We start from the raw sequence: 54,753 nt of genomic DNA on the forward strand, positions 1-54,753 counted from the left end.
ACTCCGAGGTCAAGAAGCGCAACTGGGCCGAGGAGATGATCGAATGGCGAGTTCTCGACCTCCGCGGTCTGTACCAGGAGATCCTGGGTGAGCACGCCGACCGGAAGATCGAACTGGAGGCGTGGGTCGAGGGCGTCGGCCGGGTGGAACACCCCTTCGCCGCCTACTACGGCACGCTCTCCGCCGCCGATGTCGCGGAGTGGTACGAGACCCACGACCGGCATCTGTTCGCCCGCAACATCCGGGACTCGCTGGACACGGACGTCAATGACAAGATCCGCGCCACGCTTCTCCAGGAACCCGAGAATTTCTGGTACTTCAGCAACGGCATCACCCTGCTGTGCGACCGCATCCGCAAAAAGGGAAAGGGCGCGTTCGCTCCGGGTGCAGGCGCTGGATTCGTACTCGAGGGAGCGAGCGTCGTCAACGGGGCGCAGACGGTCAGCGCCATGTACCGCGCGATGCAGCGGAATCCGGCCTCGGCCGGGCAGGGCCGTGTGCTCGTCCGGATCATCTCCCTGGAGAACTGCCCCGAGGGATTCGGCGACCAGGTCACCCTCAACACCAACACCCAGAATCCCATCGAGGAACGGGACTGGAAGTCCCGCGACCCCATCCAGACGGGGCTGAGGGACGACTTCGCGCTGTCCCTCGGCCGTACGTACGTGGTCAAGCGTGGCGAGTCGGAGCCCGCCCCCGATAGCGGCTGCACCATGACCGAGGCAGCGATCGCGCTGGCCGCGACCCACAGATCCCCGGATCTGACAGCGAAGGCCAAGCGGGACACCTCTCTTCTCTGGGACAAGTCCAACTATCAGGAGATCTTCGGCAAAGCGCTCAACACGGCTCCGAGCGCTCAGCGCGTGTGGCGCTGCGTGCAGCTGGTACGGGCGGTCAAGGCGGCGCTCGCCGAGCAGAGCGAGAACCTCTTCGGCCGGGCCGCCAGCACCGCCAGCAACGGTGACCTGCTGATCAGCCATGTCGTCTTCCGGAGCCTGGACACCGAGGGACTGGACGAAGAGGACAAGGACTGGGACGCCGAGCTGGCGAAGGTACCGGACCTCGTGGAGCGGGCTCTGGGCTGGCTGATGGCGACGGTCGATTCGGCCTACGGCCGCAACAGCCAGATCCTCACGACCATGCGTACCCCGGAACGTGTACGTGTGGTCTCCCGCCGCGTGGTGGACGCCATGGCCTCCGGAGCCTCCGCCCCGGACAACGCCGACTACCGGGTGGAGGAAAGGACCCAGGGCAAGCCGGCCCGTTCCACCAACGCCGTGAGCCTTCTCGTGAAGGCCGAACGCATCGCGGTCGGTACGACGCTGGAGTTCCGTCCGGTGACCCGCCCCGACCGGCAGGGCCTGTCGGCCTGGCTCGCCGAACACCCCGACCGCGCCCGCGCGACCTGGGGCGCCAACGCCTCCAAGCCTCTGGTCTGGTCCTACGACGGCGCGGCGTACGCGCCCAGCACGCTGGTCCGCAAGATGCGCAAGGAAGCCATGGGCAACAACCAGCAGGTCCAGGGCACCCTGTACTGGCACATCCCGGGCGAGGGTTCTCTGGTCGATCTGGCGGCGGAGCTGAGGGCCGAGGACGAGCTGGACGCGGAGCAGCAGCCGTGAGGCGCAACGCCGTCGGAGCGGGGTACACCGACGGCACTCCTCAGCCGGGCTCCACCGCGACCACCTGATCCGGCTCGGTGGTCCACTCCCGGCCGCCGCCGACGGGGCGGAGGAAGGCGAGCCGACGGGCCGGGCGGCCCTCCGGCTCCGGCAGCTCGCCGGCGGACCGGTAAAGGAGGACGTCCCGCAGGGTGCCCTCACGTCCGGTCGCCCGGTCCCGGACAAGGGCGCCGACGGGAATGCCGGGGAGGCCAGCGGGCGGGTCGCCGGCGGTCGCGTTCGTACGTTCCCTGCACGACGGTCGGTTCACAGGACCTCCCCACGGCTACGGGCGTTGACCCGGGCGACCTGCGGGCTCAACGCCTCGCCCGCACGGGCGAGTTCGACGTCCTCGGGCCGGGCGGTCCATTCCCGGCCGCCGCCCTTGGGGCGCAGGTGGACCTGGCCGGGGCCGCGCTCCATCACGGTGCCGTAGCGGTCCCGGAGCGTGTCGTAGGCGAGGTCGCCGACAACAGGCATGGGCGGTAGGGGAGTTCTGTCCGGGCAGTTCATCGACGGCCTCCGGGGTGGGGGATATGGGCTCACGAACAGCGGGAATCACCGTTCGTGTCCTCATCGTCGCCGTCCGTCGCTACGCTCGACAGGGGTGATCCGTTCCCCACCCAGGCCTGGAACAAGGAAGGCTGCACGGATGACGGCTGGCGCACGTGACCTCGAACCCGCCCGATCGGCAAAGGAGTTGTACGGCGCCGAACTTCGCCGACAGCGGCAGCTGAGCGGGATGTCCCTGGACCGTCTTTCGGCAGTGGTCAACTACAGCAAGACGCACCTGCACGGGGTGGAGACGGCGGAGAGGCTTCCGCTGCCGCCGATCTCGCAGAAGCTGGATGTGGCGTTCGGGACGGGGGCGTTGTTCCAGGGGTTATGGGGGGCCGTCAAGCGGGAGTACTCGCCCCGACGGTTCGATCACTGTCTGGAGCTGGAGGCGAAGGCGGTACGGATTCAGGAGTTCGGGGCAAGCATCATTCCTGGGCTGCTCCAGGCGGAACCGTACATGCGGGCTTTGTTCCGCGCGTGCAACCCCGGGGCCGGGCCGGAAAAGATCAACAGCCTGATTGCGGCGCGCATGAGCCGCCAAGAGGTTCTGCATGCAGACAATCGGCCAGACGTTTGGTGGATTCTCAACGAGGCGGCTGTACGCCAGGCTGTGGGCGGTCCGGCGGTGATGCGGGAGCAACTCGCAGCACTGTTACCGCTGGTTGAAACCGACCACACAACGATCCAAGTCGTCCCGTTCGATGTCGGCGCATGCCCCCTGATGAACGGCACACTCATCCTGCTGACCCTGCCGGACAACTCCACCACCGTCTACCAGGAGGGCGCTGGCAGCGGGGAGGTCTTCGACGACAGGGAGACCGTCATGCGGCAGCTGCGCGACTACGATCGCATGAAAGCGTGCGCCCTTTCGCCGAAGGGTTCCGCAGCGTTGATCAAAGCGGCGATGGAGAACTTCAAGCCATGCGAGCCACCCCAGACCTGAGCGCCACTCAGTGGCGTAAGTCCAGCTACAGCGGCGGGCAACAAGGGGATGCCTGTGTCGAGGTCGCCGACGGCCTCGACGATCTCGTTCCCGTGCGTGACAGCAAGACGCCGCTCGCCCCCAGCCTGCTCTTCACCTCTAACGCATGGGAGGCGTTCGTCGCCTCAGTAAAGAGGTAGATCCACCGTCTGACGCCCCGCCCTGCATGCTTCCGGTGCGGGGCGTCGACACGTTCGCGTCTGTTCCGTAACATCACACGGAACAGAACCGCCCGTGTCTCAGCCCGCGCTGTGCTCCAACACGGCCCCCTCCAACAGCTCCAGGGCCCTGTCTTCCTTCTTGTCGGCCTCGTCCCGCTTCCGATAGGCAGCGCGGATCGTTTCCGCAATGCGTTCCCGGTCAGGTGCGGTCAGCACCGGCACCGGGATCTGGGCACGCAGACCCTCATGAATGTCCTGTTGCTTTCCGCCAGTCGACATGGAACGCAGCACACGGAACATGGCCTCGGAGCGAAGGAAGGCGAAGAGGTAGGCGCCGGGGATGTCCGAGGTGCCGCTCACCACCCGCAGAAAGTGCTGTGTGTACGCGTAGTCGAGCCACGAGCCGGTGACGAAGATCGCGCGGCAGAAGACCTCGTTCTCGCCCAGCGTGCCCTGCGACGGAATCATGACCGTCTCGTCCTCGGCGAAGATTCCCGGAGGCGCCTGGGTCGGGCTGATCCAACGCCCTTCAGGCCGAATCCAGAAACCCTGCCGCTGCCCGATGAGGCAGACTGCGCCGTGGCCGGGCTCCGCATCAACGCGCTTGAAACGCACTCCGGATCCGAGCTGGCCTCCTTTGCAGATCTCACCGAGAGTCACATACTCAGTCTCATCCCGCAGCCGCTTCAGAATCCGCTGAACCTTCGGCTGATAGTTCAACGCCCGCAACGTCGTGGGCTTCAGCCCTCGCTGTGCAAAGCCCACATCCCGTGGCTGGTCATGCCACCGCAGGTCGAGCAGATCCTCAAGCCCCGCCGTCTTGAACAGATCCTCTGTCGCCCCGACCACGCCCTCCTGGGATTCCGTCCGCAGCGTGGCCGCCTCTTCGACCAGGTCGTGGATCTGTTCTTCCAGCGCGGAATCGAACCGCGGAACCGGCAGCCCCGAGATGTGATGCGGCTCGATGTGCTGAATGATCGCGCCGTACGCCTGACTGGCGACGATGGGGACGCCGAAACGGCTGCGCAGGAATGTGTTGAGGTATCCGGAGGGAATCCGCCCCGGATCCGGCTGCACCTTCATGACGTGCTGGGAGGACCAGATACCCGCCATGTCCTTCCGGACGTAGGCCATTCGACCGATCGTCCCCGAACAGGAGATCAGGGTCATCCCCGGCTCGATCTCCAGGTATGGGAACTTTGCCGCGACCTTGCTCCGACTCAGCAACGGCAGGTGTGTGAAGTCCGCCTCCATCATGTCCGTACTGCCGAGGAACGGCACCGCGTGGTCCGGGTTGGTGACGTACACCCGGCTGAACTTGGGCCCGTTGAAGATCCCGCCATCGTGCCCGGCCGTCAGCTCACCCAACCGGTCCTTGTGAAGGGGCAACCGCTCCAACAACTTCCGCCCCTCGAACGCCCCCGACAAATACGGCGCCGCATCCATCCGCAGCCCCTGCTCCCGCAGCCAGCTGAGCCGTACCGGATTGTCCTTGGACGCGATCTTCACTGCGCGCGCTCCGTCGTCGAGGTCGTCGTGTTCATTCTGCTCGCCGGGAACCAGTCCGCCAGCGTCGTCATCAGGTGCTGGAACGAGGCGTCTGTACAGCGGCGTACGGACGGAACCTGTTCCGCGAAGCGCCGGAAGATGCCGTTGCTCATGTCACCGATGTACTTCATCTTGTGCAGGAACTCGACGGCGCCCTTGGGATCGTCGGGCTTGGCCTGGCCTGCCTCCCACAGCCCGGCCTCCTCCAGCACCTGCCGCGGCGTGCGCTCGTCACCGCGCCTCGGCCGCCACACCAACGCCTTTTTGATCACCTCGGTATGGTCGGACCAGAACCAGTTCTCCAGCTCGGGTTCGATGACGACCACCGCGTACTGCGGCCAGAGATCCTCCAGCTGATCCCCGATGCGCTTGCGGATCCCGTCGGGCGGCAGCGGATTGTCGTAGGCGTGATCCTGTACGACGATCGCGCGTCGGTATTCACCCCGCCAGGGCTGAAGCAGCTCGCCGGCCCGCAGCGGCAGCTCGGAGTCCTTGTGCGGGGCGAGCTTGATGTCCCGTCTGCCGTCGAAGACGAACGGTCCGCAGCCGAGCTTGTGGTGAATGTCCGTGCGGCCCAGGAACGCGCCGATCATGGCCTTCATGCCCTGATCGGCGACGAAGAAGACCACGTCCCGCTTCCCGGACTCGTCCACGGGCGCGACCGCCTGCCGGGGAACCGGCGCGGTCGTGTTCCCCCCGTGCCCTGCACGCCGTCCGGCCCTCTTGCTCACTCGAACACCCCCGTGGCGAACAACGTCCCCAGATCCAGGTCTCCCTGCCAGTCGGCAAGCCGCGGATGCCGGTCGCCGCGTACGACGGTGACGGCCCCGGTGTCGTAGTCGACGCGGGTGGCCAGCACATGGGGCAACTCCACGTTGGCCAGGACCAGCGGCGACTGGGTGGCCACGAGCACCTGGCAGTCCCGTACCGCCTGGAGCGCCTGCATGACGATCTCGATGGCCTGCGGATAGATGCCGTTCTCCGGCTCTTCGGTGACCAGGAGGGCCGGCGGGTCGGGCAGGTAGGGGATCAGGGCCAGCGCGAACACGCGCAGGGTGCCGTCGGACAGGCCGGAGGAAGTGACCTCGTGGCCGCCGGCGTAGGTCACGCGGAAGTACGCGTGGTGGTCGTCCTCGCGTTCCACGACGTCGATGTCCTGGACCTGCGGCAGGGCGATCCTGACCAGGTCCACCCAGGCGTCGTACAGCTCCTTGTCCGCGCCCTTGAGGCCCAGAGCCAGCCATGGCGTGTTGCGGCCCACCGGGTCGAGCCGGGGTGTGCGGCCGGCGGGCGGGGCGGCCTGGCGCAGCGCGGCCCAGTCGGGGGCGTAGAAGAGCGTTCCCTCACGGAGAAGGGAACGGAACCACAGGGCCGCCGGGAAGTGCGCCTCGTCGAACGGAACCGTGTCCAGCGCCAGCCGACTGTGCGGGCTCTGCCAGGTCAGCGGAGGCTGTTCCCCGGTCTCCGAGGTGAACCGCGCAACTGGGCCGCCAGTGCGGGCGATCACCGGGCGCCAGTTCTCCTCCCACGCCCAACGGACCCGGCGGCTGCCTCCTCGCCCGGTGATCACGGTCTCGTCCGGGTCCTCAAAAGCCCGCTCGCCGGGAACCGGACGCACCGGATGCTCCTCGGGGAACAGCACCAGGTACTCCCCCGCGATCTCCAGCCCCCGGCCGCCCTCGACCGGCGCGAGATGGAGCTCGTAGCGGAGATGGGTCGGCAGCGGGAGGCGCGGGTTGCGGGTGGCCTCGGCGAGGAGTTCGGTGATCTCCTCCGGGAGCCGCGCCTCCAGAGCGAAACCGAAGCCGCCGTCCCGGCCCCGGTGGGCGGGCTCGGTGAGGGACTGAGCGCGGGGTGGGCGGCCGGTGCGGGAGGACGGCCGTAGGAACGCGTCCTCGATCCGCTCGACACCCAGCAGCTCTGCAAGCAGCACTGGAATGTCGAGCAGGGTGCTCTTGCCGGAACCGTTGGCCCCGGCCAGCACGTGGAAGCCAGCCAGGTCGACGGCGAGATCTTCGAAGCAGCGGTAGTTGTAGGCCTCGATGCGGGTGATCATGCGCCCGCATTCCAGGGGAACTCGTGGGCGTGGCGCTCCTTGAACTTGTGGTAGGCCTCGGCGATCTTCGGCAGGTCGTTATCGACCGTCGGCTCACGGCGCCGGATCTCACGCGGCACTTCGACACCACCGATGCGCAGGATCTCGCGCTCCGTCTTCTCCTCGGTCACAATCTCGCCGTCCGGCGTGCGTACGAAGACCTTGTTCCCGCGCCGGTCGATGCCAACCTTCTCGGCGACGGCCATGAACACCGGATAGTCCGCGGCACCGAACTCGATCTCCTCCTGCCGCTCCTGCGCGGTCTTGCGGCGCAGGAAGAGAAGGGTGGTGAGGATGTTGACGTTGGCCTCGGCGATGAAGGTCTCCACGGGAAGCTCCACACTGCCCAAGACCCAGCATTGGTCGAGGATGTAGCGCCGGACCGCCTCGTCGGAGGGTCCGGGGTTGGAGAGGATGCCGTTCGGCAGGACGATGCCGATACGTCCGCCGGGCCGCACCCACTCGACCGCCCGCTGGACGAAGAGCTGCTCCGGGGAGACCGCGTTGGCTTCTCCCGCCCTGAGCAGCTCGTTGGTCCTCTTATCGCGGGTCCAGTTATAGGCGACACCGAACTGGCCGCCGGTCTTGCGGAACCTCGTGAGGATCATGTCCTCAGACACGGGGATGTCGGAGCCGAACGGCGGGTTCGTCATCAGCACGTCCACCGCTCCAAGCCCTATCTGCGGGAAGCGCATCGCCTCGTCGTTGCCCTGCAGATGACTGTCCGGGAAGGCGAGGGAGTCCATGTGGAAGGCGTGTCCAGCCGTGTCGGTGAGCGTCATGAGGCTCATCACGGTGGCCCGGCGCAGGAAGGGGTCGAAGTCGGCACCGAAGAGGTGCTTGTCCGCGTAGGCGGCCAGCTTTCGACGATGGTCGGCCATCCTCCTGGCCAGCTCCTGAGGGTTGGTGAAAGTGCCGTTACCCTCTTCCTCCTGCCACCTGCGCAACAGGTGGTTGAGGGTCTCCCTCAGGAAGCCTCCCGTGCCGCAGCACGGGTCGAAGACTGTCTCGTGCTCCTGCGGGTCCAGAATGTCGACGACCAACTTCACCGCTTCGTTCGGCGTGAAGTACTGGCCTCGGTCGCCCCGCAGGTTGTCACCGACCAGCTCCTGGTAGGCGACTCCCTTGGCGTCGATGTCGGTACTGCCCAGGTCGTAAGGGGCCAGCTCGCCCACGATGAATGTGAGGGCGGGGTCGGTCAGGGTCAGCTCGTCGCGGTGGTCGAAGAGTCCTTGGTCCGCGTAGAACTTCTTCACCTCCTTGAAGAGGTCCCTGACCCGGCCCGCCACCTCGGGGCTGCCCGCCCTGCGCTTGGCACCGGTGGCAGTGGTCTCGGTGCGCACCAGGTCGGCGACGTCGATGCGGAAGCGCGGGTCCTCGCCGTGTTCACGGACCCGACGCTCGTCGTAGATCTTTGCGAACAGGACGTAGAGGAACTGCCAGAACGCCGCGTCCTTGGGCAGTCCCTCGTTGCCATGGATGTAGTTGTGGCAGCGGCGGAACGCGAAGCGGAGCATGTACTTGTCCGCTCGCCTGATCTCCTTTAGCGAGGAGGCGGCACCTGTGGCATCGAACGCTGAGTCGTCGCCCCGCGGCCAGTTCGGCAGCGGCCGGAAGCGGTCCTCGAACCGGGACTTCCGGCCCTCGTCGTCGCGCTGGACCTTCTCGACGAAGTACAGGTCGATGTCGTCGGTCCACAGCCCGAGATGGCATGCCGGGCCTGCCGCGGTCATCAAGGTCTCGAGCTCGTCGATGTCCGACTTCGCCTGCTCGTGCGTACGGATCTTGGTGACCGTGCGGCCGGTCCGGGGACGCGGCTTGGTGATCACGATGCGGCGGAGGTGCTCCTGGGTCTTCGGCTGCCCCGGAGCGAAGATCGCGATGCTGACCTTCTTGCGCGTCTTGCGACCCCCCTCGGGCGCCGGAAGCTCGATCACGTAGTCCCGCTTCATGTCGTCCGGGTTGATCCCGTACTGGTGCACGAGAACCCGGGCGATGTGCTGGCGGACCCTCTCGGCCTCGGTCAGCTTCAGTATGTCCTGGCCGGTGATGTAGTCGATCGTCTCGTCATCGCCGAGCGCGCGCGGCGGCGCAGCCCCGCCAGAGCGCGCCTTGGGCACCTCCGGCACGGAAAAACCAAGGCCAAGCTGCTCGTCCGCCATATGCGCCGTCTACTCCGTCCCCGTCTCCACCACGCCCGACCTGTGCTCCGCGACGGGCCTGTCCACTGTGCGGACCCACCTTACGGCGTGGTGGGGAACACCATTCGCGGCGTGAGCCGGAACGCCGAGTAAACCGGGTCGCCGCTTCTAACGGTGCCGCTTCCAGGGCATGCCGGGCAGAGGCAATTCACCCAGCGCATTGGGCTGCTGCTGGCAGCGGCAGACGAGTCGGGCTGTACGCCGGGTTCTGTTCCGAGGGGTTCTCGCGAACCCCCCGGCGACGGCCATCCATCTAGGACCGGCGTTACCACCGGCCTCCTGCGGTCTACCCGCGGACTCAGGCGGGCAGCCCTCGAACGTCCGCGCAGAGTCGCCCCTCTTTCGAGAAGGCGGCTCCTCTTGACCTTGCTCCGGGTGGGGTTTACCTAGCTGCCCAGGTCGCCCTGGGCACTGGTGGTCTCTTACACCACCGTTTCACCCTTACCCGGCGCCGAAGCGCCGGGCGGTTTGCTTTCTGTGGCACTGTCCCGCGGGTTACCCCGGGTGGCCGTTAGCCATCACCCTGCCCTGTGGAGCCCGGACGTTCCTCGGGAAGCCCCTGAAGGGACTCCACGCGGCCGTCCGCCCGGCTCGTCTGCCGTGTGGACCATGTTACCGGCCTGCGGGGGGCTGCCGTCGCCAGGACGGATCCGGCGAGGATCAGGGCGAACGCGGCCAGGACCCCCGCCGTCAGGGGCTCGTCCAGGAACAGGGCCCCGGCGGCCACCGCGACCGCCGGGTTGACGTACGTGAAGACCGTCGCCCGCGTCGGGCCGACCTCCTTGATCAGTTCCAGGAACGCCACGAAGGCGACCGCCGTGCAGATCACGCCGAGGGCGGCCAGGGCCGTCAATGCCTCGGCCGAGGGCATCGAGGACGGCCAGGTCAGCGCCGCCGCGGGGGCGTACACCAGCGCCGCCAGGGTCAGGCAGGCCGCCGTGAGGTGGAGGGACGGCACGTCTCGCAGCCACCTCGCCGCTATCAGCGGAGCCGTCGCGTAGCCCAGCACCGTCAGCAGCACCTCCGCCAGCGAGCGGGCGTCGCCGCCGGTCAGGTGCGGGACCGTGAGGGTCGCCACGCCGGCCAGGCCCAGGGTGAGGCCGGTCAGGCGGCGGACGCCCAGGTGTTCCGTTGCGCCGAAGAAGCGGGCAAGCGCGACGCCGACGATCGGGACGCCGGCGATCAGCAGGCCCGCCGTCGAGCTGGAGAGGTGGCGTTCGGCGTCCGTCAACGTCCACCAGGGGCCGATGATCTCTATGCACGCGAAGGCCAGCATCGGGCGCCAGTGCGTCCGGACCGTCCGGGTCAGGCCTCCCTGGCGGATCGCGAAGGGGAGCAGGAGCGCGGCGGCGAGCGCGCAGCGCGTGAACACCACCACCGACGGGGAGACCTCCCCCACCGCCACCTTGATCATCAGATACGGGACGCCCCAGACCACGCCCATCAGGGCGAACAGAAACCAGCCGCGTGCAGTCATGCGGCGAGTTTCGGCCCCCTCACCATGAGCTGTCTTGAACGCTGTTGCGGTACGCCGCCGGGGTCACACCGAGGACGCGGCGGAACCAGCGGGTGAGGTGCGCCTGGTCCGCGAAGCCGACCATTCCCGCGACCTCGGCCGGTCGGAGGCCGGACTCCAGGAGGCCGCGCGCACGGGCCACCCGGTACTGGGCCAGCCAGGCGTACGGCGGTATCCCCATCGTCGTACGGAAGGCTCGTAGGAGTTGGTAGCGGGAAAGGTCCATGTCGGCGGCAAGGGCCGCGAGGGAGGGTGGGGCCGTGAGCTCGTCGGCCAGGCGGTCGCGGACCGTCCTTGCTATGTGGTCGGCGCCTGGCACCGAGTCGTCCGCCGCGCGGGCCGTGGAGTGGCGGCGGGCCAGGGCCGTCAGGAGCCAGGGGATACGGGACTCCGCCTCCAGCGGGTCGGGGCAGGCGGCGAGTTCGGCGTGCGTGATGCGCAGCGCGGTGGACAGTTCGGGGTCGTCGAGGAGGGGATCGCGGAAGTGCGGGGCGGCGGTGCCCAGGGCGCCGTCCGTCAACAGCGACGTCTCGGCGTACAGGGCCCGGTAGGCGTACCCGCCGGACTCGGCCGGCCCGCCCGTGTGCATCTCGCCCGGTGCCAGTACGACGATGGAGCCCAGGCCGGGACGGATACGGCCGCCCCGGTAGTCGATGATCTCGCTGCCCCCGACGCACACGCCGATCGTGAACTCGTCATGGGCGTGCGGGGCGTACACGTGCCGGTCGAAGCGAGCCGTCAGAAGGTCGAGCGGGGGTCCGTCCCGGCCGAGCCTCGCCCTGGTCCACAGCGCCTGTTCACCCACTTCGCGCCCCTCTCGTCGCCCTGGAGGCGCAACACCGGGAGCGTCAGAGAAAGTCCGCCGTGTCCAGCTCGAAGGCGAAAGGCTCGGGCAGAGCGAGCTGTTTGCCGAAGGCTACGGCGCGGAGCTCCTGGTAGTCGCCTGACTCCGGGCCGCTGAACAGCGTGATCCACGAGGTCTCTCGGTCGACGACCAGGTAGAGCGGAATGCCGCCGCGGGCGTAGCAGCGGCGCTTGATCTCCCGGTCTGTCCGCGGCTTCGAGGACGTGACCTCCAGCACCATGGCGACTCCTTCGCATGGCATCCAGGGACCGGCCCCCCGGTAGAGCCTCAGCTCCTTGGGAGCGAACGTGCCGTCCGGGACCACGTGGTCCTGTGGGTAGCCTTCCGCGTTCTTCAGTTGCAGCCCCTTGTTCGCCGAGAACTGCATGTTGGTCTGACATCGCCGATGCACCTGACCCACGATCCGGCTGATGCAGTGCTCGTGGTGCCCGTCCGGCACCGGGGTCACTACGAGTTCCCCCTCGACGAGCTCTGCCCGGAGCCCTTCCGGGGTGTCCAGGTCGACAAACCAGTCCAGCAGGAGCTTCTGCGTGATCGGATCCTGTGCCATGGCGCCCATGGCACACCCCTCCAGCAGCTCGCTGGAACGGAACAGCGGCTTGGTCACCTGTACGAAGTCCGCCGGAGGCGCCCGCTTGACCCTGCCGCAACGTCAACGTTTCTACTGATCCCATGCGGATCGGAGAACTCGCCGCCACCGTCGGTGTCACCACACGCACGGTGCGGCACTACCACCATCAGGGGCTGCTGCCCGAGCCGGAGCGGCGGCCGAACGGATACCGGGAGTACACGCTGCGGCATGCCGTCGTGCTGGCGCGGATCCGGCGGCTGACCGAGTTGGGGCTGGGGCTCGCTGAGGTGCGGGACGTGCTGGCCGAGGATGCCGGGAAGGATCTCGTCGAGGTGCTCACCGAGCTGGATGAGGATCTCGCCCGGCAGGAGCACGCCATCCGGGAACGGCGGACGCGGTTGCGGGCACTGCTGGAGGCGGAGGGCGGGCTGCCCGCCGAGGGGCCGGTCTCTCCTCAACTGGCCGCCCTTTTCCGGGACATGGCCCACGTGTCCGACTCCCCCATGGCCGCCAAGGACCGCGAGATGCTCGCGCTGATCGAGACCACGGCCGATCCCGAGGGGCGGGAGCAGCTCATGGGCGCGCTGGGGAGTGCGCTCGACCGGCCGGGCGGTAAGGAGCGGGCCGTGGCCGCCTACGCCCTGCTCGACGAGCTCGCCGACGCCGACCCCGCCGACCCGCGCGTGGACGAGGCGGCCCGTGCCCTCGCCGACTGCCTGCCCCGCGATCTGCTCCCGGAGACGTTGGAGGTCGACCCCGACAACAGCTTCCTGCGCGCCTTCTACGCCGATTTCGCCCCGGCCCAGGCGGAGGCCATCCGCCGCACCTTGGGCCTGCTCATGGAAGGGGACGGACCGTGATGCGCACCGCGCACGTCCTTGTCCGGCACGAGCTGCGGCTCGTCGTCAGTCTCTGGCTGTGGGCCGCCCGGCGCCGGCACGGGCTCGGTGAGGGCACCGCCTTCGGGTACTCGCGCGGGCAGGGCACGATGATGCTGGGGTTCGGCTTCGTGATCGTGATCGAGTCGATCATGATGTCCGTACTGCTGCGGAACCACCCGGCCGTGCAACGGGCGTGGTTCATGCTGGACATGTACACCCTCCTGATCATCATCGGACTGCACGCCGCCTCCGTCGTACGGCCACACGTGCTCGACGCCGGTTCCCTGCGCGTCCGGCGTGCCGCGCACGTCGATCTGCGCATACCTCTGGAGAAGATCGCGCACGTTCGGCGCGAGCTGCGCACCACCCACGAGCAGGCCGACGGGGAGCTCAACCTCGCCATCGGTGCGCAGACGACCGTGACGCTCGAACTCACCGAGCCCGTCGCCCACGTCACCTTCCTGGGCCGTCGGCGGGACGTCCGCCTCGTGCGCCTCCACGCCGACGACGCCACCGACCTCGTACACGCGATCAACGCGATCAAGCCGGCGCGAACCTCACCTTCGCCGCAACCGGATCGGCTTGTGTGAGGCGGACCCTGATCCGCTCCCCCAGCGGCAGCGCGTCCGTGCCGTCGACCCGGCCGATGATCGCCGGAGACTCCAACTGCACCACTCCCACGTCAGGTTGGCGCTCCGACACGTCCACCACCCAGCCGTCGAACTCCTCCCCCACCCGGTCCTTCAGCAGCGCCGCCTCCACGATGTCGACGCACTCCCGCTCGACCGTGCCCGCACGCCGCGCCCCCTCGGTCATCCGGGCGGGCAGCGCGTCGAGGGCGGCCTCCACCCAGTCGGGCACCGGCTGCCCGGCCGCCGCCGCGAGGCAGATCTCGGCGGCGTAGCGGTCGGCAAGGCGGCGCAGGGGGGCCGTGCAGTGGGCGTAGGGGGCGGCCACGGCGGAGTGTGTGGTGATGGCCGGAAGGGCTCCCGCCCGGAAGACCGTGTAGCCGGCGCCGCGCAGCAGGGTCGTGCATTCCTGGAGGAATGCGGCGTGGTGGGGGCGGTGGGGGTCGAGGGAGCGGACCAGTTGGGCGTACGAGACGTGGTGCGGCCAGTCGATGTGCAGGGCGTGCGCGGTACGGCGCAGGCGGCCGACCGCGCCGTCGGGGGCGGCAGGGAGGGTTCGCAGGATGCCGGTGCCCGCCGACAGCATCAGGTCGGCGGCGGCCATGCCCGTCAGCAGGGAGATCTGGGCGTTCCAGCCGTCGGCGGGGTGCGGGGCGCGATAGGCGAGCTCATAGGTGTGGTCGTGAGCGCGCTCGACGATCTCCTGCTCGGGTACGTGCAGCGAGATCCCGCCCCGCTCCACCTCCAGCCGCTCCCGCGCCTCCCCGATCTCCTTGAGCAGCGCGATCGGCTCCTCGGCGGTCCCCGCGTCGATCTCCTTCTGCACAGCCGCGTAGTGCAGCTTGGCCCGGCTGCGGACCAGGGCGCGGCGGACGTCGACCGCGAGCGTACGGCCCTCCTCGTCGAGGTCGATCGTCCACAGGACCGCCGGCCGGACCTGGTCCGGGAGCAGACTCGCCGCGCCCTCGCTCAGCGGCTCGGGGTGCAGGGGGATCCGCTCGTCGGTGAAGTAGAGGGTGGTGACCCGCCGGTGCGCCTCGCGGTCGAGCGCGCCCGACGGTACGACGAAGGCGGCAACGTCCGCGATGGCGTACCGGACGCGGTAGCCGGTGCCCTGCCGGGACAGGTGCAGCGCCTGGTCGAGGTCGGTGGAGGCGGGCGGGTCGATGGTGAAGAAGGGGAAGTCGGTGGCGTCGTGGGACGGAAGGGTGGGTGCCTTCGCAACCCGCTCGGCCTCCTCCAGAACGTCCGGAGGAAAGGTCTCGACGACGCCGAGTTCGGTACGCAGCGCGGTGAGGGCCGCCCGCAGGGGGGCCTCGGGGGCGCCGGTCACTCGGATGTGGCGGCGGGGCATGCAACGAGCGTAGGACCGAGGTCGCGTGGTGGCACGCCGTACGCTGTCGCAGAGCGCAACCGAAGGAGATCACCCGTGCTTGTCCTGCTGCCTCCCTCCGAAGGAAAGGCATCCTCCGGCCGCGGCGCCCCGCTGAAGCTGGAGTCGCTGTCGCTGCCGGGGCTCAACGATGCCCGTGAGGCCGTCCTCTGCGAGCTCGTGGAGCTGTGCGGCGGCGACGAGGACAAGGCGCGGGACGTACTCGGGCTGAGCGAGGGGCTGCGCGGCGAGGTCGGCAAGAACGCCGAGTTGCGGTCGGCCGGGGCGCGGCCCGCCGGGGAGATCTACACGGGCGTGCTGTACGACGCGCTCGACCTGGCGTCCTTGGACGCCGCGGCGAAGAAGCGGGCGGCCCGGTCACTGCTCGTGTTCTCGGGGCTGTGGGGCGCGGTGCGCGTCGGCGACCGCATCCCCTCCTACCGCTGCTCGATGGGCGTCAAGCTGCCCGGCCTCGGGGCGCTCGGCGCGCACTGGCGGGCGCCGATGGCGGAGGTGCTGCCCGAGGCGGCCGGGGACGGGCTGGTGCTTGATCTGCGGTCGGCGGCGTACGCGGCGGCGTGGAAGCCGAAGGGCGAGGTGGCCGGGCGGACGGCGACCGTACGGGTGCTGCACGCGCCGACCCGGAAGGTCGTCAGCCACTTCAACAAGGCGACGAAGGGGCGGATCGTACGCAGCCTGCTGTCGGCGGGAGCCGCGCCGAAGGGCCCGGCCGAGCTGGTGGAGGCGCTGCGGGACCTCGGGTACGAGGTGGAGGTGGAGGCGCCCGCGCGGGCCGGGAAGGCGTGGGCGCTGGATGTGCTGGTGGCGGAGATCCACTGAGGTACAGCCGCAGCACATTGCAACATACGCAATGACCTTTGCGCACAGTGCATGACCTCGGCAGGATGAGGCCATGCCCTCTCCCTTGCCCGCCTCCGTGCTGGATCTCGCCCCCGTCGTGCCCGTCGTCGTCATCGAGGACGTCGCCGACGCCGTACCGCTCGCGCGGGCGCTCGTCACCGGCGGGCTCCCCGCCATCGAGGTGACGCTGCGGACGCCCGCGGCACTGGAGGCGATCCGGGAGATCGCCGCCGAGGTGCCGGAGGCGGTGGTCGGGGCCGGCACGGTCATCACGCCGGACCAGGCGAACGCCTCCGTCGCCGCCGGGGCTCGCTTTCTGGTGAGCCCGGGCTGGACGGACGTACTGCTGGACGCGATGCGCGCGTGTGGGGTGCCGTTCCTGCCGGGGGTGTCCACCACGTCGGAGGTCGTGGCGCTCCTCGAACGCGGGGTGCGGGAGATGAAGTTCTTCCCGGCCGAGGCGGCGGGGGGTACGGCGTACCTCAAGTCGTTGAACGGGCCGTTGCCGCAGGCCCGTTTCTGCCCGACGGGCGGGATCGGACCGGCGACGGCCCCCGACTATCTCGCGCTCCCCAACGTCGCGTGCGTGGGCGGGAGTTGGATGCTTCCGGCGGACGCGGTGGCCGCGCGGGACTGGGGGCGCATCGAGGCGCTGGCGCGGGAAGCGGCCGGCCTCAAAGGTTCACGCGCGCAGGTGTGACGTGTCGTTGAAGAGCCGCACGCTCGCGTTGCCGTCGGCGTAGTACGCCACCGCCGAGAGGGAGGCCGCCGAGAGTTCCATACGGAACAGGGACTCGGGCGGGGCGCCCAGGGCGAGGCGTACGAGCGTCTTGATCGGGGTGACGTGCGTGACGAGCAGGACCGTGCGGCCGGTGTACGCCGCGATCAGCTTGTCGCGGGTGGCGGCCATGCGGGTGGCCGTCGCGGCGAAGCTCTCGCCGTCGCCGGTGGGGCGGGCCTCCGGGTCGGCGAGCCAGGCGTTGAGGTCGTCCGGGTAGCGCTCGCGGACCTCGCCGAAGGTGAGCCCCTCCCAGGCGCCGAAGTCGGTCTCGCGCAGGCCGTCGTCGATGCTCACGTCGAGGCCGAGGTGGGCGGCGACGATGCCGGCGGTCTCCCGGGTACGGGTGAGGGGCGAGGCGACGATGTGCTGGATGGTGCCGCGCCGGGCGAGGGCGGCGCCGACGCGCTCGGCCTGCTCCCGGCCGACGTCGGAGAGGGACGGGTCGGTACCGCCGCTGCCGGAGAACCGCTTCTGGGGGGTGAGGGGGGTCTCGCCGTGGCGGAGCAGTACGAAGGTGGCGGGCGCGCCCATGTCGGCGGGGGCCCAGCCGGACGAGGGCGCGGCCACGGTGCGCGCGGCCCTGACATCGGCCTCGGCCTTGGCGGGAGCGGCGGCGGAAGGTGCGGGGGACGCGGAGGGAACGTCCTCGGCGGGAGCGGCGGCGGAAGGTGCGGGGGAAGCGGGGGGAACGTCCTTGGAACGCCCCTGCGCCAGCGCCGCGCGCGCTCGTGCCGCGCCGGCGGAAGCGTCCCCCGGCGGACCGGACGGCACGGGCTCGGCCACGGCCTTCGCGGCCGCCCTCGCAGCCCTCGCGTCGGCCGCCACCAGTTCCGCCGTGGAGGCCGCGGCCGACCACTGTTCCCCGCGCTTCCCGGCGTCCATCGCCTCGTTGGCCAGCCGGTCCGCGTGCTTGTTCTGCTCCCTCGGGATCCACTCGTACGTCACCTGCGTCGGCGGCAGGACCCGTGACGCCTCGAACGCCAGCGGCTTCATGTCCGGGTGCTTGATCTTCCAGCGGCCCGACATCTGCTCGATGACCAGCTTGGAGTCCATACGGACGTGGACCGCGGCCGTGGGGTCGAGTGCGAGCGCGGCGCGTAGGCCCGCGAGCAGGCCCCGGTACTCGGCGACGTTGTTCGTCGCGACGCCGATGTACTCGGCGGCCTCGGCCAGGGTCTGCCCAGACGCCGCGTCGATCACGACCGCCCCGTAGCCCGCGGGCCCCGGGTTGCCCCGTGACCCGCCGTCGGCCTCGACGATGAACTCCCGCACGGCACAGTCTCCTAGAGGCCCGACTCGGCCGTACGCACCAGGATCCGGCGGCAGTTCTCGCACCGGACCACCGTGTCGGGCGCGGCCGCGCGGATCTCGCTCAGCTCGGTGATGGCGAGCTCCTGGCGGCAGCCCTGGCAGGTGCGCTGGTACAGCCTGGCCGCGCCGATGCCGCCCTGCTGCTCACGCAGCTTGTCGTAGAGCTTGAGGAGGTCGGCCGGGACGGCGCCCGCGACGACCTCGCGCTCCTTGGTGACCGTGGCCACCTCGCCGTCGATCTCCTCGAACGCGACGTCCCGGCGGGCGGTCGCGTCGTCGATCTTCCCCTGCACGGCGCCGACCCGCTCGGTCAGCTCGGCGACCCGCTCCTGCGCGGACTCACGGCGCTCCATGACCTCCAGGACGATGTCCTCCAGGTCGCCCTGCCGCTTGGCGAGGGAGGCGATCTCGTGCTGGAGGTTCTCCAGGTCCTTCGGGGAGGTGATGGCGCCGGAGTCCAGGCGCTGCTGGTCGCGGGCGGCGCGCTGGCGCACCTGGTCCACGTCCTGCTCGGCCTTGGTCTGCTCGCGGGCGCAGTCGCTCTCCTCGGTCTGCGCGGCGACGAGCAGGTCGCGCAGCTGGGTGTGGTCCTTGGTCAGCGACTCGATCTCGGCGTGCTCGGGCAGGGACTTCCGCTTGTGCGCGAGCTGCTGCAGGCGGACGTCGAGGGCCTGGACGTCGAGAAGTCGGATCTGGTCGGCCGGCGCGGCGTTCAGTTGGGGGCTCCCGTGGTGCTAGTGGTCGGGTTGGACGCCGCGTGGGCGGTCCAGGGGTCGGTGACCGTCTTCGAGACGTGGACGCGCAGGTCCCATCCGTGCCGGTCGGAGATCTCGTCGAGCTGGGCGGCGGCCAGCTCGCACCAGGGCCATTCGGTGGCCCAGTGCGCCGCGTCGAGCAGCGCGAGAGGACTGTGGGCAACGGCCTCCGACACGGGGTGGTGGCGGAGGTCCGCGGTGAGGAAGGCGTCGACGCCGGCCGCCCGTACCTGGTCGAAGAGGCTGTCGCCGGAGCCGCCGCTGACGGCGATCGTGCGGACCGTCGCCTCGGGGTCGCCGGCCACGCGGATGCCCTGCGCGGTGGCGGGCAGGCACTCGGCGGCCCGGGCGGCGAGTTCGCGGACGGTGAGCGGGTGGTCGAGCTCGCAGACACGGCCCAGGCCCCGGCGGCCGTCCGGGTCGGTCGGGTCCGGCACCAGCGGCCGTACGACGCGCAGGTCCAGCGCACCGGCCAGCGCGTCGCTGACGCCCGGGTCGGCCGTGTCGGCGTTGGTGTGGGCCACGTGCAGCGCGATGTCGTTCTTGATGAGGGTGTGCACGACCCGGCCCTTGAAGTGCGTCGCCGCGACCGTCGTCGTACCGCGCAGGTAGAGCGGGTGGTGGGTGACCAGCAGGTCGGCGTCCAGCTTCACCGCCTCGTCCACGATCTCCTGGACCGGGTCGACGGCGAACAGGACCCGGGAGACCTCCTGGTCGGGGTCGCCCACGACAGTGCCGACCGCGTCCCAGGACTCGGCCCGCTCGGCGGGCCACAGGTTCTCCAGCGCGGTGATTACTTCAGACAGACGGGGCACGAAGGACAGGCTACCTGGCTGGTCCGTACGGCTGTACCGGCGTCGGAGCAGCCGGATCCGTCCCCCGGGACCGTCCCGGGGCCGTCCCATGGCCACCGCGCCGCCGCCCGCGTGCCACTCCCCGGCCACCCGCCGGCGCCACTCAGCACAACCGCCCCCGTTTCCTCAGGCGAATCGTTCCTCGGCCACCCCTTTGTGTGAAGGGAACCTCGCCGATCCCACGCCTGTGCGTACGAAAACTAGCTTCGTGACCGGAGGTGACCGGACCATGACGGCCTGTGCGATCGAGCCCGCGGCGGAGCACGAGGACGGCGACGCGCCTCGGGCGGAATGCACCATCACGGCGGACGGTTCCTACGCCGCCCGCCTCGCCCCGGCCGGGGACTGCTGGTTCCCGGAGCGCTGGACCCTGGACGGCCCCGAGCCCTATGCCGTGCCGCTGCCCGCCCACCAGCCGGAGGAGCCCGGCACCGAGGTGCAGCCCATGAGCGACGGGCGGGTCCTCATCCGCCGCCGCACCGACGGGCGGCACGTCTTCTCGCTGCTGTATCCCACCGGGCCCGGCACGGGTGAGCTGCTGCTGGGCGCGGTCCAGAGCCCGGAGGAGGGGACCGGATTGCGGATGCTGCCCCCGGCGCCCGGCGGCGACAAGGCGTACGCCCTCGCGGTGGGCCGGCGCTCCAGCGCGGTGTGGCTGGTGGCGGGGGGTGCCTTCGGTCCTGAGCAGGTCGCGGAGGTGCCGGGGCGCTGCTCGGGCGGGGTGTGGCTGGACCGGAGCGGGCGGATGCTGGCGCTCGACCGGGAGTCCGGGGGCCGTACGAAGACCGTCGTGGTCGACCTGGGGCGGGGCGGTGAGGTGTCGCCGCTGTTGCAGATCACGGACCACAGCGACGACCGGCTGCTGCTCGCCGACCCGGACAGCGGGCTGCTGCTGATCCGGTCGGACGCGCCGTCGCCGGGGCAGGAACGGTTGGGCTGGGGGGTGCTGGGCAGCACGTTGCCGGTGCGCTTCCCGGAGTGCCTGCGGCTGCCCGAGTGCGCGGTGACGCCGTTCGCGATCCAGCCGGGGCAGGTGCTGACGCCGGAGAGCTGCGGGGTGGCGCTGCGCATCGGCGGGCCGGTGGGGAGCTGGCTCGGGGTGTGGCGGCCCGCCGAGCGGCAGGTGTGTCATCTTCCGGCGCCCGACGGGTGGTTGGCGGGTGCGGGGTTCTGGACGCGGGACGGGGTGCTCCAACTGCCGTATGCCACGCGGGAAGTGCCGTGCGGGGTGGCGCGGGTCGAGGTTCCCTGGGCGGAGGGGACTTCGGGGACCTCGGAGGAAGCCGGGCCGGAACCGGAGCGGGAGTTCTCGCGGGAGACGGAGCGTTCGTGGGAGCGGCAGCCGGAGCTGTCATGGCAAGGGGAGCCGGAGCTGTCGTGGCAACGGGAGCCGGAGCCGGAGCTGTCACGGGAGTTGGAGTCGCAACCGGAGCCGTCGGAAACGGACCCTGCGGATCCCGTTCCACTGCGCCCTGTGCCGTTGCAGCAAGCTCCGTTGGGCGGTCTTGTAACGAAGTAGTGGCGGTTGGCGTGGGCGCCTGGATTCGGCCCGTGGTCGGCCGGTTAAACTCGCCCGGCTGTAAGAAAGATCATGTTGACGGGGTGAGTTTTCCGATGAGCAACGCCAGCACGACCCAGCCGGGGCCGGCCGACGTTCACGACGTTCAGAAGGTCTCCGGTCACGGCAGGCACAGGGGCCCGGTTTCGGCCCACGACAGCGAGGCGGCCCCCCGCGGCCGTCACCGCAAGCCGGTCGAGGAGACCGAGACGGCAGCCTGAGCCGCGCGCCGACCACGGCATACGGCCCTGTTCCTCCGTGAGGAACAGGGCCGTTCCCGTACCGGGGGCCTATCCCCGCTTCAGCCCCAGGACCTCCGCCGCCCCGAACGTCTCCCCCGACGGCCGCTCCGCGTAGTGCGGGGTGAGCAGCGCGTCGAGCTCGTCATAGGTGAAGGCCTCCTGCTTGCTGTCGAACTTGGCGGCCACCCGCGGCCGTTCGACGACCGCCACCATGCCGCCGTGCACGACGAGCAGCTGGCCGTTGACGCGGGCGGCGGACGGTGCGGCCAAGTAGCCGACGAGCGGGGCGACATGCTCGGGGGCGAGCGGGTCGAGGCCGTCCTCCGGCTGGTCCAGGCCCGCGAAGACGTCCTCGGTCATGCGGGTCCGGGCGCGGGGGCAGATGGCGTTCGCGGTCACGCCGTACTTCGCGAGCGCGAGGGCCGTGGAGGTGGTGAGCCCGACGATTCCGCCCTTCGCCGCCGCATAGTTGGGCTGTCCGGCGGACCCGGCGAGGAACGCCTCCGACGAGGTGTTCACGATCCGCCCGTACACCGGCCCGCCCACCGCCTTCGACCTCTCGCGCCAGTGCGCGGCGGCGAAGCGGGTGGTGTTGAAGTGGCCCTTGAGGTGGACCCGGATGACCGAGTCCCACTCCTCCTCCGCCATGGAGAAGACCATCCGGTCGCGCAGGATGCCCGCGTTGTTGACGAGGATGTCCAGCTTGCCGAACTCGGTGATCGCCAACCCGACCAGGGCGCGGGCCTGCGGGAAGTCGGCGACGTCCCCGGTGTGCGCGAGCGCCTTGCCGCCCGCCGCACGGATCTCGGCGGCCACCTCCTCGGCGGGGCGGGCGCAGGCCTCGCCCGATCCGTCGCGACCGGGCCGGCCGTAGTCGTTGACGACGACGGCCGCGCCGAGCCGGGCGAGCTCCAGCGCCTCGGCCCGGCCGAGACCGCGCCCGGCGCCGGTGACGATGGCGGACAGACCCTCAAGTGGCAGTGACATACGACCCCTTCGGACGACGCCTTCGGACGGACCCTTTCGGCCGAACCCTTCGGACGGACCCTTTCGGCCGAACCCTTCGGACGGACCCTTTCGGCCGAACCCTTCGGACGGACCCTTTCGGCCGAACCCTTCGACCTCAGATCTCGATGCAGGTACGCAGCGCCGTGCCCGTGCGCATCTGGTCCAGGGCCTCGTTGATGTCGGCGAGCGGGACGCGGTGGGTGATCAGGCCCGACAGGTCGATCCGGCCGGCCCGCCAGAGCGCGATCGTCCGCTCGTAGGAGCTCAGGACGTCGCCGCCGCCGTACATGGACGGCAGGATCCGCTTCTCGTCGAAGAACAGCTCGAACATGCTGAGCTGGAGGAAGTCGTCCAGGGCGCCCGCGCCCACGATGACGAGGGTGCCGCCGCGCCGGGTGTTCTCGTACGCCGTGCGGGCGGTGGCGGACCTGCCGACGACCTCGAAGACGTAGTCGAAGCCCTCTCCGGCGGTGACCTGCTGCTTGGCGTCGGCCAGCTCGTCCGGGGAAACGGCCCTGGTGGCACCGAACTTGAGGGCGGACTCGCGGCGCGAGGCGACCGGGTCGACGGCGACTATCTCCGCCGCTCCCTTGAGCCGGGCGCCCTGGATCGCGGAGATGCCGACGCCCCCGCAGCCGATGACGGCGACCGACGAGCCGGCCGCCACGTCGGCGGTGTTGAGGGCGGAGCCGAGTCCGGTGGTGACCCCGCAGCCGATGAGGGCGGCTATGTCGAAGGGGACGTCGTCGGGGATCGGCACCGCGCAGCCCGCGTCGACGACGACCTCCTCGGTGAAGGTGCCGGTGCCGGCGAAGCCGAAGAGGTCACCGCCGGGGCGCTTGAAGTTGGGGGTGCCGGCGTTCATGAACCCGGCCAGGCACAGCTGGGTCTGGCCGCGCTTGCAGGCGGGACAGGCGCCGCAGGCGGGCAGCCAGCAGACGACGACACGGTCACCGGGCTTCAGGTGCCGTACGCCCTCCCCCACTTCGAGGATCTCGCCGGCCCCCTCGTGCCCCGGCACGAAGGGCGCGGGCTGCGGCAGGACCCCTGCCATCGCGGACAGGTCGGAGTGGCACAGCCCGGTGGCCCGTACCCGGATCCGCACCCTGCCGGGTCCGAAGCCCACCGCCTCGACGTCGTCGAGGACCTCGAGCTTGTCCTGGCCGATCTCGTGCAGTACGGCTGCTCGCATGGTGCGGCTCCCTTCAGGAGTACGGGCGTGAGGCAGACGGGGCCTGCAGGTCCGTGCTGTACAGGTCTTTACAGAGCTCAGGTGTGTTCGACGATCGTGTCGGCGAGGACGGGCGCGTCGTCCCGTTCCACGGCCCCCACCTCCACCCGGACCCGGCCCTCCTGCCGCCACATGCGGATACGCAGGGTCTCCCCCGGGAACACGACCCCGGCGAACCGTGTGACATACGACCGCACCCGGGTCACGTCCCCGCCGAGCAGCGTGTCGACGACCGCCTTGAGCGTGATCCCGTAGGTGCACAGCCCGTGCAGGATGGGCCGGTCGAATCCGGCGATCTTGGCGAACTCCGGGTCGGCGTGCAGGGGGTTGAGGTCGCCGGAGAGGCGGTAGAGGAGGGCCTGGTCCTCGCGGACGGGCCGCTCGACGACCTTGTCGGGGTCGCCGGCCGGTGGTTCGAGGCGTGCGGAGGGGCCGCGGTCGCCGCCCCAGCCGCCCTCTCCGCGTACGAAGATCTGCGCGTCGTTGGTCCACAGCGGGCCGTCGGCGTCGGCGACCTCGGTGCGCATGACGAGGACGGCCGCCTTGCCCTTGTCGTAGACGGCGGCGATACGGCCGGTGGCGGTCGCCGTGCCCCCCACGGGCACCGGACGGTGGACGGTGAGCGACTGCCCGCCGTGCAGGACGTGGGCGAGGTCGACCTCGACGCCGGGCATGGACAGGCTGCTGATCACGCCGGGCGAGCCGGCGCCGGCGACGGTGGCGAAGCTGGGCAGGACGTGCAGCCGGGACTCCAGGGTGTAGCGCAGTTCGTCGGGGTCGGTGGCCGGTCCGGCGATGTCCGGGCGGGCGCCCGCGCCGATGCCGAGGTGGTAGAGCTGCACGTCCTTCGGGGTCCAGGAGATCTCGCCGGTCCGGGGTTCGGCGGCTACTGCCTTGGCGGCGTCGATGGGCATGGGGCTCCTGACAGAACGGGGCATCCGGCAGAACGGAACATCCAGCGGATCGGAACATCCAGCGGATCGGGGTATCCAGCAGATCGGGCAAGACCTCGGTACGGCCGTCCGCACCGTCGGCCGCACCGAGGTCGTCACGGGCCGTTCTAGAACGCGTTCCAGTCCGGCGACCTCTGTATAGCCGAGCGCACTGCAGTTGTGAAGGCTCCTGACGCTTCATCAGATGGGGTTCGCCGGGTTGGGGGTGCCCGCCGACACCGGGCGCGGCCCGGGTGGGCGCGGCCGAACCTCCCGCGGCGCGGCCGAGGGACACACTGCGAGGCCGCACATCGACGTCGGCCATCGCCCCGTCCGCCCATCCGCCCTGCCACGACCAGGGCGGGCACGGGCCCCCGCGCCTACCCTTGGGTCGTGAACGAAATGCCCCGGGACCACCGGCCAGCGAAGTCCATCAGGGTCCTGCTCGCCGAGGACCAGGGCATGACGCACGGGGCGCTCGCGTTACTGCTCGGGATGGAGCCGGACATCACGGTCGTGGCGCAGGTGTCGGCCGGCGAGGCCATCGTGGATGTCGCCCTCACACGCCGCCCCGACGTCGCCCTCCTCGACGTCGAACTCCCGGGCCGCAGTGGCCTCGACGTCGCGGCCGACCTGCGCGACCAGGCGCCGGACTGCCGGGTCCTGCTCCTGACCACCCACGGCCGCCCCGGCCACCTCCGCCGGGCCATGGACGCGGGCGCCGCCGGTTTCCTGGTGAAGGACGCCCCCGTGGAGGAGCTGGCGACCGCGATCCGCCGGGTCCTGACCGGCGAGACGGTCATCGACCCGGCCCTCGCCGCCACCGGCCTCGACGCCCAGCCCAGTCCGCTCACCCCGCGGGAGTGCGACGTCCTCAGGGCTTCGGTGGACGGCGCGACGATCACCGACATCGCCGCCCGACTTCACCTCGACGAGCCGACGGTCCGTGACCGCCTCTCCTCCGCCGTCGCCAAGACCGGCACCCGCGAGCGGACGGAGGCACTGCGGCAGGCCCGGCGGCAGGGGTGGCTGTAGGCGCGGCCTCGGGGGGGGCGCTTCACGTGTCGGCTACTTCGTCACCCCCGCCGACTTGTACTCCGTCCCCTCCGGCGCCACGCACACGAACCAGTTCACCGGTGACTGGGCCGCCGGGCGGATCGCCGGAATGTCGGTGGCGAGGGTTTCGTTCTCGGGGACCTTGTGAAGCTCGGTCGTCGTGCCGTTCTTCCAGGTGCAGGTGACCTGTTGGGCGGTCGGGGCGATCTGGCCGATGACGAGACGTTGGGGGCCGCCGTCGGCTTTGGGGTCCAGTGGGATCGCGACGGACTGGAGGTCCTTGCCGGAATCGGGGGTGTTCTCGTCGAAGACGCCCAGCGAGACGCCCCCCGTTTCGCCGTCGCCGTACGTCCGGTTCACGAAGTACGCACTCTTGCCGATCAGATCCGAGGCCTTGTCCACCGGCCGGCTCCCGTATGCGGCCATGGCCTCCCACTGGGCCTGCGCCTGGCCCGCGTCGCGCGGCGCGGACCACACGTCGATGGTCACCCACCAGTCCTCGCCGTCGACGGTGCCGGTCGCGAGCGTCGTCCGCTCCGGCGGGTACACGTTCTGCACCGGCGGTGCCGGCACCCGCGTCGCCACCTGCGCGCCCCGGCTGCCGTTCCCGCCCGGCAGCCCTGCCACCGCCAGTGTCCCCGCCGAGCCGACCAGCGCCAGGGCCGTCGCCGTCGCCACCGCCCAGCGGCGGGCCCTGCGGCGTCGGCCGCCGCGAAGTACCGCGTCGTAGGGGGCTATGCCGATCTCGACCTCGTCCGCGGCGTCGGCCAGCAAGAACGCGATGTCCCCGTTGCTCATGTCGTGGCTGGTCATGCCGTGGTTCGTCTCCCGGTCCGCGCTCATCAAGCCCGCCCTCCCTGCGTCACCATCTCGGCCAGTCCCGGTATGGCGCGGAGCTTCGCGATCCCCTTGGCCGCGTTGCTCTTCACCGCGCCGACGGAACAGCCCATCGCCTCTGCCGTCTGTGTCTCGGTCAGGTCCTCCCAGTAGCGCAGCACCACCGCCTCCCGCTGCCGCGGCGGCAGTTGGGCGAGCGCCGCCAGCAGGGAACTGCGGTCCTCGGCCCGGGCGATGCGGTCCTCGGTGTCCGCCACCTCCCGCACCAGGCCGGTGTCGTCCTTCGGCGCGAGGAACTCCCTGAGCCGCCGGCGGTGTTTGCGTGCGTGCGCGTTGATCATCACGCGCCGTACATAGGCTTCCGGGTCATCGGCCGAGCCGACTCTGCGCCAGGCCACGTAGACCTGTTCGAGCGTCGACTGGACCAGGTCCTCCGCGGCGTGCTGCTCCCCCGTGAGGAGAAATGCCGTCCGCATCAGCCGCGGCCAGCGGCCGATGACAAAGCTCTGGAACTCCGTGTCCCGAGCCGCCTTGCGATCCCCCATGGGCACCTCCTTGATATTCAAAGGAGTCCATGAGCCGCCCGGACCGTTGCCTCAGTACGCAGAACTTTTCAGGACCCGGATGGTGTCAGGACCCCGAGGTCGTCAGGACCCGAAGGTGGTCAGCACCCGCAGGCGGTCAGGACGCGGAGGCTCTCCTCGGCAGCCACACCAGCATCAGCACCGCCCCCGCCAGCAGCACCACTGCCGACGTACGGAACACCAACGCGTACCCCTCCGTCAGCGCCTCCGGCGTCCCCGCCGCCCCACTCCCCGCCGAACGCGCCGCCGCGATCGTCGACATGACCGCGAGCCCCAGCGAACCGCCCATCGTGCGCGAGGTGTTGACCAGCCCGGACACCAGCCCGGCCTCACCCGGCCGCGCCCCCGACATGGCCAGCGCCGCGAGAGGCGTCGCCGCCAGACCCGCGCCCAGCATCATCAGGATGCCCGGCATCATGATCGAGGTCAGGTAGGGGCCCTCCACGCTCAGCGTCGACTGCCAGCCGAAGCCCACGGCCGCGACGACCGTGCCCAGCACCGCCACGTTGCGCGCGCCGACCGCCGGCATCAGCCGCGGGGCGAGCTTGGAGCCGACGAGTACGGCCAGCGAACTCGGCACCAGCGCCAGTCCGGCCTCCAGCGGGGTGTAGCCGAGCACGTTCTGCAGGTACAGCGTCATGAAGAACCACATGCAGAACATCGCCGCGCCCGACAGGAACTTCCCCGCGTTCGCCGAGGCCACCGCCCGCAGCCGGAACAGCCCGAGCGGCATCAGCGGTGCCGCCGTACGCGACTCCACGACGAGGAAGGCGCCGATGAGGGCGAGACCGGCGAGCAGGGGTACGACCGTGGCGGCCGCCGTCCAGCCCGAGGCCTCCGTCTGCGAGATGCCGTACGCCAGCGTGGCCAGCCCGGCCGTCACCAGCACCGCACCCGGCAGGTCCAGCCGCCGCCCGTCCCCGTCCCGGCTCTCCGCGAGCCAGTACACCGCACCGGCCAGCACCACCGCCCCCACCGGCACGTTGATCAGCAGCACCCACCGCCACGACAGCGCGTCCACCAGCACCCCGCCGACGAGTCCGCCCGCCGCACCACCGCCCGCGCCGACGGCGGTCCACGTCCCGATCGCCCGTGCCCGCGCCGCCCCCTCCGGCACCGCCGCCGTCAGGATCGTCAGCGTCGAGGGCGCCAGCACCGCCGCGCCCAGCCCCTGCACGGCCCGCGCGACCAGCAACTGCCACTCCGCCTGGGCGAGCCCGCCGCCCAGCGAGGCCAGGGTGAACAGGCCGAGCCCGACGAGGAACATCCGCTTACGGCCGTACAGGTCCCCGGCCCGCCCGCCCAGCAGCATGAACCCCGCGAAGGCGATCGTGTACGCGTTCACCACCCACTGCAGCCCCTGCGCGCTCAGTCCCAGCCCGGCCCGCATCGACGGCAGCGCCACGTTCACGACGGAGACGTCGAGCACGACGAGGAACTGCCCGGAGCAGGCGAGGGTCAGCACCAGCCAGGTGGGCGGCGCGGTACGTCGGCGGGCGCGGGTGGCATCGGCGGCATCGAGCATGGATGTCATGCTCTCAACGACCGACGCTCCTGGCATCGGGAAATCCGGTCCAGCACCGGCCGCCAAAGGTCTGGGCCCCCAGAGCCCCAGAGCCCTCAAGCGCTCAGGCCCCTCCCCAAGAGAAGGTCAAGAAATCGTTAGCTGGCCAAAGCATCGGAATAGTTGCCCGGGTACACCGAGTTGATTCCCCACATGACACGAACGACGAACGACCGTCCCACCGGCAGAGCGGCCACCGGCGCCTCCGGCGCCCTCGTCCCGGTCCTCGCCTTCGCGGGCATCGTTGTCGCGGTGATGCAGACCCTGCTCGTCCCGGTCATCAAGGACCTCCCGCAGCTGCTGGACACCGCGCCCAGCAACGCCACCTGGGTCCTGACCTCGACACTGCTCTCGGGCGCCGTCGCCACCCCGATCATGGGCCGCCTCGGCGACCTCTACGGCAAGCGCCGCATGCTGATAGCCAGCCTCGCCGTGATGGTGGCCGGTGCGCTGGTCAGCGCGCTCACCAGCACCCTTCTCCCCATGATCGTCGGCCGTACCCTCCAGGGCTTCGCGATGGGCGCGATCCCCCTCGGCATCGGCCTGATGCGCGACATGCTGCCCCGCGAGCGCCTCGGCTCCGCGATGGCCCTGATGAGCTCCTCGATCGGCGTCGGCGGCGGACTCGCGCTGCCCGCCGCCGCCCTGGTCGCCCAGCACGCCGACTGGCACGCCCTCTTTTACGGCGCCGCCGGCCTCGGCGCCCTCGCCATCGCCCTCACCCTCCTCGTCGTACCGGAATCCGAGGTCCGCGCGGAAGGCTCCTTCGACCTGCTCGGGGCGCTCGGCCTCTCCGCCGGCCTCGTCCTCTTCCTCCTGCCCATCACCAAGGGCAGCGACTGGGGCTGGACCTCCGGCACCACCCTCGGCATGTTCGGAGCCTCCGCGGCCGTCCTCCTCCTCTGGGGCGTCTACGAGCTGCGCACCCAGGCCCCCCTCGTCGACCTGCGCACCACGGCCCGCCCGGCGGTCCTCTTCACGAACCTCGCGTCGATCATGGTCGGGGTCTCGTTCTACGTCGTCTCGCTCGTCCTCCCCCAGCTCCTCCAGCTCCCGAAGGCGACCGGCTACGGCCTCGGCCAGTCGATGGTCGTCGCGGGCCTGCTCGTGGCCCCGCTGGGCCTGACGATGATGTTCACGGCGCCCGTCTACGCCCGCCTCTCCGCGAAGTACGGCCCGAAGACCACCCTCATCCTCGGCATGCTGATCATCGCGATCGGCTACGGCGCCGGCCTCGGCCTGATGAGCGCCCCCTGGCAGAGCCTCGTCATCGCGGTCGTCCTGGGCGCCGGCATCGGCCTCGCCTACTCCTCCCTCCCCGCGCTGATCGTCGGCGCGGTCCCGGCCTCGGAGACGGGCGCGGCCAACGGCCTCAACACGCTGATGCGTTCCATCGGTACGTCCGTGTCGAGCGCCGTCGTCGGCATGGTGCTGGCCAACACCGCGAACACGGTCAACGGCGTCGAGATCCCGACCATGCACGGCTTCCGCGTCTCCTTCCTGATCGCGACCGCCGCGGTCGCCGTGGGCCTCCTCCTGGCCCTCTTCCTCCCGAAGCAGCGCCCGGCCGCCGCCCACCCACAGCTGCGCGCCAGCAGCGAGGAGGACGCCAACCTGGAACGCGCCGAGAAGGCTCTGCGGGGCTTCCGCGGCCGCGTCCTGGACGCCGAGGGCACGCCGGTCGCCCGCGCGAAGGTGACGCTGATCGACCGCCGGGGCCGCCAGGCGGGCGCGACCCTCTCCGCCGAGGACGGCACCTACGCACTCCCGGTGCCCGCCCAGGGCGCCTACGTCCTGGCCGCCCGGGCCGACGGCCACGCCCCGCTCGCCTCGTCGGCGACGCACGCGGGCGACGACAGCGCGGTGGACGTGGATCTGCCGCTGCCGGGAGCGACGGTCAGGGCCTGAGTGAGGCAGTCGGGGCCTGGCGCCCCGGCCGTCCACCCACCGGCCGTCCACCACCCCCCGTCGCCCCCATGACGGGGGGTGTGGTGCACGATGGGCGCCCACACGCTCGTACGACAGAAAGGGACCCCATGGCCCCGGCCCCCAAGCCCGAGATCCTGGCCGCGTTCGAGGCGGCGAAGGGCTTCATGCCCGTGGGCGAGGGGCTCGCGCTCCACGCGGCGGCCGTCGAGGCCGGGCGGCTCGGCCTGCCGCTCCTGGAGGTCGGCACGTACTGCGGCCGCTCGACGATCCTCCTGGCCGACGCGGCCCGCGAGGCCGGGGTGACGGTTCTCACGGTCGACCACCACCGCGGCAGCGAGGAGCAGCAGCCGGGGTGGGAGTACCACGACCCGGAGACGGTCGACCCCGAGATCGGCCTCATGGACACGCTGCCGACGTTCCGCCGCACGCTGCACAAGGCGGGCCTGGAGGAGCACGTCGTCGCCCTCGTCGGCCGCTCCCCGCAGGTGGCGAAGATCTGGGGCACACCCCTCGGCCTCGTCTTCATCGACGGCGGCCACACCGACGAGCACGCGAACGCCGACTACGAGGGCTGGGCCCCGCATGTCGCCGAGGGCGGACTGCTCGTCATCCACGACGTGTTCCCGGACCCGAAGGACGAGTTCACCGGGCAGGCGCCGTACCGCGTCTATCTGCGGGCGCTGGAGTCCGGCGCGTTCACGGAGGTGTCGGTGACGGAGTCGCTGCGGGTGCTGCGGCGGACGGGGACAGGGGTCTGATCCCACGGTCGGCGGGCTCGTCCCACGGTCGGCCGTGCTCGACCGTGCCTTCCCCGTGGAGCGCCCGGTCGGCCCGTAAGGTGGCAGGCGTGTCGTACGTAGGCCCTGACTTCGATCCTCCCCAGCCCCGCCGCCCCCACCGCCGCGCCCTGACCGTCGCGGCCGCCGCCCTCGTGCCGGGGGCGGTGCTCGGGTGGGTGTTGTACGAGGCGATGGGTGACTCCGGTGGCGCGGGCGGGGCGGGCAACGCGGCCGTACGGCCGTCGCAGACGCCGCCGACGATCTCCGCGACGAACGACGACAAGCCGCCGGGCCCGACCCCCACCGACGACGCCACCGCCGACTCCACGTCCGCGCCCGCCGCCTCCGGCCCCCTCAAGGGCAAGGTCGTCGTCATCGACCCGGGCCACAATCCCAACAACTTCCAGCACACGGCCGAGATCAACCGCAAGGTGAACATCGGCACGAACTGGAAGGAGTGCGACACCACGGGCACGTCCACCAACGACGGCTACACCGAGGCGAAGTTCACCCTCGACGTCGCCCACCGGCTGCGCACCTTGCTGCAGAAGCAGGGCGCCACAGTGAAGTTCACGCAGGACGGCGACCGGTCGTGGGGTCCGTGCGTGGACGAACGGGCGGAGATCGGCAACAAGGCGCACGCCGACGCCGTCGTCTCCATCCACGCGGACGGCGCGGACACCGGCCAACGCGGCTTCCACGTCATCCTCCCGGCCAAGGTGTCCGAGGGCGCCGCGAACACCGGCCCCATCGTCACCCCCTCCCGCGACCTGGGCGAGCGCATCGCCGGCTCCTTCGTCCGCGTCACGGGCAGCGCGCCCTCCAACTACGTCGGCGACGGCACCGGTCTCGTCACGCGTAAGGATCTCGGCGGTCTCAATCTGTCAACGGTTCCCAAGGTGTTCATCGAGTGCGGCAACATGCGCGATACCAAGGACGCGGCACAGCTCACCAGCGGCGCGTGGCGGCAGAAGGCGGCGCGAGGGATCTCTGAGGGAATCGTGAGTTTCCTGCGCGGGTAGTGATCAGCGGGCGGATCCCGGCGGACACCCTCGCCGGTCGGAAGATAGGGTCGTCCCTACGATGAGGGGCCACCCCCGCGCTTCACACCGGGGCCTGAGGGCGACATGGTGACAGCGACGCCTCCAGCGATGCCGATGACGAGACGACTGACGAAGGACCTGAAGTGAATATCCGCTCCCTCACTCGAGGCGACGGCGTGGTGATCGGAGCAGCGGTATTGCTGTTGATCGCGTCGTTCCTCGATCTGTACTCGATCGACGGGGCCTCTGACAGCGCCGACCTCCCGAATCTCTGGGGAAGCGGTCCGGTCTTGATGAGTGTCGTCCTGGCCGGGATCATCGGCGGCGCACTCGTCGTCGTGTCCCGGGGCCTGCCGCAGGTGCCCAAGGTCGCCGGCCTGGACCTCGGGCAGTTCGGTGCCGCCTTCACGGTCTTCGCGGCGTGGAGCACGCTGGGCAACACCTTCGACGTGATGGGCGGAGCCGACAACGGCGGCACGGATATCGGTGTCAGCCCCGGCATCGGCCTGATCCTCGCCCTCATCGCAACCCTGCTCATGGCCGGCGCCGCCATCGCCACCCCCCTCGTCCCCGCCCTCCAGGCCGGCCTCGTCCCGGCCCCCCGCCCCGCCGCCCCCCAGCCCTACGGCGGTCAGCCGCAGGGTGGTTACGGCTACCCGGGCGCGCAGCAGCCGCAGCCTCAGCCTCCGTACGGTGGGCAGCCGCAGCCGGGGCAGCCCTTCGGGGGGCAGCAGCCCGGGCAGCCGGGGCAGCCGCAGCCGCAGGCGCCCGCCGGGGACTTCTCGCCGTTCTGGTTCGCCGTGCCCGTGCCGCGCCCCCTGTTCGCGGAGGACGGCTCGCCCACGCCGATCGCCGAACTCGCGCCGGGTACCTGGTACCTGGCCGTCGAGCAGCGCGGCCCGGCCCTCGTCGCCCAGACGCAGGACGGCCGCCGTGGTGTGCTCCAGGACACCTCGGGCATCCAGCGCGGCTGAGCCTCGAAGCCGTACGAACCGCAATACAGCAGCCGTACGACGGCCCCTCACCACTTCCCGGTGAGGGGCCGTTGTCGTACAGTCGCCCTCCGACCGACTCACCTGACGCACCGTCAGAAGGAGGCAGGTATGCGGCTCGGGCTCGCTCTCGGCTACTGGGGTCGCGGCCCCTCCGCGGACCACGTCCCCCTCGCCCAGGAGGCCGAGCGGCTCGGCTACGACTCGGTGTGGACCGCCGAGTCCTGGGGTTCCGACGCGTTCACCCCGCTCACCTGGATCGCCGCGCGGACCTCAAGGATCAAGCTGGGCACGGCCGTTGCCCAGATGGCCGCCCGTTCTCCCACCACCACCGCCATGCACGCCCTCACCCTCGACCACCTCTCCGGCGGGCGCATGATGCTGGGGCTGGGGCTGTCGGGGCCGCAGGTGGTGGAGGGGTGGTACGGGCGGCCGTTCCCGAAGTCGCCGCTGACCGCGACGAGGGAGTACGTCGATGTCGTACGGCAAGTCCTGCGGCGCGAGGCGCCCGTTGAGCTCGACGGACGCTTCCACTCCCACCCGTACCGCGGCCCGGACGCCAGCGGCATCGGCAAGGCCCTCAAGCCGATCACCCATCCCCTCCGCCCGGACCTTCCTGTGCTGCTCGGCGCGGAGGGGCCGAAGAACGTCGCCCAGACCACGCGCATCGCCGACGGGTGGCTGCCGTTGTACTGGTCGCCGAGCAGGCCGGAGGTGTACGGGGCCGCTGTCCGCGAACTCCCCCAGGACTTCCTCGTCGCCCCCATGGCCCGCGTCCGGGTGTGTGACGACGTCTCCGAAGGCCTTCTTCCCGTCAAGGCCATGCTCGGCTTCTACATCGGCGGCATGGGCCACGCGGCCCGCAACTTCCACGCCGACCTCATGGCCCGCATGGGATACGAGGAGGACGCCCGGCGGATTCAGGAGCTGTTCCTCAGCGGCCGCAGGCAGGAGGCCGTCCTCGCCGTTCCGGACGCCTTCGCCGACGAGATCTCCCTGGTCGGGCCGCGTGAACGCATCGCCGAGCGGCTGGAGTCGTGGCGGAAGGGGCCGGTGACCGATCTGCTGGCGTTGGCTCCGGACCCGCACACGCTGCGGGTACTGGCCGAACTCAACTCCTGAGCGCCCCAAAGGAGCGGCGGGGCTGTGACTTGCATGGTCGGACTTGGTGATCACCTTGACCATCGAACGACCTTGTGGAGAACGCCAGTTGAACGTGGCGACCCGTTCCGGCCTCAATCGCGAGGTTTCGGTCACGCCGCTGGGGCTACCCGGAGGGCATGTCCCTTCGATATCGCAATGGTGCCAATCAGGCCGGCACGGTCATAGCGATCGTCGCCGACGTCATGGCCCTCATTCTGGGCCTGTGGATCCTGATGTACCTACTGGACGCCAACCGTGCCAACGATTTCGTCCAGTTCGTCCATGACGCGGCCCGCTGGCTGGCCGGCTGGTCGCACGACCTGTTCACGTTCGACGCCGAGTGGGCGCGGGTGGTGGCCGGTTACGGGCTGGCCGCGGTGGTGTACCTGTTCATCGGCCACGCCATAGCCAATCGGGCTCACCGCCACTGAAGCCACTCGGGTCAGGCGCAGCAGTCCGGGTCCAGCCCCAAGGGCAGGCGGTCCCCGCCGAACACCGCGCACGTGGCCTCGTGCCCGCCCAGCGCCGCGACCGCCAGCAAAAGCGACCCGGCCGTCCAGGTCGTCAGCTCGCGCGGCCAGATCGCGTCGTCGTCGAAGACGTAGCCCGTCCAGTAGAGCCCGCTCTCCGGATCGCGCAGGTGCTGGATGGACTGCAGGATCTCCAGCGCGCGGTCCGACTCGCCCATCGCCCACAGCGCGAGGGCGAGTTCGGCCGACTCCCCGCCCGTGACCCACGGGTTGGGGACGACGCACCGCACTCCGAGCCCCGGGACGACGAAACGGTCCCAGCCCTCCTCCATCCGGGACTTGGCCTCGGCGCCCGTCAACGCGCCGCCCAGCACCGGGTAGTACCAGTCCATCGAGTAGCGGTCCTTGTCCAGGAACCGCTCCGGATGCCGGCGGATCGCGTGCCGCAGCGCGCCCGCGGCCAACTCCCAGTCCGGCTGCGGCTCTTCCCGCTGCTCGGCGATGGCGAGCGCGCACCGCAGGGCATGGTGGATCGAGGAGGAGCCGGTCAGCAGGGCGTCCTTCGTCGCGGTGCCGTCGTCGTCGCGCCGCCAGCCGATCTGTCCGCCCGGCTGCTGGAGCTTCAGGACGCACTCGATCGCGGCGTAGACGGACGGCCACATGCGGTCCAGGAACGTGTCGTCGCCGGTGGAGAGGTAGTGGTGCCAGACGCCCACGGCGATGTAGGCGACGAAGTTGGTCTCGCGCCCGGTGTCGGTGACGTCGTCGAAGGCGCCGTCCTGGTAGGCGGCGTACCAGGAGCCGTCCTCGTTCTGGTGCGTGGCCAGCCAGGTGTACGCCCGCTCGGCGGCCTCGTGCTCTCCGGCCGCGTCCAGCGCCATCGCCGCCTCGACGTGGTCCCACGGGTCGAGGTGGTGCCCGCGGAACCACGGGATCGCCCCGTCCTCCCGCTGCACGGCGAGGATCCCCGCCACGGTCGCGGCGGCCTGCCCGGCGGTGAGGACCCCGGGCAGGACGAGGTGTTCTGTCCGGGGGGTGGTCACTTGGCGTCCACCCGGGGGAGGTGGGGCTTGGTCGCGTACGCCACGAAGCTCTTGCCGATCAGCGGGTTCAGCGCCTGTTCGGCGACCCGGGTGGCCAGCGGTTTCTTCATGATGTCCCAGACCAGCAGCTTGTGGTACGCCCGCACCGGCAGCGCCTTGTCGTTGTCGACGCCGAACGCGCACTTCAGCCACCAGTACGGCGAGTGCAGGGCGTGGGCGTGGTGGGTGCCGTACGGCTTCAGGCCCGCCTCGCGGATCTTCGCCAGCAGCTCGTCCGCCTTGTAGATGCGGATGTGGCCGCCCTCGACCTCGTGGTACGCGTCGGACAGCGCCCAGCAGACCTTCTCGGGGCCGTAGCGCGGGACGGTGATGGCGATACGGCCGCCGGGCTTCAACACCCGGACCATCTCGGCGAGTACGCCCTTGTCGTCCGGGATGTGCTCCATGACCTCGGAGATGATCACGACGTCGAAGGACTCGTCGGGGAAGGGCAGGGCGAGCGCGTCGCCCTCCATCGCCGTGGCCGTCGCGCCCTCGGGGGCCTCGCCGGCCTCCTTCATCGCCGCGAACCACTTCGCGACCTCGCGGATCTCCTCACCGTTCTGGTCCAGCGCCACGACCTGGGCGCCGCGCCGGTAGCACTCGAACGCGTGCCTGCCGGCACCGCAGCCGAGGTCCAGAACGCGGTCGCCCGGGGCGAGCGGGAACCGGGAGAAGTCGACGGTCAGCACGTGGCCCTGCTTTCGGAGTTGGCGCCTTCAACAACGGTGGGAGCTTGGGGTGCGGCCGCGGAGTGGCCGGGCGTCGGGGGCGCGGAGCGGCTCGTGGCTGTCGCCGCCGTGGGGTGGCTCGCGGCTGTGGCCGCGGGGCGGCGCGGGGCTGCCGTCGCGGAGCGGCTCGGTTCCTCGGCCGCGGAGCGGGCTATCGCCTCGCGGTACCTCTCCACCGTGCCCTCGGCGGCCCGGGCCCAGGTGAAGTGCCGTAGGACGCGCTCGCGCCCCGCCGCGCCCAGGCGCTCGCGCAGTTCCGCGTCGCCCAGCAGCCGGCCCAGCCCGGCGGCCAGGGCCCCGGAGTCACCCGGCGGCACCGCCAGGCACGTCTCGCCGTCCCGGCCGGCGACCTCCGGGATCGCCCCGCCGGTCGTGGCGACCAGCGGCGTTCCCGTGGCCATGGCCTCGGCGGCGGGCAGGGAGAAGCCCTCGTAGAGCGACGGCACGCACGCCACCTGCGCCGAGCGCACGAGGTCGACGAGCTCGGCGTCGGAGATGCCCTTGACGAACTCGACGGCGCCTTCGAGGCCGTACCGCTCGATCGTCTGGGCGACCGGGCCCTCCTCGGGCCGCTTGCCGACGACGACGAGATGGGCGTCGGGGTGCTCGGTGCGGACCTTGGCCAGTGCCTCGACGAGGAAGACCAGGCCCTTGAGAGGGACGTCCGCGCTGGACGTCGTCACGATGCGGCCCGGGATCTGCGGTACCGAGGGATCCGGCGAGAACAGGTCGGTGTCCGCGCCGATGTGCACGACGTGGATGCGGTCCTGCCGTACGCCGAGGTGGTCGACGATCTCCGCGCGGGACGTGCCGGACACGGTCAGCACGGACGGCAGGCGGCGCGCCACGCGCTTCTGCATCCGCGTGAAGGCGTACCAGCGGCGGACCGACATCCGGCGCTGCCAGCCCTCGGCCGCGTCCAGCTCCAACTGGCGGTCCACGGTGATGGGGTGGTGGATCGTGGTGACGAGGGGGGCACCGACCTCGCCCAGCAAGCCGTATCCCAGCGTCTGGTTGTCGTGCACGACGTCGAACTCGCCGCGGCGGGCGCGCAGATGGCGGCGGGCGCGCAGCGAGAACGTCAGCGGCTCGGGGAATCCGCCGGTCCACATGGTCGCCACTTCCAGCGCGTCGACCCAGTCGCGGTACTCGTCGCGTCCCGGGGTACGGAAGGGGTCGGGCTGGCGGTAGAGGTCGAGGCTGGGGAGTTCGGTGAGGCTCAGGCGGTCGGCGTACTCCGCGCCCTCGTCGAGGACGGGGTAGGGCTGGGAGCCGATGACCTCGACGCGGTGGCCGAGGCGGGCGAGCTCGCGGGAGAGGTGCCGTACGTAGACGCCCTGGCCGCCGCAGAACGGGTTCCCTTTATAAGTGAGAAGCGCGATGTCGAGCGGTCGCTCGCCGTCGGCGGCAAGGTCCTCGGGGGACCCGGCCTCCCTGGCCTCAGCGGTCACTCTGGGCCCCCTTCTCCCTGCTCTGTCCCGCGAGATTACGCCGGGACGCTAATCTAGAACAAGTTTCAGACTTGATCGTTCAAGAGGCTCTGAATCTACCGGCAGGTAGCGCCGCTGTGAGCGATGGATCAGGTGATTCACGCCACGGCCGACAGCCTGGCATGCTCTGTCCGGTCACTCACCCTCACCGACTGTCACGGAACGGGATCCATGCCTGCGGAAGCCAGTAGCGCGAGCCCTGCCTCCCCGCCTCTCACCGAGCGGCAGGAGGCCCGTCGCCGGCGCATCCTGCACGCCAGCGCGCAGCTCGCCAGCCGGGGCGGGTTCGACGCCGTGCAGATGCGGGAGGTCGCGGAGTCCTCGCAGGTGGCACTGGGCACGCTGTACCGCTACTTCCCGTCCAAGGTGCATCTGCTGGTCGCCACGATGCAGGACCAGCTGGAGCACATGCACGGCACGCTGCGGAAGAAGCCGCCACAGGGGGAGACGGCGGCGGAGCGGGTCGCGGAGACCCTGATGCGCGCCTTCCGCGCCCTGCAGCGCGAGCCCCATCTGGCCGACGCCATGGTCCGCGCCCTGACCTTCGCCGACCGCAGCGTCTCCCCCGAGGTCGACCAGGTCTCCCGGCAGACGACGGTGATCATCCTGGACGCGATGGGTCTGGAGAACCCGACTCCCGAGCAGCTCTCCGCCGTCCGGGTGATCGAGCACACCTGGCACTCGGCCCTGATCACCTGGCTGTCGGGGCGCGCCTCCATCGCCCAGGTGAAGATCGACATCGAGACGGTGTGCCGGTTGATCGACCTGACGGCGCCGACGGACGCATCCTGAAGACGGCCGCGGGCACACAGAAGACCTACGAGACGGGTTCCCTGCGCCGGTATTACCCGGATCAGGTACTAGGGGTCGCCGTCCGGCCCGACTGCTGCCTTCTGGCCTCTCAGCCCGGACCGTCGACGTCGGCCCCAGCGGAAACCGTCTGCTTCCTGCCAGAGTCGGCTACTCCGGTTCGGACTCCCTCACTCGTCCCGTAGGCCGATTTCCAGAATAGAACATCCGCCCGGAAATGAACCCCCCGAAAAGGGATTTTTCTGGCATTACTCCTCCGGTGGGAACACCGGCTCCCCGCTCCCCAGCAGCGTGATCACGATCGCCTCCACCGGACAGCTCTCCGCCGCCGCCAGGACGCTCTCGTTCGCGTCGGTCTCCGGGTCGGCCGGATGGGACTGCCGGCCGCTGTCGAGGCGGAAGCCGTCGGGGGCGTGGTGGACGCACTGGGCCGAGCCGATGCACACCGACCGGTCGACCTCGACGTGCCAGCGGTCGCCCATCCCTTACGCCTCCCAGCCCGCCGGGAGGTGGATCATCTTGTGCTCCAGGTACTCGCCGAAGCCCTCGGGGCCGAACTCCCGCCCCAGACCGGAGTTCTTGTAGCCGCCGAACGGGCCCAGCATGTCCAGGCTGAAGGTGTTCACCGAGTACGTGCCGGTGCGCACCTGGCGGGCGATCTCGATGCCGTGCGCGGTGTCGGCCGTCCAGACGCTGCCGCTCAGGCCGTAGTCGGAGTCGTTCGCGATCTTCACGGCCTCGGACTCGTCGCCGTACGGAAGCAGGCAGATCACCGGGCCGAAGATCTCCTCGCGAGCGATCCGCATGGAGTTGTCGACGTCGCCGAAGAGCGTCGGCTCGACGTACCAGCCCCGGTCCAGGCCCGCCGGGCGCCCGCCGCCCGTGAGGATCTTCGCGCCCTCCTCCTGGCCGATCCGGATGTAGTCGAGATTCCTGCGCTGCTGCCGCTGCGCCACCAGCGGGCCCACCTGGGTCGCCGGGTCCAGCGGGTCGCCGACCACCAGCGCGCCGGCCGCCGCGGCGAAGGCCTCGGCGAACTCGTCGTAGCGGGAGCGCGGGAGCAGGATCCGGGTCTGGGCCACGCAGGCCTGCCCGTTGTTCATCCAGGCCGCCGGGACGACACCGGCGACCGTCGCCTCGACGTCCGCGTCCGGGAGGACGACGGCCGCCGACTTGCCGCCCAACTCCAGTGTCACGCGGGTGAGGTTGCGGGCGGCCACCTCCATCACGCGCTTGCCCGCAGCCACCGAGCCGGTGAAGGAGACCTTGTCGACCGACGGGTGCCCGACCAGGTACTCGCTCACCTCGCGGTCGGCCGGGAGAATGGACAGCACACCCTCCGGCAGCCCGGCGTCCTTCGCGATCTCCGCGAGGAGGTAGGCGTCCAGCGGCGACTCCGGCGACGGCTTGAGCACCACCGTGCAGCCGGTGAGCAGCGCGGGCGCGAGCTTGGCGGCGGCGACGAACTGCGGGACGTTCCAGGGGACGACGGCCGCCACGACCCCGACCGGCTCGCGCCGCACGAGGATCTTCCCGAGCACACCGTCCCGGGTCTCCTCGTACGTGAAGTTCCGCGCGACCGTGATCGCCGCGTCCCACACCATCATCGCGCCGAGCGCCTGGGCGAGGACGCTCCAGGAGTACGGGGAGCCGTTCTCGGAGGAGATCACGCGGGCGATCTCCTCGTGCCGCAGGGCTATCCCGTCCTTGATGCGGGTGACGACCTCGATCCGCTCGTCGAGGCCCATCCGCGGCCAGGGCCCCTCGTCGAACGCCTTGCGCGCCACCGCGACGGCCCGGTCGACGTCGGCCGGCGAGGCGTGCGGCACGCGTCCGACGACCTCCTCCGTGTGCGGCGAGATCACCTCGATGACGTCCTGGCCCAGGGGGTCGGTCAACTCCCCGCCGATGAACAGCTGTCCGTGTTCCACGAGCTCGGTCATGGCCGACTGCCTCCCCTGAGCGGGACTCTGACGATCCATCAGATACACGGAACTGATACCAGTTCCACCCGGAGGAGTCCACGGAGCGCACACACCTCGCCCCTACGCTGAGCGGGACGGCGAGGGGGCACGGGATGGCAGCGCGCGGGCGCGACTGGGCGGTGTTCGCCACGGCCATGGCGGTGGCCGTCGGCGGCGCCGTATGGATGGCGTCGGCCTGGGGCGATGTGAAGCGCGGCAACGGGGTGTCCGTGCACCGGGAGACGAAGAGCCCGGAGGAGATCAGGAAGTTCTGGACTCCCGAGCGCATGAGACGGGCCGAACCCGCCGAGATGCCGACCTGGGACCCCTGCGAGCACTTCCCCACCCTGCTCTCGCCGGACTGCTGGTAGATGCCCCGGGTAGATGACTCGGGCTCCCATCGGAACCTGTTCTAGTTATAGTGGCCCGGTCGGCCGGAACGTGTCGCGGCGATTGGGGAGCCCATGGCGCAGGTGTACGACCACGGCGGCGGCGTCCGGTCCATCCAGGTCCCCATCCCTGACAACCCGCTCGGCCACACCCTCGTGTACGTCGTCGACACCGACCGGGGCCCGGTGCTCGTCGACACCGGCTGGGACGACCCGGCCTCCTGGGACACCCTCGCCGAGGGCCTCGCCGCGTGCGGCACCGCGGCCGGTGACGTCCACGGCGTGGTGATCACCCACCACCACCCCGACCACCACGGCCTGTCCGCCAAGGTGCGCGAGGCCTCCGGCGCCTGGATCGCGATGCACGCGGCGGACGCGGCGATCGTACGGCGCACCCGCGCGACCCACCCCGAGCGCTGGTTCTCCTACATGGCGGACAAGCTCACCGCGGCCGGCGCCCCCGACGCCCATGTGTCCCCCCTGCGCGCCGCCCGCCGCCCGAGCACCCTGCCCGGCTTCTCCCCCGCCCTCCCCGACCGCGAGATCGTCCCCGGCGAACTCCTCGACCTCCCCGGCCGCCGCCTGCGCGCGATCTGGACCCCGGGCCACACGCCCGGCCATGTCTGCCTGCACCTGGAGGAGGACCACCCGGCCCAACTCCCGGGCCACGGCCGCCTGTTCTCCGGCGACCACCTGCTCCCCGGGATCACCCCGCACATCGGCCTGTACGAGGACCCCGAGGACACGGCCGTCACCGACCCCCTCGGCGACTACCTAGCCTCCCTCGAACGCGTCGGCGGCCTCGCCCCCGCCGAGATCCTCCCCGCCCACCAGCACGCGTTCACCGACGCACCCGCCCGCGTACGGGAGTTGCTGACCCACCACGAGTCCCGCCTCACCGGCCTCCTCGCCCTCCTCGCCGAACCCCTCACGCCGTGGCAGCTCGCCGAGCGCATGGAGTGGAACCGGCCCTGGGAGCAGATCCCGTACGGATCGAGGAACATCGCGATCGCGGAGGCGGAGGCCCATCTGCGGCGGCTGGTGAAGCTGGGGAGGGCGGAGGCCGTGGCGGGGAGTGAGCCGGTGACATACGTCGCCGTTTGATAGGTGTTGCCACATGACCATGGAGCGGCTTCTCGCCGAACGCGCCTGCGAGCGCATCGTCGTCGACTTCGTCCACCGCCTCGACCTGGGCGAACCCGCCTCCGTCGCCGAGCTGTTCACCGAGGACGGCGTCTGGACCTGGCCGGCGGGCGACCGTTCGGTCAAGGGCCGTGAGTCGCTCCGCGACTACTTCGGCTCCCGCCCCGCCGACCGGCTCTCCCGCCGCGTCATGTCCAACATCCTGGTCACGGTCACCTCTGCGGACACGGCGACGGCGATCTCGTACTTCACGACGTACCGCGTCGACGGCCACGAGGGCGGCCTGGTCCCGCCGGGACCCCCGGTCCAGGTCGGCCACTACGAGGACACGTTCCGCAGGTCACCGGACGGCGCCTGGCTCCTGTCCGCCCGGGTCCTGCATCTGGCGTTCGGCGGACCGACCCCGCGCCCGCCTAGGCCATGAAGGACCGGATCAACTCCTCCGCCTCACCGAGCGCTTCGACCTCCCGCACACTCATCGTCGGGTTGGCGGCGCGCCGACGGCGAGCCTCCGTCAGGCCCTCCCCTGTGAGGTCGGAAGGGTCGGCGAGGAGACTGGCGAGCGTGGCGCGGACGGGCGCGGCGAACTGCTCGTCGGTCACGGCCACCTGCGCGAGGATCACTGCGGACATGCCCCAGTCCAGGCCCGGGTCGCCCTCCTCGGCGTTGGCCCAGTCGATGACATAGGGGCCGTCGGCGGTGAGCATCACGTTCTCCGGGTGGAGATCCAGGTGGACCACGCGTCCGGGAACGGCGTGCAGCTGCCGCAGGAGGCGGGCCAGGATGTCCCCGCTCTCGCGCGCGTCGATCCGTCCCGCGACGAAAGCCTCCAGCATCGTCGGTCCGTAGAGCCGTTCCATGACGAGCTCGGACCGCGAGGAGTCGGCGGGCCGCACCCGGGGCACCGGGTAGCCGTGCGCGCGCAGACGCTCCATCAAGGCGGCCTCGGCGAGTCCGTCGGCGTAGCCCTCACGGTCGCGGCGCAGCACCCACGCCTCGTCGATCTCATACACGTCGGACGCACGCCCCGACCCGATCAGTCTCCCCACAGCCCCTCCCCCAGCGGCGTCTGCCATGTCTCGAACCTACCTGCCAGCACAGGTGGCCCTCAGGGTGCTTGTTACGGCCGGGTAGAGTGACGGCGTCGTCATCACACCCGTACAGGGGGAAGCCGGTGCAAATCCGGCGCTGACCCGCAACCGTGAACCGGGCCCGCTCGCAGGCCGGTGAGCCGGATCGCCCCGTACGGAAACGTGACCGGCTCACGTGCACCGGCAACCGGCCGGAGTACGGCACCGTCGAGGTACGGAGCCGAGCCGCCCGGGGGACTCCCCTGTGCTGCCCGGCCCCCTGAGGGAAGGGCACCCGCCGATCATGTACGTCCGCCGCAGCGCCGCGGCCCTGGCCGCCGTCACCGTGATCGGCACGGCCGGTGCCACGTCCGCCATCGCCGTCGACCACACCCCGTCCGCGTCGCCGTCCGTCGCGCTCCCCGCAGGCCTGTACGGCACCGCCGACCCGACGTACGACGGCGTCTGGCGCCAGTCCCTGGCGCTGATCGCGCAGAGCCGGATGGACGTGCAGCCCGCCGTCAAGGCGATCGACTGGCTGGCCGGGCAGCAGTGCGCCGACGGGGCGTTCGCGGCGTTCCGCGCCGACCCCGCCAAGGCGTGCGACGCGAAGACGATGGTCGACACCAACAGCACGGCCGCCGCCGTCCAGGGCCTGGCCGCGGTCGGCGGGCACGAGAAGGAGACCGGCAAGGCGGTGACCTGGCTGAAGTCCGCGCAGAACAAGGACGGCGGCTGGGGCTACACGCCCGGCGGAGCCAGCGACGCCAACTCGACGTCCGTCGTGATCGGCGCCCTGAACGCCGTCGGCGAGGACCCCGCCGGGGTCCGCAAGGACGGCAAGTCGCCCTACGACGCGCTGCTGAAGCTCGCCCTGCCGTGCGCGGACGGCGGTGCCTTCGCCTACCAGCCGGACAAGAAGGGCAAGTTGGCGGCCAACGCGGACGCGACGGCGGCGGCCGTGGTCGGCACCCTGGGGACGGGCATGCTGGCGACGAAGGCCGGCGACAAGAAGGACGTCGCCTGTGCCGACGCCTCCGACCTCACCGCGGAGCAGGCCTCGGCCAACGGCGCCGCGTACCTGACGAAGGCGGTCGAGAAGGACGGCTACCTGAAGTCCGCCCTCGCCGGCGCCGAGGACCAGCCCGACTACGGCAACACCGCGGACGCGGTCGTCGCCCTCGCCGCCCGGGCCGGTACCCAGGCGGCACAGAAGCCCGTGCGCTGGCTGGAGCGCAACGCCGCCCAGTGGGCCGCCCAGAGCGGCCCCGCCGCCTACGCCCAGCTGATCCTCGCCGCCGACGCGGCGGGCGCCGACCCGCGTGACTTCGGCGGCACCGACCTGGTCAAGCAGCTCAACGCGCAGGGCCCGGCGCCTCGGACGGCGGCGACGGCGACGGAGTCGGAGAAGCCGTCGCAGGAGAAGGAGGACGACGACAACGGCGTCAGCCTGTGGTGGATCATCGGCGTCGGCCTGGTCGCGGGCATCGGCATCGGCTTCCTGCTGAGCGGCCGCAACAAGGGCAAGCGACCGTGATCCGCCACGGCCTCGCCAACCGCCGTACCCTCGCCGTCCGCCGTACCCTCGCCCTGCTCCTGGCCGTGCTGACCCTCCTGGTCGGCGCGGCCCAGGCCGCCCAGGCGACCGGCTACCGCTACTGGTCCTTCTGGGACCGCGACGGCGACACCTGGACCTACGCCATCCAGGGCCCCTCCACGGCCCGCCCGTCCGACGGCGACGTCCAGGGCTTCCGCTTCGCGGTGAGCGAGGACTCCAAGGACGCGGCCCGCCCCAGGGGCGCCGCCGTGTTCGAGGTGATCTGCGCGAGAACACCCGCACGGGACGGCGAGAAGCGGGTGGCGCTGGTCATCGACTTCGGTACGAGCGCCGACGCCCCGTCGGACGAGACCCCACCGGCCCGCCGTACGGCCTGCGCCCGCGTCCCCGGCGACGCCACCACGGCGGAGGCCCTGGCCTCGGTGGCCAAGCCCCTGCGCTACGACACGAACGCCCTGCTGTGCGCGATCGCCGGCTATCCGGAGCGTGGGTGCGGGGAGCAGGTGTCGGGGGCCGGGAAGCCGACGGCGACCGAGGAGCAGGCGGCGAAGGAGCAGGCGGCCGAGAAGGAAGCGGCCGAGAAGAAGGACGGTTCTCAGGGCGGTCCGTCACTGGGCCTGGTGGCCGGGATCGCCGTGGTGGCGGTGCTGGGCGCGGCGGCGGTGTGGCAGGCACGGCGGCGCCGGAATGCCTAGTCACTCAGGCATCCGCAGCGGTGGGCGGTCGTCCCGGCTGCACCCCGGTGCCTGGTGGCTCTGGTCCCTGGCCCTGGGCACCGCCGCGACCCGCACCACCAACCCGCTCCTGCTCGCCCTCCTCATAGCGACCTCCGCCTACGTGGTGGCGACCTGCCGCCCCCAGGCCCCCTGGGCCCGCTCCTACACGGCCTTCGTCAAACTCGCCCTGGCCGTCCTCCTCATCCGCCTCCTCTTCGCGGTGACCCTCGGCTCCCCCCTCCCCGGCACCCACGTGATCGTCACACTCCCCGAAGTCCCCCTCCCCCACTGGGCGCAGGGCATCCGCCTGGGCGGCAAGGTCACCGCCGAGACCCTGGTCAAGGCCTTCTACGAGGGCCTCAAACTGGCCACCCTCCTCATCTGCGTAGGCGCCGCGAACTCCCTCGCCAACCCCGCCCGCCTGCTCAAGTCCCTCCCCGGCGCCCTGTACGAAATGGGTGTCGCGGTGGTCGTGGCCCTCACCTACGCCCCCAACCTCATCGCGGACGTCCAGCGCCTGCGCGCCGCCCGCCGCCTGCGCGGCCGCCCCGACACCGGCATCCGCGGCCTGCTGCAGGTCGGACTCCCGGTCCTGGAGGGCGCGTTGGAGCGTTCGGTCGCCCTGGCCGCCGCGATGGACGCCCGCGGCTACGGCCGTACCGCCGACGTCCCGCCCCGCGTCCGCCGTACGACCACCGCGCTCACCCTCGGCGGCCTCCTCGGCGTCTGCGCGGGAACGTACGGGCTGCTGACCGCCGAGGGCGGCACATACGGACTGCCGGTGCTGCTCGCCGGACTCACCGCCGCCCTGGCGGGCCTGCGCCTGGGCGGTCGCCGCACCCTGCGCACCCGCTACCGCCCCGACCGCTGGGACACCCGCGCCTGGCTGGTCGCCGGTTCCGGCGCGGCGGTCGCCGCCCTGCTGACCCTCGCCGCGACCCGCGACCCGGCGGCCCTGAACCCCGGCGTGATCCCCCTCGTCGCCCCCGCCCTCCCCCTGTGGCCGGCGGCGGCCGTCCTCCTGGGCCTGCTGCCCGCCTTCATCAGCCCCGCCCCCCTCAAGGAGCCGTCGTGATCCGCTTCGAGAACGTCTCCGTGACGTACGACGGCGCCGCCGAACCCACCGTCCAGGGCGTGGACTTCGAGGTCCCGGAGGGCGAACTGGTCCTGCTCGTCGGCCCGTCGGGCGTGGGCAAGTCCACCGTCCTCGGCGCGGTCAGCGGACTCGTCCCGCACTTCACCGGCGGCACCCTGCGCGGCCGCGTCACGGTGGCCGGACGCGACACCCGCACCCACAAGCCGCGCGAACTCGCGGACGTGGTGGGTACGGTCGGCCAGGATCCCCTCTCCCACTTCGTGACCGACACCGTCGAGGACGAACTGGCCTACGGCATGGAGTCGCTGGGCCTCGCCCCCGACGTGATGCGCCGCCGCGTCGAGGAGACCCTCGACCTGCTCGGCCTCGCCGACCTCCGCGACCGCTCCATCTCCACCCTCTCCGGCGGCCAGCAGCAGCGCGTCGCGATCGGCTCGGTCCTCACCCCGCACCCCGGCGTCCTGATCCTCGACGAACCGACGTCGGCCCTGGACCCGGCCGCCGCGGAGGAAGTCCTCGCGGTCCTCCAACGCCTGGTCCACGACCTCGGCACCACGATCCTGATGGCCGAACACCGCCTGGAACGGGTCGTCCAGTACGCCGACCAGATCGCCCTTCTCCCCTCCCCCGGAGCACCCCCGGTCCTGGGTACTCCGGCGGAGGTGATGGCCGTGTCCCCGGTGTACCCGCCAGTCGTAGGCCTTGGCCGCCTGGCGGACTGGACGCCACTACCGCTGACGGTGCGGGATGCGCGACGCCGAGCAACAGGTTTGCGGGAACAACTCAACGGGCGGGACCCCATCGCCCTCCAGGGGCGCGGGGCTGTATTCGATTTGCGGCTACCGCCGCGTGAGCGCGACCAGCCACAACGAACCCGCAGCCGCCAACAATCCACACCCCCCGAGCTGGCAGGCGCACACGCCCTCACCGTCACCCGCGACCACATCCGCGCCCTCCACCACATCAACCTCACCGTCACCCCCGGCGAGACCATCGCCCTCATGGGCCGCAACGGCGCCGGAAAGTCCACCCTGCTCAACACGCTGGTCGGCCTGATCAAACCCTCCGCAGGCGAGGTGAACGTCGGCGGAGCCGTACCCCACCGCACCCCACCCCAAGACCTCGTCCGCCGCGTGGGCCTGGTCCCGCAGGAACCCAGAGACCTCCTCTACGCCGACACGGTCGCCGCCGAATGCACCGCCGCCGACACCGACGCGGGCGCCGAACCCGGCACCTGCCGCGCCCTGGTCTCCGAGCTCCTCCCGGACATCCCCGACGACACCCACCCCCGCGACCTCTCCGAGGGCCAGCGCCTGACGCTCGCGCTGGCGGTGGTCCTGACCGCCCGCCCGCCCCTTCTGCTTCTCGACGAACCGACCCGCGGCCTCGACTACGCGGCGAAGTCCCGCCTGGTCACGCTGCTGCGCGACCTCGCCGCCGAGGGGCACGCGATCGTCCTGGCCACCCACGACGTGGAGCTGGCCGCCGAACTGGCCCACCGGGTGATCCTGCTCGCGGAGGGCGAGGTGATCGCCGACGGCCCGACGGCGGAGGTCGTCGTCTCCTCGCCGTCCTTCGCCCCGCAGGTCACCAAGATCCTGGCCCCACAGCAGTGGCTCACCGTCGCGCAGGTGCGGAGGGCGCTGTCATGAGCGCCGCCCAGCCCCAGCCCCCCGCCCGGACCCAGCCCCGGCACCAGCCCCAGTCCCGCCCCATCCGCCTCGGCCCCCGCTCCATCGCCGCCCTCGTCCTGGTCAGCGCGGTCGGTGTCGCCTCGCTCGGCTGGCCCTTCCTCTCCCCGCCCACCTCACAGGTGAGCGCCCACGCGCAGGACGCGCCCTGGCTGTTCACCTGCCTGCTTCTGCTGCTGGTCGCCGTCGTCGCCGCGACGATCTCCGAGTCCGGGCTCGGCCCGAAGGCGGTGGCGATGCTGGGCGTGCTGGCGGCGACCGGCGCCGCGCTACGGCCGCTCGGCGCCGGTACGGCGGGCATCGAGCCGATGTTCTTCCTGATGGTGCTCAGCGGCAGGGTCCTCGGCCCCGGCTTCGGCTTCGTCCTCGGCGCGGTGACGATGTTCGCGTCCTCGCTGCTCACAGGCGGGGTGGGGCCGTGGATGCCGTTCCAGATGCTGTCGATGGGCTGGTTCACGATGGGCGCGGGGCTGCTGCCGGGCCCGGACCGTCTGCGCGGCCGGGGCGAGCTGCTCCTGCTGGCCGGCTACGGCTTCCTCGCCGCGTTCGCGTACGGCACGGCCATGAACATGCAGGGCTGGCCGTTTCTCCCGGCGGACACGTCGCACATCTCCTTCGCCCCGAACCTCGACCCCCTGGCCAACCTCGCCCGCTTCGTCGCGTACTGCCTGGCCACCTCGCTCGGCTGGGACCTGGGCCGGGCGATCGTCACGGTCGTCCTCACCCTCACGCTCGGCCCGGCGATCCTCAGGGCGCTGCGCCGCGCCACCCGCCGCGCGGCCTTCGAGAGCCCGGTCACATTCGACACCCCCGCACGGTGACGCCCCACGCGCGGACAGTTACAGACCCGGTGAAGCACCCCACATGACCCATATCACCTACGATCCACCTTAGTCGGACAAATCAGACGCCATGTGCACGCCAACATGGCCTCTGACCTGCACATTGAGAGCCACATCACACAAACGACCTTCACCCCACATACGACCACAACTAGCAAAAGGGCTCATTGCGGACGCCTTCCGGGCCTGCTTGTCTGGTGGACGTCGCACGGCGCCGATGTGCCCACCTGGGCCGCGGCGCCAACGTATGCCCCACACCTCGCATCGCGTGGTTCCGGCATGCCCGCGGCGCACTGTCCCCGACGAAAGGCTCCCCGTGTCCGCTGTTTCTCTCCTCCGCCGTATCTCCGCCCCGAAGAAGGCCATCGCCGGTGCCGCTCTGGCCGCCGCCACCGCCGGCTCCCTGTTCGCCGCCGCCCCCGCGCAGGCCGCGACCTCGTCCTCCTCGGCGCAGGCGATCGCGAAGAAGATGATCTCGGACTCGGCCCAGTACGAGTGCTTCTCGAACATCGTCGACCACGAGAGCGGCTGGAACCCCAACGCGACCAACGCCTCGTCCGGTGCCTACGGCCTCGTCCAGGCCCTCCCGGGCAACAAGATGGCCTCCGCCGGTTCCGACTGGAAGACCAACCCCGCCACCCAGATCGAGTGGGGCCTGGACTACATGAAGGAGCGCTACGGCAGCCCGTGCGGCGCCTGGAACTTCTGGCAGGCCAACAACTGGTACTGAGCCACTGGCACTGAGCCACTGGCACCGAGCCCACCTCGCCAGGCAGGACTGAAGGCGGCGGCCCCCGATCCCCGGGGCCGCCGCCTTCGCCGTGCCCGGCCAGGACTGCCCGGCAGCCCGGCAGCCCGGCAGCCGTCTCGGGGGAGGCAGGAACGGGGCGTAGGGATAGGAGGTGCTCCTGCCTCCCTCGGGACGGGTCAGCCGGTGCTGACCCGTAGTTCCTTCACGCCGTTGATCCACGCCGAGCGCAGGCGGCGCGGGTCGCCGGCCAGTCGCAGTCCGGGCATGGCGTCGGCCACGGCGTTGAAGATGAGGTCGATCTCCAGGACCGCCAGGGACTTGCCCAGGCAGTAGTGCGGGCCGCCTCCGCCGAACCCGAGGTGGGGGTTGGGGTCACGGGTGATGTCGAAGTCATCCGGGTTGTCGAAGACCTCGGGGTCATGGTTGGCGGAGGCGTAGAAGATGCCGACCCGGTCACCCTTCTTGATCAGCTTGCCGCCCAGCTCCGTGTCCTGCGTCGCCGTGCGCTGGAAGGAGACCACCGGCGTCGCCCAGCGCACGATCTCCTCGGCCGCCGTCGCGGGCCGCTCCCTCTTGTAGAGCTCCCACTGCTCGGGGTGGGTGAGGAAGGCGTGCATGCCGTGGGTGATGGCGTTTCGAGTCGTCTCGTTGCCCGCGACCGCCAGCATCAGCACGAAGAACCCGAACTCGTCGGAGCGGAGGTTGCCCTCGTCCTCGGCCGACACCAGCGTCGTGACGATGTCCTTCGCCGGGCACTCCTTGCGGTCGGCGGCCATGTTCATCGCGTACGCGATGAGTTCCGTGGCCGACTCCTGCCCGACCTCCTCGGTGATGGCGTACTCGGGATCGTCGTACGCGATCATCTTGTTGGACCAGTCGAAGATCTTGGCCCGGTCGTCCTGCGGGATGCCGATGAGCTCGGCGATGGCCTGGAGGGGCAGTTCGCAGGCGACCTCGGTCACGAAGTCGAAGGGGCCCGAGTGCTCGCGGGCGTTCGCGGCGATCGTCAGCGCCCGCGTCCGCAGGCGTTCCTCCAGGGCGCGGATGGCACGCGGGGTGAACACGCGCTGGACGATCTGGCGGACCCGGGTGTGCTCGGGCGGGTCCATGTTCAGCAGGATCAACCGCTGGGCGTCGATCGCGTCCCGCTCGATGTGCTCGTTGAAGCGGATGATCGCGGTGTTGAGGGTGGAGGAGAACAACTCCGGATGCGTCGACACGTACTTGACGTCCGCGTGCCGGGTCACCGCCCAGTAGCCCTCGTCCTGGAATCCGGCCACGTTGCCCGCCTGCGGGATCCAGCGGACCGGTTCGGCCCGGCGCAGCTCGGCGAACTCCGGGAGGGGTACGCGGTGGTGCAGCACATCGGGGTCGGTGAAGTCGAACCCGTCGGGAAGAGCTGGACAAGGCATCGGCGGCTCCAGTCATCTGAAGGCCATCTGACGGTCCATCAGAACAGGGACTGCCGCGAAGGTAGTAACGGGTTCTACAAGTGGCAAGAGGTGCGACGCCCCGAATCCCGTGCGGAATTCGTGCAGATCTCCGCAGATCAAGCCTCCAGGGCGTGCACGACTCTTGCGGTGACGGACGTCACGTCAGCAGACTGCGGAGAGAACTAGAACACGTACTAGTTCCGGAGGAGAGCCGGAGAGAGCCGGAGAGCCGAGAGGACCCGCACCCATGGCTGCCGAACCCGTGATCGTCGAAGCCGTACGCACCCCCATCGGCAAGCGCGGCGGCGCGCTCGCCAACCTCCACCCCGCCTATCTCCTGGGCGAGACCTACCGTGAACTCCTGGGCCGCACCGGCATCCCCGCCGACTGCGTCGAGCAGATCGTCGGCGGCACGGTGACCCATGCCGGCGAGCAGTCCATGAACCCCGCGCGCACGGCCTGGCTGACCATGGGCCTGCCGTACGAGACGGCCGCGACGACCGTCGACTGTCAGTGCGGCTCCTCGCAGCAGGCCTCCCACATGACCGCCAACATGATCGCGGCGGGCGTCATCGACGTCGGGATCAGCTGCGGCGTCGAGGCGATGTCCCGGGTGCCGCTGGGCTCGGGCTCCAAGCACGGCCCCGGGAAGCCGTTCCCCGACGAGTGGAACGTCGATCTGCCGAATCAGTTCGAGGCGGCCGAGCGCATCGCCCGCCACCGCGGGCTGACGCGCGAGAACGTCGACTCACTGGGGCTGCTCTCCCAGGAACGGGCCGCCGCCGCCTGGGCCGAGGAGCGGTTCAAACGGGAGACCTTCGCCGTCCAGGTCCCGACGACCGAGGAGGAGCAGCACGCCGGTCAGGGCATGTGGCGGCTCGTCGACAAGGACGAGGGGCTGCGCGACACGTCCATGGAGGCGCTGGCGGGCCTGAAGCCGGTCATGCCGACGGCCGTCCATACGGCGGGCAACTCGTCGCAGATCAGCGACGGCGCGGCGGCCATCATGTGGGCGTCGAAACGGATGGCACGTGCGCTGAAGCTGCGACCGAGGGCGCGGATCGTGGCGCAGGCGCTGGTCGGCGCCGACCCGCACTTCCACCTCGACGGGCCGATCGACGCGACGAAGGCGGTGCTGGGCAAGGCCGGGATGTCGTTGAAGGACATCGACCTCGTCGAGATCAACGAGGCGTTCGCGTCCGTGGTGTTGAGCTGGGCACAGGTCTTCGAGCAGGACCTGGAGAAGGTCAACGTCAACGGCGGTGCGATTGCGCTCGGGCATCCGGTGGGGGCCACCGGGGCTCGGCTGATCACGACCGCGCTTCATGAACTGGAGCGGGTGGACAAGGAGTTCGCGCTGGTGACGATGTGCGCCGGGGGCGGGTTGGCCACCGGCACGATCATTCAGCGGCTCTAGCCGACGGCCGACGTCCAGTTGACGAAGGTGGTGAACGCGGCGGGGTCGAGGGTGAGGATCGGTCCCGCCGGGTTCTTTGAGTCGCGGATGGCGATGGTGGTGTGGGGGGTTTCGGCGATCTCGATGCATTCGCCGCCCTGGTCGCCGCTGTGCGAGGACTTGCGCCAGGCCAGGGACCCGAGCGGAGCGCATTCAACGCACTGGCCACCCTGGTCGCTGCTGTAGCTGGACTTACGCCACTGGATCCCCGCCGGAACCATGTTGCTCGCCATAGCGTTCCTCCATCACGCGCCGGATCAACTCCGCCGAATCCTTGAGGGAAAGCGCGGCGGCTTGAAGATGATCGTAACGGAGCGAGCAGTCCTTGACGGTGTCCGGATTCGCGGTCGGATGCCCGCTGCCGTAGCTCTCCGTGTAGACGATGGTCGGGTCGCTCGCAAAGCGGTAGAGGTCGAACGAGCCTGTTAGCCCCGCGTGCGCGCCCGCCGAGAATGGCAGCACCTGGATGTTGACCCGGGGATTGTTCTCGAACGACAACAGGTGGGCGAGTTGCTCCCGCATGGTCTCCCGGCCACCGATCTCCAGGAACAGCGCTGCCTCGCTGAGGATCGCCCAAAAGACCGGCGGCTCCGGCTTCTCCAGGATGCGCTGACGGGCCAGCCGTACCTCGGTGCGGTCGTCGAGGTCGGTGTCGTCCAGCACACCGAACACGGCACGAGCGTATGCCCTGGTCTGGAGGAGACCGAGAACCATGTGGTCCTGGAAGGAGCAGATCTCGATCGCCCGCGCCTCCAACTCCGCCACCTGCTGAAACCAGGCCGGAAGTTGGCTTCGCATCACCAGCTCATGCAGCCGGGACAGCGCCCCGCCTGTCCCCAGCGCGATATCCACGCGCTCACTGAAGGGCAACGTCGGCAGCTTCCGTGCCGTCTCGATCTGGCCGACCAGTGAACCGGTGCAGTAGACGATGTCCCCGAGCTGGCGCTGGGTCAGCCCGGCGGCCTCGCGGTACCGGCGTAGCTCGAAGCCGTAGTAGTCCAGTGGCGAGGCGCCCGGGTCGAGGGTGTTGATGTGGGTCACGCAGAGCCCCCTCTCACGCAACTGGGCCCACTTCGGAGCCCGTTGTATCTGTTCGGTAGCCCAAAGTAACCGCCCCAGGTCACGCTCGTACCGTGAATGAATACATTCCCCCCACCTACCTGGCCCCCTTCCGGGCCCAGTACCGCCTGTCCCTCACCGTCGGCACCCACTCGGCCCGGCACATCCGCGCCATCGCCCGCTCGCTGCTCGAGGAGTGGGGGATGTGCGAGCTGACCGACACCGTCGAGCTGGCCGTGACCGAGCTGGTCGCCAATGTCGTACGGCATGTTCCGGACCGGCGGTGCGAGGTGCTGGTGCTGCGGCGGACGGGCGGGGTGCGGGTCGAGGTGACGGACGGCTGCGGTCAACTGCCCGCGCATGCCGTGCAGTCGGGGCCGGAGGACGAGAGCGGCCGTGGGCTCGTCCTGCTGGACGCGATGGCCGACAAGTGGGGTGTGGATCCTGTGTCAGGGGGTGGCAAGGCGGTGTGGTTCGAATGCTGGTATGGAAGTGGGTGAGA

Annotated in this window: 55 protein-coding genes, 1 other RNA gene, 1 pseudogene and 1 riboswitch (1 of these 58 only partly in view); of the genes and pseudogenes, 28 read left to right on the plus strand and 29 right to left on the minus strand. The window is 70.7% G+C overall.

Annotated features, from left to right (window positions below; all coding sequences use genetic code 11):
- A protein-coding gene (locus tag EJ357_RS13445) for an AIPR family protein (protein ID WP_228473047.1) crosses the window boundary here: on the plus strand, positions 1-1,622 show its 3' portion. It extends 514 nt beyond the left edge of the window; the window shows 1,622 of its 2,136 coding nt (coding positions 515-2,136); its start codon lies beyond the left edge, outside the window; it ends in the stop codon at positions 1,620-1,622.
- 40 nt (positions 1,623-1,662) lie between these two features.
- Here the strand turns inward: EJ357_RS13445 and EJ357_RS13450 are convergent, their stop codons facing one another.
- Together EJ357_RS13450 and EJ357_RS13455 are read right to left on the minus strand one after the other, a co-directional pair.
- A complete protein-coding gene (locus tag EJ357_RS13450) occupies positions 1,663-1,932 on the minus strand; it encodes a hypothetical protein (RefSeq protein WP_228473048.1) in 270 nt (89 codons plus the stop codon).
- Entirely contained in the window at positions 1,929-2,141 is a 213-nt protein-coding gene (locus tag EJ357_RS13455) for a hypothetical protein (protein ID WP_126391841.1), read from the minus strand. The genes EJ357_RS13450 and EJ357_RS13455 overlap by 4 nt, the downstream gene beginning before the upstream one ends.
- Positions 2,142-2,313: 172 nt before the next feature.
- Between EJ357_RS13455 and EJ357_RS13460 the strand changes: the two genes are divergently transcribed.
- Positions 2,314-3,162, plus strand: a complete 849-nt coding sequence (locus tag EJ357_RS13460; RefSeq protein ID WP_126391842.1) for a helix-turn-helix domain-containing protein — start codon at positions 2,314-2,316, stop codon at positions 3,160-3,162.
- Positions 3,141-3,341 carry a DUF397 domain-containing protein gene (locus EJ357_RS13465; protein WP_126391843.1) on the plus strand — a complete coding sequence of 67 codons (201 nt, stop codon included), beginning with the start codon at positions 3,141-3,143 and terminating at the stop codon, positions 3,339-3,341. The genes EJ357_RS13460 and EJ357_RS13465 overlap by 22 nt, the downstream gene beginning before the upstream one ends.
- Before the next feature lie 99 nt (positions 3,342-3,440).
- On the opposite strand, the gene mads5 is transcribed toward EJ357_RS13465, so the two are convergent.
- From mads5 to EJ357_RS13505, 8 genes and pseudogenes are all read right to left on the minus strand, one after another.
- Positions 3,441-4,871, minus strand: coding sequence for a methylation-associated defense system restriction endonuclease subunit S MAD5 (gene mads5 / locus EJ357_RS13470; protein WP_126391844.1), 1,431 nt, complete (start codon positions 4,869-4,871; stop codon positions 3,441-3,443).
- Complete coding sequence (mads4, locus tag EJ357_RS13475) at positions 4,868-5,563, minus strand: methylation-associated defense system protein MAD4 (RefSeq protein WP_126391845.1); 696 nt, start codon at positions 5,561-5,563, stop codon at positions 4,868-4,870. The genes mads5 and mads4 overlap by 4 nt, the downstream gene beginning before the upstream one ends.
- Positions 5,564-5,637: 74 nt before the next feature.
- Positions 5,638-6,966 (minus strand): methylation-associated defense system AAA family ATPase MAD3, encoded by a 1,329-nt coding sequence (gene mads3, locus EJ357_RS13480; RefSeq protein WP_126391846.1) that lies wholly within the window; start codon positions 6,964-6,966, stop codon positions 5,638-5,640.
- Positions 6,963-9,125: a methylation-associated defense system DNA methyltransferase MAD2 gene (gene mads2 / locus EJ357_RS13485; RefSeq protein WP_228473049.1), complete on the minus strand. Its 2,163-nt coding sequence runs from the start codon at positions 9,123-9,125 to the stop codon at positions 6,963-6,965. The genes mads3 and mads2 overlap by 4 nt, the downstream gene beginning before the upstream one ends.
- Positions 9,126-9,387: 262 nt before the next feature.
- Positions 9,388-9,800: RNase P RNA component class A (rnpB, locus tag EJ357_RS13490), an RNA gene on the minus strand.
- A gap of 103 nt (positions 9,801-9,903) precedes the next feature.
- Positions 9,904-10,683 (minus strand): annotated as a pseudogene (locus EJ357_RS50740) (DMT family transporter); the annotation flags it as partial.
- 19 nt (positions 10,684-10,702) lie between these two features.
- Positions 10,703-11,527: an AraC family transcriptional regulator gene (locus tag EJ357_RS13500; RefSeq protein WP_126391848.1), complete on the minus strand. Its 825-nt coding sequence runs from the start codon at positions 11,525-11,527 to the stop codon at positions 10,703-10,705.
- A 43-nt stretch (positions 11,528-11,570) separates the two neighbouring features.
- Positions 11,571-12,146 (minus strand): Uma2 family endonuclease, encoded by a 576-nt coding sequence (locus EJ357_RS13505; RefSeq protein WP_126399445.1) that lies wholly within the window; start codon positions 12,144-12,146, stop codon positions 11,571-11,573.
- Positions 12,147-12,259: 113 nt separating this feature from the next.
- Here EJ357_RS13505 and EJ357_RS13510 point away from each other — a divergent pair, with 113 nt between their 5' ends.
- Together EJ357_RS13510 and EJ357_RS13515 are read left to right on the plus strand one after the other, a co-directional pair.
- Positions 12,260-13,018, plus strand: a complete 759-nt coding sequence (locus EJ357_RS13510) for a MerR family transcriptional regulator (RefSeq protein WP_126391849.1) — start codon at positions 12,260-12,262, stop codon at positions 13,016-13,018.
- Entirely contained in the window at positions 13,018-13,629 is a 612-nt protein-coding gene (locus tag EJ357_RS13515; RefSeq protein ID WP_126391850.1) for a hypothetical protein, read from the plus strand. Before EJ357_RS13510 ends, EJ357_RS13515 begins: the two co-directional genes overlap by 1 nt.
- On the opposite strand, the gene EJ357_RS13520 is transcribed toward EJ357_RS13515, so the two are convergent.
- Entirely contained in the window at positions 13,580-15,022 is a 1,443-nt protein-coding gene (locus tag EJ357_RS13520) for an RNB domain-containing ribonuclease (RefSeq protein WP_126391851.1), read from the minus strand. The two genes, EJ357_RS13515 and EJ357_RS13520, sit on opposite strands and share 50 nt — an antisense overlap.
- Before the next feature lie 75 nt (positions 15,023-15,097).
- Here EJ357_RS13520 and yaaA point away from each other — a divergent pair, with 75 nt between their 5' ends.
- Both yaaA and eda read left to right on the plus strand, forming a co-directional pair.
- Positions 15,098-15,880 (plus strand): peroxide stress protein YaaA, encoded by a 783-nt coding sequence (gene yaaA, locus EJ357_RS13525; protein ID WP_126391852.1) that lies wholly within the window; start codon positions 15,098-15,100, stop codon positions 15,878-15,880.
- Between the two features lie 73 nt (positions 15,881-15,953).
- The gene (gene eda, locus EJ357_RS13530) at positions 15,954-16,601 is read left to right on the plus strand and encodes a bifunctional 4-hydroxy-2-oxoglutarate aldolase/2-dehydro-3-deoxy-phosphogluconate aldolase (protein WP_126391853.1); all 648 of its coding nucleotides are present in this window, start codon (positions 15,954-15,956) and stop codon (positions 16,599-16,601) included.
- On the opposite strand, the gene EJ357_RS13535 is transcribed toward eda, so the two are convergent.
- From EJ357_RS13535 to EJ357_RS13545, 3 genes are read right to left on the minus strand one after another with little or no spacing between them, the layout of a single operon-like run.
- Positions 16,584-17,954 carry a bifunctional RNase H/acid phosphatase gene (locus tag EJ357_RS13535; RefSeq protein ID WP_126391854.1) on the minus strand — a complete coding sequence of 457 codons (1,371 nt, stop codon included), beginning with the start codon at positions 17,952-17,954 and terminating at the stop codon, positions 16,584-16,586. The genes eda and EJ357_RS13535 overlap by 18 nt on opposite strands.
- An 11-nt stretch (positions 17,955-17,965) precedes the next feature.
- On the minus strand, positions 17,966-18,709 hold the full coding sequence (locus EJ357_RS13540) for a zinc ribbon domain-containing protein (RefSeq protein ID WP_126391855.1): 744 nt from the start codon (positions 18,707-18,709) through the stop codon (positions 17,966-17,968).
- Positions 18,706-19,563, minus strand: coding sequence for a Nif3-like dinuclear metal center hexameric protein (locus EJ357_RS13545; RefSeq protein WP_126391856.1), 858 nt, complete (start codon positions 19,561-19,563; stop codon positions 18,706-18,708). The genes EJ357_RS13540 and EJ357_RS13545 overlap by 4 nt, the downstream gene beginning before the upstream one ends.
- Positions 19,564-19,831: 268 nt before the next feature.
- Here EJ357_RS13545 and EJ357_RS13550 point away from each other — a divergent pair, with 268 nt between their 5' ends.
- Together EJ357_RS13550 and EJ357_RS48245 are read left to right on the plus strand one after the other, a co-directional pair.
- Positions 19,832-21,121 (plus strand): hypothetical protein, encoded by a 1,290-nt coding sequence (locus EJ357_RS13550; RefSeq protein ID WP_126399447.1) that lies wholly within the window; start codon positions 19,832-19,834, stop codon positions 21,119-21,121.
- Positions 21,122-21,216: 95 nt separating this feature from the next.
- The gene (locus EJ357_RS48245) at positions 21,217-21,381 is read left to right on the plus strand and encodes a hypothetical protein (protein ID WP_175647382.1); all 165 of its coding nucleotides are present in this window, start codon (positions 21,217-21,219) and stop codon (positions 21,379-21,381) included.
- A gap of 69 nt (positions 21,382-21,450) precedes the next feature.
- On the opposite strand, the gene EJ357_RS13555 is transcribed toward EJ357_RS48245, so the two are convergent.
- The 3 genes from EJ357_RS13555 to EJ357_RS13565 all read right to left on the minus strand — a co-directional run bounded on the left by EJ357_RS13555 (position 21,451) and on the right by EJ357_RS13565 (position 24,555).
- Positions 21,451-22,389, minus strand: coding sequence for a 3-oxoacyl-ACP reductase (locus EJ357_RS13555; protein WP_126391857.1), 939 nt, complete (start codon positions 22,387-22,389; stop codon positions 21,451-21,453).
- A 136-nt stretch (positions 22,390-22,525) separates the two neighbouring features.
- Positions 22,526-23,602 (minus strand): Zn-dependent alcohol dehydrogenase, encoded by a 1,077-nt coding sequence (locus tag EJ357_RS13560; protein WP_126391858.1) that lies wholly within the window; start codon positions 23,600-23,602, stop codon positions 22,526-22,528.
- A 77-nt stretch (positions 23,603-23,679) separates the two neighbouring features.
- On the minus strand, positions 23,680-24,555 hold the full coding sequence (locus EJ357_RS13565) for a MaoC/PaaZ C-terminal domain-containing protein (protein WP_126391859.1): 876 nt from the start codon (positions 24,553-24,555) through the stop codon (positions 23,680-23,682).
- Between the two features lie 420 nt (positions 24,556-24,975).
- On the opposite strand from EJ357_RS13565, the gene EJ357_RS13570 reads away from it, so the two are divergent.
- Positions 24,976-25,608, plus strand: coding sequence for a response regulator transcription factor (locus tag EJ357_RS13570; protein WP_126399449.1), 633 nt, complete (start codon positions 24,976-24,978; stop codon positions 25,606-25,608).
- A gap of 33 nt (positions 25,609-25,641) precedes the next feature.
- Here the strand turns inward: EJ357_RS13570 and EJ357_RS13575 are convergent, their stop codons facing one another.
- The 3 genes from EJ357_RS13575 to EJ357_RS13585 form a co-directional block, all read right to left on the minus strand.
- On the minus strand, positions 25,642-26,472 hold the full coding sequence (locus EJ357_RS13575; RefSeq protein WP_175647383.1) for a hypothetical protein: 831 nt from the start codon (positions 26,470-26,472) through the stop codon (positions 25,642-25,644).
- Complete coding sequence (locus EJ357_RS13580) at positions 26,472-27,011, minus strand: SigE family RNA polymerase sigma factor (RefSeq protein ID WP_126391861.1); 540 nt, start codon at positions 27,009-27,011, stop codon at positions 26,472-26,474. Before EJ357_RS13580 ends, EJ357_RS13575 begins: the two co-directional genes overlap by 1 nt.
- A 136-nt stretch (positions 27,012-27,147) precedes the next feature.
- Positions 27,148-28,584, minus strand: a complete 1,437-nt coding sequence (locus EJ357_RS13585; protein WP_126391862.1) for an MFS transporter — start codon at positions 28,582-28,584, stop codon at positions 27,148-27,150.
- Between the two features lie 183 nt (positions 28,585-28,767).
- On the opposite strand from EJ357_RS13585, the gene EJ357_RS13590 reads away from it, so the two are divergent.
- The 6 genes from EJ357_RS13590 to EJ357_RS13615 all read left to right on the plus strand — a co-directional run bounded on the left by EJ357_RS13590 (position 28,768) and on the right by EJ357_RS13615 (position 34,931).
- On the plus strand, positions 28,768-30,522 hold the full coding sequence (locus EJ357_RS13590) for an MFS transporter (protein WP_126391863.1): 1,755 nt from the start codon (positions 28,768-28,770) through the stop codon (positions 30,520-30,522).
- Between the two features lie 128 nt (positions 30,523-30,650).
- A complete protein-coding gene (locus EJ357_RS13595; protein WP_126391864.1) occupies positions 30,651-31,301 on the plus strand; it encodes a class I SAM-dependent methyltransferase in 651 nt (216 codons plus the stop codon).
- An 89-nt stretch (positions 31,302-31,390) separates the two neighbouring features.
- A complete protein-coding gene (locus EJ357_RS13600; protein ID WP_126391865.1) occupies positions 31,391-32,344 on the plus strand; it encodes an N-acetylmuramoyl-L-alanine amidase in 954 nt (317 codons plus the stop codon).
- A 164-nt stretch (positions 32,345-32,508) separates the two neighbouring features.
- The gene (locus tag EJ357_RS13605) at positions 32,509-33,339 is read left to right on the plus strand and encodes a DUF5336 domain-containing protein (RefSeq protein ID WP_126391866.1); all 831 of its coding nucleotides are present in this window, start codon (positions 32,509-32,511) and stop codon (positions 33,337-33,339) included.
- A gap of 129 nt (positions 33,340-33,468) precedes the next feature.
- A complete protein-coding gene (locus EJ357_RS13610) occupies positions 33,469-34,479 on the plus strand; it encodes an LLM class F420-dependent oxidoreductase (RefSeq protein ID WP_126391867.1) in 1,011 nt (336 codons plus the stop codon).
- A gap of 158 nt (positions 34,480-34,637) precedes the next feature.
- Positions 34,638-34,931, plus strand: coding sequence for a hypothetical protein (locus EJ357_RS13615; protein ID WP_126391868.1), 294 nt, complete (start codon positions 34,638-34,640; stop codon positions 34,929-34,931).
- An 11-nt stretch (positions 34,932-34,942) separates the two neighbouring features.
- Here EJ357_RS13615 and EJ357_RS13620 read toward each other — a convergent pair whose 3' ends face one another.
- From EJ357_RS13620 to EJ357_RS13630, 3 genes are read right to left on the minus strand one after another with little or no spacing between them, the layout of a single operon-like run.
- Positions 34,943-36,013: a prenyltransferase/squalene oxidase repeat-containing protein gene (locus EJ357_RS13620; RefSeq protein ID WP_126391869.1), complete on the minus strand. Its 1,071-nt coding sequence runs from the start codon at positions 36,011-36,013 to the stop codon at positions 34,943-34,945.
- Positions 36,010-36,744 carry a class I SAM-dependent methyltransferase gene (locus EJ357_RS13625; RefSeq protein ID WP_126391870.1) on the minus strand — a complete coding sequence of 245 codons (735 nt, stop codon included), beginning with the start codon at positions 36,742-36,744 and terminating at the stop codon, positions 36,010-36,012. The genes EJ357_RS13620 and EJ357_RS13625 overlap by 4 nt, the downstream gene beginning before the upstream one ends.
- Positions 36,738-38,234, minus strand: coding sequence for a glycosyltransferase family 4 protein (locus tag EJ357_RS13630; RefSeq protein ID WP_126391871.1), 1,497 nt, complete (start codon positions 38,232-38,234; stop codon positions 36,738-36,740). Before EJ357_RS13630 ends, EJ357_RS13625 begins: the two co-directional genes overlap by 7 nt.
- 210 nt (positions 38,235-38,444) lie before the next feature.
- Between EJ357_RS13630 and EJ357_RS13635 the strand changes: the two genes are divergently transcribed.
- Positions 38,445-39,065, plus strand: a complete 621-nt coding sequence (locus EJ357_RS13635; protein WP_126391872.1) for a TetR family transcriptional regulator — start codon at positions 38,445-38,447, stop codon at positions 39,063-39,065.
- 266 nt (positions 39,066-39,331) lie between these two features.
- Here the strand turns inward: EJ357_RS13635 and EJ357_RS13640 are convergent, their stop codons facing one another.
- Together EJ357_RS13640 and EJ357_RS13645 are read right to left on the minus strand one after the other, a co-directional pair.
- Positions 39,332-39,565, minus strand: a complete 234-nt coding sequence (locus EJ357_RS13640) for a ferredoxin (RefSeq protein WP_126391873.1) — start codon at positions 39,563-39,565, stop codon at positions 39,332-39,334.
- 3 nt (positions 39,566-39,568) lie between these two features.
- Positions 39,569-41,026, minus strand: coding sequence for an aldehyde dehydrogenase (locus EJ357_RS13645; protein ID WP_126391874.1), 1,458 nt, complete (start codon positions 41,024-41,026; stop codon positions 39,569-39,571).
- Between the two features lie 134 nt (positions 41,027-41,160).
- Between EJ357_RS13645 and EJ357_RS13650 the strand changes: the two genes are divergently transcribed.
- The 3 genes from EJ357_RS13650 to EJ357_RS13660 all read left to right on the plus strand — a co-directional run bounded on the left by EJ357_RS13650 (position 41,161) and on the right by EJ357_RS13660 (position 43,003).
- The gene (locus EJ357_RS13650) at positions 41,161-41,418 is read left to right on the plus strand and encodes a hypothetical protein (protein WP_126391875.1); all 258 of its coding nucleotides are present in this window, start codon (positions 41,161-41,163) and stop codon (positions 41,416-41,418) included.
- A gap of 93 nt (positions 41,419-41,511) precedes the next feature.
- On the plus strand, positions 41,512-42,540 hold the full coding sequence (locus EJ357_RS13655; protein ID WP_126391876.1) for an MBL fold metallo-hydrolase: 1,029 nt from the start codon (positions 41,512-41,514) through the stop codon (positions 42,538-42,540).
- Positions 42,541-42,553: 13 nt separating this feature from the next.
- Entirely contained in the window at positions 42,554-43,003 is a 450-nt protein-coding gene (locus EJ357_RS13660) for a nuclear transport factor 2 family protein (RefSeq protein WP_126391877.1), read from the plus strand.
- Here EJ357_RS13660 and EJ357_RS13665 read toward each other — a convergent pair.
- The gene (locus tag EJ357_RS13665; protein ID WP_126391878.1) at positions 42,993-43,655 is read right to left on the minus strand and encodes a phosphotransferase; all 663 of its coding nucleotides are present in this window, start codon (positions 43,653-43,655) and stop codon (positions 42,993-42,995) included. The genes EJ357_RS13660 and EJ357_RS13665 overlap by 11 nt on opposite strands.
- A gap of 90 nt (positions 43,656-43,745) precedes the next feature.
- Positions 43,746-43,832: riboswitch (cobalamin riboswitch) on the plus strand.
- 121 nt (positions 43,833-43,953) lie between these two features.
- On the opposite strand from EJ357_RS13665, the gene EJ357_RS13670 reads away from it, so the two are divergent.
- The 6 genes from EJ357_RS13670 to EJ357_RS13695 all read left to right on the plus strand — a co-directional run bounded on the left by EJ357_RS13670 (position 43,954) and on the right by EJ357_RS13695 (position 50,282).
- Positions 43,954-45,186, plus strand: a complete 1,233-nt coding sequence (locus EJ357_RS13670; protein WP_126391879.1) for a prenyltransferase/squalene oxidase repeat-containing protein — start codon at positions 43,954-43,956, stop codon at positions 45,184-45,186.
- Positions 45,183-45,902: an SCO2322 family protein gene (locus tag EJ357_RS13675; protein ID WP_228473052.1), complete on the plus strand. Its 720-nt coding sequence runs from the start codon at positions 45,183-45,185 to the stop codon at positions 45,900-45,902. Before EJ357_RS13670 ends, EJ357_RS13675 begins: the two co-directional genes overlap by 4 nt.
- Positions 45,895-46,998 carry an energy-coupling factor transporter transmembrane component T gene (locus EJ357_RS13680; protein ID WP_126391880.1) on the plus strand — a complete coding sequence of 368 codons (1,104 nt, stop codon included), beginning with the start codon at positions 45,895-45,897 and terminating at the stop codon, positions 46,996-46,998. The genes EJ357_RS13675 and EJ357_RS13680 overlap by 8 nt, the downstream gene beginning before the upstream one ends.
- On the plus strand, positions 46,995-48,671 hold the full coding sequence (locus tag EJ357_RS13685; RefSeq protein ID WP_126391881.1) for an ABC transporter ATP-binding protein: 1,677 nt from the start codon (positions 46,995-46,997) through the stop codon (positions 48,669-48,671). Before EJ357_RS13680 ends, EJ357_RS13685 begins: the two co-directional genes overlap by 4 nt.
- Positions 48,668-49,531, plus strand: a complete 864-nt coding sequence (locus tag EJ357_RS13690) for an ECF transporter S component (RefSeq protein ID WP_126391882.1) — start codon at positions 48,668-48,670, stop codon at positions 49,529-49,531. Before EJ357_RS13685 ends, EJ357_RS13690 begins: the two co-directional genes overlap by 4 nt.
- Positions 49,532-49,868: 337 nt before the next feature.
- The gene (locus EJ357_RS13695) at positions 49,869-50,282 is read left to right on the plus strand and encodes an aggregation-promoting factor C-terminal-like domain-containing protein (protein ID WP_175647384.1); all 414 of its coding nucleotides are present in this window, start codon (positions 49,869-49,871) and stop codon (positions 50,280-50,282) included.
- 197 nt (positions 50,283-50,479) lie between these two features.
- On the opposite strand, the gene EJ357_RS13700 is transcribed toward EJ357_RS13695, so the two are convergent.
- Complete coding sequence (locus EJ357_RS13700; protein WP_126391884.1) at positions 50,480-51,715, minus strand: cytochrome P450; 1,236 nt, start codon at positions 51,713-51,715, stop codon at positions 50,480-50,482.
- 268 nt (positions 51,716-51,983) lie between these two features.
- Here EJ357_RS13700 and EJ357_RS13705 point away from each other — a divergent pair, with 268 nt between their 5' ends.
- Positions 51,984-53,153, plus strand: coding sequence for a steroid 3-ketoacyl-CoA thiolase (locus tag EJ357_RS13705; protein ID WP_126391885.1), 1,170 nt, complete (start codon positions 51,984-51,986; stop codon positions 53,151-53,153).
- Here EJ357_RS13705 and EJ357_RS13710 read toward each other — a convergent pair.
- On the minus strand, positions 53,150-53,425 hold the full coding sequence (locus tag EJ357_RS13710; protein ID WP_175647385.1) for a DUF397 domain-containing protein: 276 nt from the start codon (positions 53,423-53,425) through the stop codon (positions 53,150-53,152). The genes EJ357_RS13705 and EJ357_RS13710 overlap by 4 nt on opposite strands.
- Complete coding sequence (locus EJ357_RS13715; RefSeq protein ID WP_126391886.1) at positions 53,385-54,233, minus strand: helix-turn-helix domain-containing protein; 849 nt, start codon at positions 54,231-54,233, stop codon at positions 53,385-53,387. The genes EJ357_RS13710 and EJ357_RS13715 overlap by 41 nt, the downstream gene beginning before the upstream one ends.
- 92 nt (positions 54,234-54,325) lie before the next feature.
- On the opposite strand from EJ357_RS13715, the gene EJ357_RS13720 reads away from it, so the two are divergent.
- Positions 54,326-54,751 carry an ATP-binding protein gene (locus EJ357_RS13720; RefSeq protein ID WP_126391887.1) on the plus strand — a complete coding sequence of 142 codons (426 nt, stop codon included), beginning with the start codon at positions 54,326-54,328 and terminating at the stop codon, positions 54,749-54,751.
- The last annotated feature ends 2 nt before the right edge of the window (positions 54,752-54,753 follow it).

Source organism: Streptomyces cyaneochromogenes, assembly GCF_003963535.1.
GTDB classification, from domain to species: domain Bacteria; phylum Actinomycetota; class Actinomycetes; order Streptomycetales; family Streptomycetaceae; genus Streptomyces; species Streptomyces shaanxiensis.

What these genes read in the sequence shown, in the direction of transcription:
- EJ357_RS13455 (WP_126391841.1), bottom strand. Translation starts at nt 2,141, where the DNA reads ATGCCTGTTGTCGGCGACCTCGCCTACGACACGCTCCGGGACCGCTAC.
- EJ357_RS13460 (WP_126391842.1), top strand. Translation starts at nt 2,314, where the DNA reads ATGACGGCTGGCGCACGTGACCTCGAACCCGCCCGATCGGCAAAGGAG.
- EJ357_RS13465 (WP_126391843.1), top strand. Translation starts at nt 3,141, where the DNA reads ATGCGAGCCACCCCAGACCTGAGCGCCACTCAGTGGCGTAAGTCCAGC.
- mads3 (WP_126391846.1), bottom strand. Translation starts at nt 6,966, where the DNA reads ATGATCACCCGCATCGAGGCCTACAACTACCGCTGCTTCGAAGATCTC.
- EJ357_RS13505 (WP_126399445.1), bottom strand. Translation starts at nt 12,146, where the DNA reads ATGGGCGCCATGGCACAGGATCCGATCACGCAGAAGCTCCTGCTGGAC.
- EJ357_RS13510 (WP_126391849.1), top strand. Translation starts at nt 12,260, where the DNA reads ATGCGGATCGGAGAACTCGCCGCCACCGTCGGTGTCACCACACGCACG.
- EJ357_RS13515 (WP_126391850.1), top strand. Translation starts at nt 13,018, where the DNA reads ATGCGCACCGCGCACGTCCTTGTCCGGCACGAGCTGCGGCTCGTCGTC.
- EJ357_RS13520 (WP_126391851.1), bottom strand. Translation starts at nt 15,022, where the DNA reads ATGCCCCGCCGCCACATCCGAGTGACCGGCGCCCCCGAGGCCCCCCTG.
- eda (WP_126391853.1), top strand. Translation starts at nt 15,954, where the DNA reads ATGCCCTCTCCCTTGCCCGCCTCCGTGCTGGATCTCGCCCCCGTCGTG.
- EJ357_RS13550 (WP_126399447.1), top strand. Translation starts at nt 19,832, where the DNA reads ATGACGGCCTGTGCGATCGAGCCCGCGGCGGAGCACGAGGACGGCGAC.
- EJ357_RS48245 (WP_175647382.1), top strand. Translation starts at nt 21,217, where the DNA reads ATGAGCAACGCCAGCACGACCCAGCCGGGGCCGGCCGACGTTCACGAC.
- EJ357_RS13555 (WP_126391857.1), bottom strand. Translation starts at nt 22,389, where the DNA reads ATGTCACTGCCACTTGAGGGTCTGTCCGCCATCGTCACCGGCGCCGGG.
- EJ357_RS13560 (WP_126391858.1), bottom strand. Translation starts at nt 23,602, where the DNA reads ATGCGAGCAGCCGTACTGCACGAGATCGGCCAGGACAAGCTCGAGGTC.
- EJ357_RS13565 (WP_126391859.1), bottom strand. Translation starts at nt 24,555, where the DNA reads ATGCCCATCGACGCCGCCAAGGCAGTAGCCGCCGAACCCCGGACCGGC.
- EJ357_RS13570 (WP_126399449.1), top strand. Translation starts at nt 24,976, where the DNA reads ATGCCCCGGGACCACCGGCCAGCGAAGTCCATCAGGGTCCTGCTCGCC.
- EJ357_RS13575 (WP_175647383.1), bottom strand. Translation starts at nt 26,472, where the DNA reads ATGAGCGCGGACCGGGAGACGAACCACGGCATGACCAGCCACGACATG.
- EJ357_RS13580 (WP_126391861.1), bottom strand. Translation starts at nt 27,011, where the DNA reads ATGGGGGATCGCAAGGCGGCTCGGGACACGGAGTTCCAGAGCTTTGTC.
- EJ357_RS13585 (WP_126391862.1), bottom strand. Translation starts at nt 28,584, where the DNA reads ATGACATCCATGCTCGATGCCGCCGATGCCACCCGCGCCCGCCGACGT.
- EJ357_RS13590 (WP_126391863.1), top strand. Translation starts at nt 28,768, where the DNA reads ATGACACGAACGACGAACGACCGTCCCACCGGCAGAGCGGCCACCGGC.
- EJ357_RS13595 (WP_126391864.1), top strand. Translation starts at nt 30,651, where the DNA reads ATGGCCCCGGCCCCCAAGCCCGAGATCCTGGCCGCGTTCGAGGCGGCG.
- EJ357_RS13610 (WP_126391867.1), top strand. Translation starts at nt 33,469, where the DNA reads ATGCGGCTCGGGCTCGCTCTCGGCTACTGGGGTCGCGGCCCCTCCGCG.
- EJ357_RS13615 (WP_126391868.1), top strand. Translation starts at nt 34,638, where the DNA reads ATGTCCCTTCGATATCGCAATGGTGCCAATCAGGCCGGCACGGTCATA.
- EJ357_RS13635 (WP_126391872.1), top strand. Translation starts at nt 38,445, where the DNA reads ATGCCTGCGGAAGCCAGTAGCGCGAGCCCTGCCTCCCCGCCTCTCACC.
- EJ357_RS13640 (WP_126391873.1), bottom strand. Translation starts at nt 39,565, where the DNA reads ATGGGCGACCGCTGGCACGTCGAGGTCGACCGGTCGGTGTGCATCGGC.
- EJ357_RS13645 (WP_126391874.1), bottom strand. Translation starts at nt 41,026, where the DNA reads ATGACCGAGCTCGTGGAACACGGACAGCTGTTCATCGGCGGGGAGTTG.
- EJ357_RS13650 (WP_126391875.1), top strand. Translation starts at nt 41,161, where the DNA reads ATGGCAGCGCGCGGGCGCGACTGGGCGGTGTTCGCCACGGCCATGGCG.
- EJ357_RS13655 (WP_126391876.1), top strand. Translation starts at nt 41,512, where the DNA reads ATGGCGCAGGTGTACGACCACGGCGGCGGCGTCCGGTCCATCCAGGTC.
- EJ357_RS13660 (WP_126391877.1), top strand. Translation starts at nt 42,554, where the DNA reads ATGACCATGGAGCGGCTTCTCGCCGAACGCGCCTGCGAGCGCATCGTC.
- EJ357_RS13665 (WP_126391878.1), bottom strand. Translation starts at nt 43,655, where the DNA reads ATGGCAGACGCCGCTGGGGGAGGGGCTGTGGGGAGACTGATCGGGTCG.
- EJ357_RS13670 (WP_126391879.1), top strand. Translation starts at nt 43,954, where the DNA reads ATGTACGTCCGCCGCAGCGCCGCGGCCCTGGCCGCCGTCACCGTGATC.
- EJ357_RS13680 (WP_126391880.1), top strand. Translation starts at nt 45,895, where the DNA reads ATGCCTAGTCACTCAGGCATCCGCAGCGGTGGGCGGTCGTCCCGGCTG.
- EJ357_RS13690 (WP_126391882.1), top strand. Translation starts at nt 48,668, where the DNA reads ATGAGCGCCGCCCAGCCCCAGCCCCCCGCCCGGACCCAGCCCCGGCAC.
- EJ357_RS13700 (WP_126391884.1), bottom strand. Translation starts at nt 51,715, where the DNA reads ATGCCTTGTCCAGCTCTTCCCGACGGGTTCGACTTCACCGACCCCGAT.
- EJ357_RS13705 (WP_126391885.1), top strand. Translation starts at nt 51,984, where the DNA reads ATGGCTGCCGAACCCGTGATCGTCGAAGCCGTACGCACCCCCATCGGC.
- EJ357_RS13710 (WP_175647385.1), bottom strand. Translation starts at nt 53,425, where the DNA reads ATGGCGAGCAACATGGTTCCGGCGGGGATCCAGTGGCGTAAGTCCAGC.